This is a genomic window from Stenotrophomonas maltophilia (assembly GCF_047497515.2).
Classification (GTDB): domain Bacteria; phylum Pseudomonadota; class Gammaproteobacteria; order Xanthomonadales; family Xanthomonadaceae; genus Stenotrophomonas.
In genome coordinates this window covers 288,721-345,437 of the sequence record NZ_JAXAXL020000003.1, presented here as the reverse complement: position 1 = coordinate 345,437, position 56,717 = coordinate 288,721, and the positions used below count along the sequence as shown (strand labels likewise).

Annotated in this window: 51 protein-coding genes (1 of these 51 running past the window's edge); 9 read left to right on the top strand and 42 right to left on the bottom strand. The window is 67.9% G+C overall.

The annotated features are described in order from the left end of the window. From ACMZPQ_RS08500 to ACMZPQ_RS08465, 8 genes are all read left to right on the top strand, one after another. Positions 1-146: the final stretch of an ABC transporter substrate-binding protein gene (locus ACMZPQ_RS08500; RefSeq protein WP_006442367.1), read on the top strand. Its footprint begins 916 nt before the window's first position; only the last 146 of its 1,062 coding nucleotides appear in the window; its start codon lies off the left edge, out of view; it ends in the stop codon at positions 144-146. Between the two features lie 14 nt (positions 147-160). Then, on the top strand, positions 161-994 hold the full coding sequence (locus ACMZPQ_RS08495) for an ABC transporter ATP-binding protein (protein WP_006442369.1): 834 nt from the start codon (positions 161-163) through the stop codon (positions 992-994). Next, a complete protein-coding gene (locus ACMZPQ_RS08490) occupies positions 978-1,754 on the top strand; it encodes an ABC transporter permease (protein WP_006442371.1) in 777 nt (258 codons plus the stop codon). The genes ACMZPQ_RS08495 and ACMZPQ_RS08490 overlap by 17 nt, the downstream gene beginning before the upstream one ends. A 135-nt stretch (positions 1,755-1,889) precedes the next feature. Then, positions 1,890-3,314, top strand: a complete 1,425-nt coding sequence (locus ACMZPQ_RS08485) for an OprO/OprP family phosphate-selective porin (RefSeq protein WP_414485984.1) — start codon at positions 1,890-1,892, stop codon at positions 3,312-3,314. Between the two features lie 65 nt (positions 3,315-3,379). Continuing rightward, positions 3,380-3,604, top strand: coding sequence for an AbrB/MazE/SpoVT family DNA-binding domain-containing protein (locus tag ACMZPQ_RS08480; protein WP_008268694.1), 225 nt, complete (start codon positions 3,380-3,382; stop codon positions 3,602-3,604). A gap of 6 nt (positions 3,605-3,610) precedes the next feature. After that, positions 3,611-4,009: a type II toxin-antitoxin system VapC family toxin gene (locus ACMZPQ_RS08475; protein ID WP_008267153.1), complete on the top strand. Its 399-nt coding sequence runs from the start codon at positions 3,611-3,613 to the stop codon at positions 4,007-4,009. A 43-nt stretch (positions 4,010-4,052) separates the two neighbouring features. Further along, positions 4,053-6,644, top strand: a complete 2,592-nt coding sequence (gene acnB, locus ACMZPQ_RS08470; protein WP_197583035.1) for a bifunctional aconitate hydratase 2/2-methylisocitrate dehydratase — start codon at positions 4,053-4,055, stop codon at positions 6,642-6,644. Between the two features lie 130 nt (positions 6,645-6,774). Then, positions 6,775-7,185, top strand: a complete 411-nt coding sequence (locus ACMZPQ_RS08465) for an energy transducer TonB (protein WP_312646285.1) — start codon at positions 6,775-6,777, stop codon at positions 7,183-7,185. Between the two features lie 70 nt (positions 7,186-7,255). On the opposite strand, the gene ACMZPQ_RS08460 is transcribed toward ACMZPQ_RS08465, so the two are convergent. From ACMZPQ_RS08460 to ACMZPQ_RS08435, 6 genes are all read right to left on the bottom strand, one after another. Then, positions 7,256-9,253 carry a hypothetical protein gene (locus ACMZPQ_RS08460; protein WP_197583037.1) on the bottom strand — a complete coding sequence of 666 codons (1,998 nt, stop codon included), beginning with the start codon at positions 9,251-9,253 and terminating at the stop codon, positions 7,256-7,258. Positions 9,254-9,336: 83 nt separating this feature from the next. Beyond that, positions 9,337-10,410, bottom strand: a complete 1,074-nt coding sequence (locus tag ACMZPQ_RS08455; RefSeq protein WP_197583038.1) for a protein-glutamate methylesterase/protein-glutamine glutaminase — start codon at positions 10,408-10,410, stop codon at positions 9,337-9,339. Then, positions 10,407-11,003: a chemoreceptor glutamine deamidase CheD gene (gene cheD / locus ACMZPQ_RS08450; RefSeq protein ID WP_008264676.1), complete on the bottom strand. Its 597-nt coding sequence runs from the start codon at positions 11,001-11,003 to the stop codon at positions 10,407-10,409. The genes ACMZPQ_RS08455 and cheD overlap by 4 nt, the downstream gene beginning before the upstream one ends. Next, positions 11,000-11,869 carry a CheR family methyltransferase gene (locus tag ACMZPQ_RS08445; RefSeq protein ID WP_197583039.1) on the bottom strand — a complete coding sequence of 290 codons (870 nt, stop codon included), beginning with the start codon at positions 11,867-11,869 and terminating at the stop codon, positions 11,000-11,002. Before ACMZPQ_RS08445 ends, cheD begins: the two co-directional genes overlap by 4 nt. A 37-nt stretch (positions 11,870-11,906) precedes the next feature. Further along, entirely contained in the window at positions 11,907-14,183 is a 2,277-nt protein-coding gene (locus tag ACMZPQ_RS08440; protein ID WP_197583040.1) for a methyl-accepting chemotaxis protein, read from the bottom strand. Between the two features lie 128 nt (positions 14,184-14,311). Then, a complete protein-coding gene (locus ACMZPQ_RS08435; RefSeq protein ID WP_197583041.1) occupies positions 14,312-15,646 on the bottom strand; it encodes an aminotransferase class I/II-fold pyridoxal phosphate-dependent enzyme in 1,335 nt (444 codons plus the stop codon). A 109-nt stretch (positions 15,647-15,755) separates the two neighbouring features. On the opposite strand from ACMZPQ_RS08435, the gene ACMZPQ_RS08430 reads away from it, so the two are divergent. Next, on the top strand, positions 15,756-16,766 hold the full coding sequence (locus ACMZPQ_RS08430) for a hypothetical protein (protein ID WP_197583042.1): 1,011 nt from the start codon (positions 15,756-15,758) through the stop codon (positions 16,764-16,766). A gap of 54 nt (positions 16,767-16,820) precedes the next feature. Here ACMZPQ_RS08430 and ACMZPQ_RS08425 read toward each other — a convergent pair whose 3' ends face one another. The 36 genes from ACMZPQ_RS08425 to fliE form a co-directional block, all read right to left on the bottom strand. Next, positions 16,821-19,196, bottom strand: coding sequence for a methyl-accepting chemotaxis protein (locus ACMZPQ_RS08425; protein ID WP_197583043.1), 2,376 nt, complete (start codon positions 19,194-19,196; stop codon positions 16,821-16,823). Between the two features lie 101 nt (positions 19,197-19,297). Then, a complete protein-coding gene (locus ACMZPQ_RS08420; RefSeq protein WP_049451527.1) occupies positions 19,298-19,681 on the bottom strand; it encodes a hypothetical protein in 384 nt (127 codons plus the stop codon). Between the two features lie 136 nt (positions 19,682-19,817). Further along, positions 19,818-20,309: a chemotaxis protein CheW gene (locus ACMZPQ_RS08415; RefSeq protein ID WP_197583044.1), complete on the bottom strand. Its 492-nt coding sequence runs from the start codon at positions 20,307-20,309 to the stop codon at positions 19,818-19,820. A 282-nt stretch (positions 20,310-20,591) separates the two neighbouring features. Beyond that, positions 20,592-21,365 carry a flagellar regulator YcgR PilZN domain-containing protein gene (locus ACMZPQ_RS08410; protein WP_197582624.1) on the bottom strand — a complete coding sequence of 258 codons (774 nt, stop codon included), beginning with the start codon at positions 21,363-21,365 and terminating at the stop codon, positions 20,592-20,594. Between the two features lie 172 nt (positions 21,366-21,537). Continuing rightward, a complete protein-coding gene (locus ACMZPQ_RS08405; RefSeq protein WP_197582623.1) occupies positions 21,538-23,787 on the bottom strand; it encodes a methyl-accepting chemotaxis protein in 2,250 nt (749 codons plus the stop codon). Between the two features lie 383 nt (positions 23,788-24,170). Next, positions 24,171-26,159, bottom strand: coding sequence for a chemotaxis protein CheA (locus tag ACMZPQ_RS08400; protein ID WP_197582622.1), 1,989 nt, complete (start codon positions 26,157-26,159; stop codon positions 24,171-24,173). 45 nt (positions 26,160-26,204) lie between these two features. Next, positions 26,205-26,570, bottom strand: coding sequence for a response regulator (locus ACMZPQ_RS08395; RefSeq protein ID WP_005409521.1), 366 nt, complete (start codon positions 26,568-26,570; stop codon positions 26,205-26,207). Continuing rightward, positions 26,567-26,875, bottom strand: coding sequence for an STAS domain-containing protein (locus ACMZPQ_RS08390; RefSeq protein WP_197582621.1), 309 nt, complete (start codon positions 26,873-26,875; stop codon positions 26,567-26,569). The genes ACMZPQ_RS08395 and ACMZPQ_RS08390 overlap by 4 nt, the downstream gene beginning before the upstream one ends. Positions 26,876-26,969: 94 nt before the next feature. Continuing rightward, positions 26,970-28,181 carry a chemotaxis protein CheW gene (locus ACMZPQ_RS08385; RefSeq protein WP_414485983.1) on the bottom strand — a complete coding sequence of 404 codons (1,212 nt, stop codon included), beginning with the start codon at positions 28,179-28,181 and terminating at the stop codon, positions 26,970-26,972. Beyond that, a complete protein-coding gene (locus ACMZPQ_RS08380) occupies positions 28,178-28,960 on the bottom strand; it encodes an AAA family ATPase (RefSeq protein WP_197582619.1) in 783 nt (260 codons plus the stop codon). Before ACMZPQ_RS08380 ends, ACMZPQ_RS08385 begins: the two co-directional genes overlap by 4 nt. 4 nt (positions 28,961-28,964) lie before the next feature. Then, positions 28,965-29,981 (bottom strand): flagellar motor protein MotD, encoded by a 1,017-nt coding sequence (motD, locus tag ACMZPQ_RS08375; protein WP_197582618.1) that lies wholly within the window; start codon positions 29,979-29,981, stop codon positions 28,965-28,967. 1 nt (position 29,982) lies between these two features. After that, positions 29,983-30,723 carry a flagellar motor protein gene (locus tag ACMZPQ_RS08370; protein ID WP_197582617.1) on the bottom strand — a complete coding sequence of 247 codons (741 nt, stop codon included), beginning with the start codon at positions 30,721-30,723 and terminating at the stop codon, positions 29,983-29,985. 101 nt (positions 30,724-30,824) lie between these two features. Continuing rightward, a complete protein-coding gene (locus ACMZPQ_RS08365; RefSeq protein WP_197582616.1) occupies positions 30,825-32,648 on the bottom strand; it encodes a chemotaxis protein CheA in 1,824 nt (607 codons plus the stop codon). A gap of 2 nt (positions 32,649-32,650) precedes the next feature. Further along, positions 32,651-33,256 carry a protein phosphatase CheZ gene (locus tag ACMZPQ_RS08360; protein WP_197582615.1) on the bottom strand — a complete coding sequence of 202 codons (606 nt, stop codon included), beginning with the start codon at positions 33,254-33,256 and terminating at the stop codon, positions 32,651-32,653. Beyond that, entirely contained in the window at positions 33,256-33,648 is a 393-nt protein-coding gene (gene cheY, locus ACMZPQ_RS08355) for a chemotaxis response regulator CheY (protein WP_006365466.1), read from the bottom strand. The genes ACMZPQ_RS08360 and cheY overlap by 1 nt, the downstream gene beginning before the upstream one ends. A 57-nt stretch (positions 33,649-33,705) precedes the next feature. Next, entirely contained in the window at positions 33,706-34,449 is a 744-nt protein-coding gene (locus ACMZPQ_RS08350) for an RNA polymerase sigma factor FliA (protein ID WP_075674543.1), read from the bottom strand. Continuing rightward, entirely contained in the window at positions 34,446-35,333 is an 888-nt protein-coding gene (locus ACMZPQ_RS08345; RefSeq protein WP_005409532.1) for a MinD/ParA family ATP-binding protein, read from the bottom strand. The genes ACMZPQ_RS08350 and ACMZPQ_RS08345 overlap by 4 nt, the downstream gene beginning before the upstream one ends. Next, the gene (gene flhF, locus ACMZPQ_RS08340) at positions 35,320-36,942 is read right to left on the bottom strand and encodes a flagellar biosynthesis GTPase FlhF (RefSeq protein ID WP_197582614.1); all 1,623 of its coding nucleotides are present in this window, start codon (positions 36,940-36,942) and stop codon (positions 35,320-35,322) included. Before flhF ends, ACMZPQ_RS08345 begins: the two co-directional genes overlap by 14 nt. A gap of 145 nt (positions 36,943-37,087) precedes the next feature. Next, positions 37,088-39,148: a flagellar biosynthesis protein FlhA gene (flhA, locus tag ACMZPQ_RS08335; protein ID WP_197582625.1), complete on the bottom strand. Its 2,061-nt coding sequence runs from the start codon at positions 39,146-39,148 to the stop codon at positions 37,088-37,090. A gap of 44 nt (positions 39,149-39,192) precedes the next feature. Next, positions 39,193-40,323: a flagellar biosynthesis protein FlhB gene (gene flhB, locus ACMZPQ_RS08330; RefSeq protein ID WP_043033586.1), complete on the bottom strand. Its 1,131-nt coding sequence runs from the start codon at positions 40,321-40,323 to the stop codon at positions 39,193-39,195. Between the two features lie 126 nt (positions 40,324-40,449). Further along, positions 40,450-42,696, bottom strand: a complete 2,247-nt coding sequence (locus ACMZPQ_RS08325) for a CocE/NonD family hydrolase (protein ID WP_197582613.1) — start codon at positions 42,694-42,696, stop codon at positions 40,450-40,452. Positions 42,697-42,809: 113 nt separating this feature from the next. Continuing rightward, a complete protein-coding gene (locus ACMZPQ_RS08320) occupies positions 42,810-44,942 on the bottom strand; it encodes a putative bifunctional diguanylate cyclase/phosphodiesterase (protein WP_197582612.1) in 2,133 nt (710 codons plus the stop codon). Positions 44,943-45,107: 165 nt separating this feature from the next. Further along, positions 45,108-45,899, bottom strand: a complete 792-nt coding sequence (gene fliR, locus ACMZPQ_RS08315; protein WP_197582611.1) for a flagellar biosynthetic protein FliR — start codon at positions 45,897-45,899, stop codon at positions 45,108-45,110. 13 nt (positions 45,900-45,912) lie between these two features. Further along, on the bottom strand, positions 45,913-46,182 hold the full coding sequence (locus ACMZPQ_RS08310) for a flagellar biosynthetic protein FliQ (RefSeq protein ID WP_005413254.1): 270 nt from the start codon (positions 46,180-46,182) through the stop codon (positions 45,913-45,915). Between the two features lie 84 nt (positions 46,183-46,266). Further along, positions 46,267-47,046: a flagellar type III secretion system pore protein FliP gene (gene fliP / locus ACMZPQ_RS08305; RefSeq protein ID WP_197584378.1), complete on the bottom strand. Its 780-nt coding sequence runs from the start codon at positions 47,044-47,046 to the stop codon at positions 46,267-46,269. Between the two features lies 1 nt (position 47,047). Beyond that, the gene (fliO, locus tag ACMZPQ_RS08300; RefSeq protein WP_414485985.1) at positions 47,048-47,446 is read right to left on the bottom strand and encodes a flagellar biosynthetic protein FliO; all 399 of its coding nucleotides are present in this window, start codon (positions 47,444-47,446) and stop codon (positions 47,048-47,050) included. A gap of 5 nt (positions 47,447-47,451) precedes the next feature. Further along, the gene (gene fliN / locus ACMZPQ_RS08295) at positions 47,452-47,787 is read right to left on the bottom strand and encodes a flagellar motor switch protein FliN (protein WP_005409543.1); all 336 of its coding nucleotides are present in this window, start codon (positions 47,785-47,787) and stop codon (positions 47,452-47,454) included. Then, positions 47,784-48,788 carry a flagellar motor switch protein FliM gene (gene fliM, locus ACMZPQ_RS08290; protein ID WP_197584374.1) on the bottom strand — a complete coding sequence of 335 codons (1,005 nt, stop codon included), beginning with the start codon at positions 48,786-48,788 and terminating at the stop codon, positions 47,784-47,786. Before fliM ends, fliN begins: the two co-directional genes overlap by 4 nt. 10 nt (positions 48,789-48,798) lie before the next feature. Further along, positions 48,799-49,314, bottom strand: a complete 516-nt coding sequence (locus ACMZPQ_RS08285; protein WP_197584372.1) for a flagellar basal body-associated FliL family protein — start codon at positions 49,312-49,314, stop codon at positions 48,799-48,801. 215 nt (positions 49,315-49,529) lie between these two features. Next, a complete protein-coding gene (locus tag ACMZPQ_RS08280; RefSeq protein WP_414485982.1) occupies positions 49,530-50,708 on the bottom strand; it encodes a flagellar hook-length control protein FliK in 1,179 nt (392 codons plus the stop codon). After that, positions 50,708-51,190, bottom strand: a complete 483-nt coding sequence (gene fliJ, locus ACMZPQ_RS08275) for a flagellar export protein FliJ (RefSeq protein ID WP_197584161.1) — start codon at positions 51,188-51,190, stop codon at positions 50,708-50,710. The genes ACMZPQ_RS08280 and fliJ overlap by 1 nt, the downstream gene beginning before the upstream one ends. Positions 51,191-51,193: 3 nt before the next feature. After that, positions 51,194-52,579: a FliI/YscN family ATPase gene (locus tag ACMZPQ_RS08270; RefSeq protein ID WP_197584162.1), complete on the bottom strand. Its 1,386-nt coding sequence runs from the start codon at positions 52,577-52,579 to the stop codon at positions 51,194-51,196. Continuing rightward, a complete protein-coding gene (locus ACMZPQ_RS08265) occupies positions 52,576-53,217 on the bottom strand; it encodes a FliH/SctL family protein (RefSeq protein WP_197584164.1) in 642 nt (213 codons plus the stop codon). Before ACMZPQ_RS08265 ends, ACMZPQ_RS08270 begins: the two co-directional genes overlap by 4 nt. Beyond that, positions 53,214-54,200 carry a flagellar motor switch protein FliG gene (gene fliG / locus ACMZPQ_RS08260; protein ID WP_024958226.1) on the bottom strand — a complete coding sequence of 329 codons (987 nt, stop codon included), beginning with the start codon at positions 54,198-54,200 and terminating at the stop codon, positions 53,214-53,216. The genes ACMZPQ_RS08265 and fliG overlap by 4 nt, the downstream gene beginning before the upstream one ends. A gap of 7 nt (positions 54,201-54,207) precedes the next feature. Continuing rightward, the gene (fliF, locus tag ACMZPQ_RS08255; RefSeq protein WP_197584167.1) at positions 54,208-55,851 is read right to left on the bottom strand and encodes a flagellar basal-body MS-ring/collar protein FliF; all 1,644 of its coding nucleotides are present in this window, start codon (positions 55,849-55,851) and stop codon (positions 54,208-54,210) included. Between the two features lie 13 nt (positions 55,852-55,864). Next, positions 55,865-56,233: a flagellar hook-basal body complex protein FliE gene (fliE, locus tag ACMZPQ_RS08250; protein ID WP_006443488.1), complete on the bottom strand. Its 369-nt coding sequence runs from the start codon at positions 56,231-56,233 to the stop codon at positions 55,865-55,867. Between the last annotated feature and the right edge of the window lie 484 nt (positions 56,234-56,717).

Below are 56,717 nucleotides of genomic sequence, written 5' to 3'. Positions count from 1 at the left end.
TCACCGCGGCCGATCTGGAAACGCCGCTGAAGGTGCTGCGCGAGTTCAACAAGGATGTCGCCAACGCCGACATCGATCTGTCCAGGACCTACACCAATGCCTTCGTCGAGCGTGCCCACGCTGCGGCGCCGGCTGCCCAACCGTAAGCGGAGGTAACCCCATGGCCCTCAATGCCACCGTGCGCCAGCTCAACGGCGCGCCGCAGCTGGAGCCTGCACAGACCATGGTCGCCATCAACAAGGTGACCATGTCCTTCGGCGAATTCACCGCCGTGCGTGATGTCGATATCCAGGTGGGCGACGGCGAGTTCCTCGCCATCGTCGGCCCCACTGGCTGCGGCAAGAGCACCATCCTCAATTCCGTGGCGGGGCTGCTCAAGCCTTCGTCCGGCGAAGTGGCCATCGACGGCCGCGCGGTCAGCGGCGTGCAGGAGTCGGTCGGCTACCTGTTCCAGCAGGATGCGCTGCTGCCGTGGAAGACCGCCTACCAGAACGTCGAGCTGGGCCTGCGCTTCCGCGGCGTGCCCGAGGCCGAGCGCAAGGCCAAGGCCAATGCGTGGCTGGCCAAGGTCGGCCTGGCCGGCTTCGAGCACCGCTATCCGCACCAGTTGTCCGGTGGCCAGCGCAAGCGCGTGCAGATGGCGCAGGCGCTGATCGTCGAGCCGAAGGTGATCCTGATGGACGAGCCGTTCTCGGCGCTGGACATCCACACCCGCCACCTGATGCAGAACGAGCTGCTGCGCCTGTGGCAGGAGGATCGCCGCTCGGTGATCCTGATCACCCACGACCTGGAAGAAGCCATCGCCCTGGGTGACCGCGTGGTGGTGCTGTCTTCCGGCCCGGCCAGCCGCGTCGTGCGCAGCTTCGATGTGGACCTGGAACGGCCGCGCAATGTTGCCGAAATCAAGCTGGACGAACGTTTCACCGACCTGTACCGCGACATCTGGGCCTGCCTGCGCGGCGAAGTGGAGAAGAGCTATGCACGCCAAGACTGACAAGATCATCCAGCTGGCCCTGGTCATCGCCGTGTTCGGTGGCTGGGAAGGCGGTATCGCGCTGGGCGTGATCGATCCGTTCTTCTTTCCCTCACCGACGGCGATCGTGCAGCAGGCCTGGACCTGGCTGTCCGATACCTCGTTCTACCAGCACGTCTACATCACCCTGACCGAAACCGCGCTGGGCTACCTGATCGGTACCGGCCTGGGCGTGGCGGGCGGTGTCTGGCTCGGCCTGAGCCGTCGCTCGGCGCGCATCCTGGATCCCTTCATCAAGGGCTTCAATGCGATCCCGCGCGTGGTGCTGGCACCGATCTTCGTGCTCTGGCTGGGCCTAGGCCTGTGGTCGAAGGTGGCCCTGGCGGTGACCCTCGTGTTCTTCACCACGTTCTTCAACGCCATGCAGGGCGTACGCGAGGTGAACCCGGTGGTACTGGCTAACGCGCGCATCCTCGGTGCGGGCCGCAGCGACCTGCTGCGCCACGTGTACTTCCCCGCGGCCGCCAGCTGGATCCTGTCTTCGCTGCGCACGTCAGTGGGCTTTGCCGTGGTCGGCGCCATCATCGGCGAATACCTGGGCGCGTCTGCAGGCCTGGGCTACCTGATCGCGCAGGCCGAGGGCAACTTCAATGCCGTAGGTGTATTTGCCGGCATCATCATCCTGGCCGCCTTCGTGCTGGTCATCGATGCCCTTCTCGACGTGGTCGAGAACAAGCTGATCACCTGGCGTCCCAACGCCCAGGCACAGGCCACCAGCTGACCGCGCTGCGCTGAGCCCGCATGCCGCGCCGCCGGGTCGAACCGGCGGCGCGCGCTGCCTCCCCCGATCTTCCCCCCGCACCATCGCAACAGGCCAGCGCCAAGCCAGGGGGCCGGCTGGCCGGAGAGAGAGCCCATGAACACGCACACCGTGCTGCCCCGTGCAGCGCTGTCGGTCGCGCTTGGCCTGCTGTTGGCCAGCGGCCATGCCGGGGCGCAGTCCGCCCCGGCTCCGCTGAGCCAGGCCGAACTGTCGGCGCTGGTGCAGCAGCAGGCCCTGCAGATCCAGCAGCTCGAAGCGCGCCTGCGTGCCGTCGAAGGCGGGCAGGGCGCCGTCCCAACCCCGCTTGCGGCACCGGCGCCCGCGCTGGAAAGTCGGGTCGCCGCGCTGGAGTCAAGCCAGGCCAAGTCGCCCAAGGTGTCCTGGGCGAAGGGCGCGCCGGAATTCAGCAGCGGCGATGGCAAGGTGGCATTCCGCCCGCGCGGCCGCCTGCTTGTCGATGGCTCCAGCACCGACGGCTCGTCGGTGGCCGACCGCAACATCTCCGGCACCGAGATCCGCTCGGTGCGCCTGGGAGCCGAGGGTCGCTACGGCAATCTCGGCTGGGCGGTGGAGGGCGACTTCGCCGACAACGCAGTGGCCTGGAAATCGGTCTACGCGACCGTGGACCACCGCCTGTTCGGACTGCCGGCCGACCTGACCGTCGGCAACCGTCTGAACGACCGCGGCATCGACGGTTCCAGCAGCACCTCCAACACGCCGTTCCCCGACCGCAACGTGGTCGGCACGTTGATGCTACCGCAGCGCGGCCTATTCGGCGTCGGCCTGACCGAGCGCGTCTATGGCAAGGGTTGGCATGCCAGCCTGTCGGTGGCGGGCAACGATCTGAACAACGCCGGCAACGACAACGACAGCCAGACGTGGGCCACGCGCGTGCACTGGAACCCGGTGGCCAGCAAGGCCGCCACCGTGCACCTGGGGGCCTGGGCCTTCCATGAGGAGATCACCGCCGGTGCCAGCGGCGTGCTGCGCAGCTCGGCCATCGCCGGGCACTTCAACGATCTGGTGAAGATCGCCCCGGGCACCCTGACGGGTGCCGAGCGCAGCACGGCCTATGGCCTGGAAGCGGCCGGGTTCTTCGGCCCGGCGTGGGCCACCGGTGAATGGGGCACGCGCAACCTGCGCGGGATCGACGCCGGCGGCCGCTACGACCTGGACCACAAGGCCTGGGCGATATCGGCGGGCTGGTTCCTGGCGGGCGCTCTTCCTGCCTATTCAGGCAAGGCCGGTACCTGGGGCAAGGTAAAGGTGGCCGACCCCGTGACCGACGGCGGCGCCGGGGCATGGGAACTGAAGGCGCGCTATGAGGACGTGGACTACGCCGAACTTCCCACCGGCGGCACCGGCCACGCGTGGACGGTGGGGGCGAACTGGTACCTGAACGACTACAGCCGGGTGATGTTCGAGGCAATCCGCTGGCAGACCAACAACCGCAGCGGTAGCGGGCAGGGCCGGGACGAGGGCACCACCTTCAACACCCGGCTGCAGGTGGCGTTCTAAGTACGCGGCTGGCGGTATGGCCCCTTCGGTATGTATAATTCGTGCATACCGAAGAGGGCCTACCGATGGAAGCCACTGTTGCAGAACGCGGACAGATCACCCTGCCCAAGGCGGTGCGTGATGCCCTCGGCCTGACCAAGGGCACGCTGCTGAAGGTCGAGCTGGACGGCAGCCGCATCATCCTGCGCAAGAGTGTTGACGATGCCATTTCACGGGCGCGCGGCAAGTTCGCGCTGGACGGCTTTGAATCGTCTGACGCCGCCGTGCGTTCGGTCCGCGACGAGGACTGACCGGTGATGATCGCCGTCGATTCGCCGGTGCTGGTCGAACTGCTCAGCAATGGCCCGCAGGCCGATGCGGTGGAAGCCATCCTGCGGCAGAGCCTGGTCGGCGGCCGCGTGGTGGTCTGTGGCGCGACCCTGGCGGAAGTCTGCGCCTCGCTGCGCGGCGGGGCCGAGGTGCTCGAAGCGCTGGAAGAAATGGGCGTGCACTTCAACCCGATGGAAGCCAAGTCGGCCCTGCGCGCCGGCGAGATGCACCGTCGCCACCGCCAGCGCAGTGGCAGCCGCCGCAGCCTGGACGAATTCATGGTCGGCGCCCACGCACTGCTGCAGTGCGACGGCCTGATCACCTGGAACGACACGTTTTACCGCGACTACTTCAAGGGCCTGAAGCTGATCGTGCCGCAAGCCTGAGCCCACTTTGTTTTTTCAACCTACGCATTACCCGGGAGTTGTCATGTTGGAAGCCTACCGCCACCACGTCGCCGAGCGCGCTGCGCTTGGCATCCCGCCGCTGCCGCTGAGCGCGCAGCAGACGGCCGATGTCATCGAACTGCTGAAGAACCCGCCGCAGGGCGAGGCCGAGTTCCTGCTCGACCTGCTGACCCACCGCGTGCCGGCCGGCGTTGATGACGCTGCCAAGGTCAAGGCCTCGTACCTGGCGGCGATTGCGCTGGGCAGCGAGCAGAACCCGCTGATCAGCCGTGAGCGCGCCACCGAACTGCTGGGCACCATGCTCGGCGGTTACAACGTCGCCCCGCTGGTGCAGCTGCTGGACGACGCCAGCGTCGGCACCATCGCCGCCAACGGCCTGAAGAAGACCCTGCTGGTGTTCGATGCGTTCCATGACGTGCAGGAAAAGGCGAAGGCCGGCAACGCCAACGCCCAGGCCGTGCTGCAGAGCTGGGCCGATGCCGAGTGGTTCACCGGCAACCCGGAAGTGCCGCAGAGCCTGACCGTCACCGTGTTCAAGGTGCCGGGCGAGACCAACACCGACGACCTGTCGCCGGCGCCGGACGCGACCACCCGCCCGGACATCCCGATGCACGCGCTGGCGATGCTGAAGAACAAGCGCGATGACGCGCCGTTCACCCCGGAAGAAGACGGCAAGCGCGGCCCGATCCAGCAGATCCTGTCGCTGAAGGACAAGGGCCACCTGGTCGCCTACGTGGGCGACGTGGTCGGCACCGGTTCCTCGCGCAAGTCGGCCACCAACAGCGTGCTGTGGTGGACCGGCGATGACATTCCGTTCATCCCGAACAAGCGCGCCGGTGGCGTCTGCCTGGGTTCGAAGATCGCCCCGATCTTCTACAACACCATGGAAGATGCTGGCGCACTGCCGATCGAGCTGGACGTGTCGAAGATGGAGCACGGCGATGTGGTCGAGCTGCGTCCGTACGAAGGCAAGGCGCTGAAGAACGGTGAAGTGATCGCCGAATTCCAGGTCAAGAGCGAAGTGCTGTTCGACGAAGTGCGCGCCGGTGGCCGCATTCCGCTGATCATCGGCCGCGGCCTGACCGGCAAGGCGCGCGAAGCGCTGGGCCTGGCCCCGACTGACCTGTTCCGCCTGCCGGTGCAGCCGGTCGACACCGGCAAGGGCTTCTCGCTGGCGCAGAAGATGGTCGGCCGCGCCTGTGGCCTGCCGGAAGGCCAGGGCATGCGCCCGGGCACCTACTGCGAACCGAAGATGACCTCGGTCGGCTCGCAGGACACCACCGGCCCGATGACCCGCGATGAGCTGAAGGACCTGGCCTGCCTGGGCTTCTCGGCCGACCTGGTGATGCAGTCGTTCTGCCACACCGCTGCGTACCCGAAGCCGGTGGACGTGAAGACCCACCACACGCTGCCGGAGTTCATCTCCACCCGTGGCGGCGTCTCGCTGCGTCCGGGCGACGGCGTGATCCACAGCTGGCTCAACCGCATGCTGCTGCCGGACACCGTCGGTACCGGTGGTGACTCGCACACCCGTTTCCCGGTGGGCATTTCGTTCCCGGCCGGTTCGGGCCTGGTCGCCTTCGCCGCTGCCACTGGCGTGATGCCGCTGGACATGCCGGAATCGGTGCTGGTGCGCTTCAAGGGCAAGATGCAGCCGGGCGTGACCCTGCGTGACCTGGTCAACGCGATCCCGCTGTACGCGATCAAGTCGGGCCTGCTGACCGTGGCCAAGGCCGGCAAGAAGAACATCTTCTCCGGTCGCATCCTGGAAATCGAAGGCCTGCCGGAACTGAAGGTCGAACAGGCGTTCGAGCTGTCCGACGCCTCGGCCGAACGTTCGGCCGCCGGTTGCTCGGTGCGCCTGAACAAGGAACCGATCATCGAGTACCTGACCAGCAACATCACCCTGCTGAAGTGGATGATTGCCGAGGGTTACCAGGATCCGCGTTCGCTGCAGCGTCGCATCGAGAAGATGGAAGCGTGGCTGGCCAACCCGGAGCTGCTGGAGCCGGATGCCGACGCCGAGTACGCCGCCGTCATCGAGATCGACCTGGCCGACATCCACGAGCCGATCGTGGCCTGCCCGAACGACCCGGACGACGTGAAGACCCTGTCCGAAGTCGCCGGTGCCAAGATCGACGAAGTGTTCATCGGTTCGTGCATGACCAACATCGGTCACTTCCGTGCCGCTGCCAAGCTGCTGGAAGGCAAGCGTGACCTGCCGACCCGCCTGTGGGTGGCCCCGCCGACCAAGATGGACGCCTCCGAGCTGACCAAGGAAGGCGTGTACGGCACCTTCGGCGCCACCGGCGCGCGCATGGAAATGCCGGGCTGCTCGCTGTGCATGGGCAACCAGGCGCAGATCCGTGAAGGCTCCACCGCGATGTCGACCTCGACCCGCAACTTCCCGAACCGCCTGGGCCGCAACACCAACGTGTACCTGGGTTCGGCCGAGCTGGCCGCGATCTGCTCGCGTCTGGGCCGCATCCCGACCAAGGAAGAGTACATGGCCGATGTGGGTGTGATTGCCGCCAGCGGCGCGGAGATCTACCGCTACATGAACTTCGACCAGATCGAGGAATACCAGGACGTGGCCAAGACGGTCGCTGCCTGAGGGTAGTGCCGGCCGCTGGCTGGCATCCCGTTGAAACGAAAAACCCCCGGTGAGAGCCGGGGGTTTTTTGTGCGTGCAGCGTTAGACTTGCCGCCCCGCTTGTTGGAGTACACGGATGTTGCAGGATCGATTGAACAGAGGTCGCGCACGCGGTTGGCGCTGGGCTGGCAGTGCGGTGGTGCTGGCCACACTAATGATGGGGCACGCCGCGATGGCGCAGCAGGCGGTGCAGCACGCCGTTGTCGAGCGTGCTCGGCCGGCGCACGTGCCGGCGTCGATCGTGATGGAGACCAAACACAGCAATCCGCCGCGCTATCCGTCGCAGGCATTCCGTGATGAGAAAGAGGGGGAAGCGATCCTGATGGTGCAGGTGGCGGCCGACGGGCAGTGGCTTGATGCGATCGTGCTGCAGAGCAGCGGCTGGCCGGAACTGGATGAGGCGGCGCAGGTGGCGACTCGCAAGTGGCGCTACCTGCCGGCCAGCGAGGATGGCGTACCCGTGCCGGGCGAGATCCGCGTGCCGGTGTCGTTCAAGCTGTGATCACGCGTTGGTGATGCCGTTGCCCGGCACTGCCTGGCAACGGCGTTGGTCCTGCCGCGGTGCCGACGCTTTACTGCGCGGCACACGCCTTAGGGGTGTGCACGAGGTTGACGCGCAGGCTGCCATCGGCAGCCACCTGCTTGCTCTCCAGCACGCACATCTCGTTCTCGAGCCGCATCATCACTTCGTAGTCCTGACCCGCCTTCGGCACGAACTGGATCGACAGCGAGTCCGGTGCTGCTCCGCAGCGGAGATGGGCAACGTTCTGGAATTGTGCGTCGAAGATCAAAGGCTTGCCGGCCTCCACCGAATACTCCTGGAAGTTCGGGTTCGAGAACAGGACGCTCTTCATCGCACGCACGGTGTCGGTTTCCGGCATTCCGATGGAAATGTTCTGCGGGCTGCCGCCCATCAGGCTGCCTACGGCCGCGCTGTTGCTGCGCGCGACAACGATCTTCCTTCGTGCGTCGCCGCGGCATTGGCCACCGACATGCATGGTGATGCTGCGGCCGTTGGCACCGAAGATGCGGATGCGGGAGCGATTGCCGGCGGGCAGGGCAGCGGCAACGGCGCTGGCAGGCGCTGCGGCGCGCATCGCGGACGGAAACGCCTCTGGCAGCCGCGCGACGAATCGCGCCACGCACTGCTCGGCCAGCTCGTCGGCCACGCTCCTCACTTCGGCATAGTCATCGGCCTGCCACTGCGGCAGCGCAGCCGACTGCGTGCCATCGGTGCAGTCAACGGTCATGGCCGATGCGCCCGAGGCCGGTAGCACCTCGATCGTGGTGCGGTGCTTGAGCTCGTAGGGAATCTGCGAACCACTGAGCTGCCCGTAGACCAGCGCCCACTCGTGCGGGTCGGCCCGCACGGTCACGGGGGCGCCGGGAACCGCGTCGGGATAGGCATTGAAGTACTCGGAAAGACGCTGCTGCAGCAGTGCCGGCACCCGCTCGACTGCGGGGCTGGACACGCCTTCGACGGTGTCGCCGCGCAGGCTGTCCTTGGAGAAGCCACGCGCCTTGCGTGCACCGACCACGGCCAGGGCGAAGATGTTCATCTTGGCCAGCGTGGCCACGCCCATGTCCGATCGGGTCACCAGACGCAGGTCTGCGTCACCGGAACGCTTGCCCTTGGCATCGGTGCCGGTGCCATGGTCGATGTGGACCGCCTTCATCCAGTCCGTGGACAGTACTGGTGCCGGATGGCCGGCGTCTGTGGCCGTTGCGGCCTCGTCCTGGGTCGTCGCGCCTGCTGCCACTGGATCGAGCGAGGCGGCACTGATCGCAGCGGCCCGCTGGACGCTTGGCGAAGGGAACACGGTGGGCAGCTGTTCCACGAGCCGGTCAACACAGCGCTGCGCGAACTGGCGTGCCGCGGTCCTGACCTGCGCGTAGTCATCTGCCTGCCAATCTTCCAGCGGCGCCGTCTGTACGGGATCGCTACAGGTGATGCTCAACCAGGGCGGGCTGATGGGTGACGACTGTGCAATGGTGAGGGTAGCCTCATGCTGCAGATCGTATGGGACCGCGTTGCCCGACAGCGACTGGTAGGTGAGCGACCACAGGCCGGCGTTTGCACTGACGATCTGCGCGTGCTCGGGAAGCGCATCCGGATGTGCGATGAAGTACTCGGACAGATGGCGGCGCAGCAGTGCGGGAATTTCGTCGACGGCCGGGCTGGACACTGATTCGATGACGGTGCCACGCAGGTTCTTCTTCGAGAAGCCATCGACACGGCCACCGCCGGCCTTGGCGGCGGCCGCCAATTGAACAAGCTTGAGCGTGACCACTTTGCCGGTGTCGCCGCGCGAGACCAGGCGCAGCTTCAGATCGACATCGCGGTGTCCAGGCAGGCCGGCAGGCGCGCCCTGTACCACCTGGACGCGCGTGCTCCAGTCATCGGGAGAGGGCGGAGCGGCTGCGCCGTCGACCGGGTGGGTGCGGGCCGCATCGGTGGCAGGTGCAGCGTCGTGTGCCGGGACGACAGCGGGTTCTTCTGCCGATGCGGGCGGAGACAGCATCAGGCCCAACGCGATGGCGGCAGGCAGGCAGGTCAGGCGTAGTGCCACAGTGGAGCTCCTTGGGGAAACGCGACGAAGAACGGCCGGGTCCCCTTGGCCGGCCGTTCGGGAAAGGTGTGTTGCGCGGTGGCTCAGCTGCGCGCAAGCGCCAGCAACCGTTCCGCAATCCGCTCCAGCGGCACCTGTTCTTCGGCAGCGCCCAGCTTGAACGCGGCGCCGGGCATGCCCCAGACCACGCTGCTGGCCTCGTCCTGCACCAGCGTCGGCGCGCCGGCCTGGCGCATCTCCAGCAGGCCGCGCGCGCCGTCGTCGCCCATGCCGGTGAGGATGGCACCGATGGCATTGGCGCCGGCGCTCTGCGCTACCGAGCGGAACAGTACATCCACCGCCGGCTTGTGCCGGTTCACCGCCGGGCCGTCGTCGACGCGGCAGCGCCAGCGCGCACCGTCACGGATGATGCGCAGGTGCTTGCCGCCCGGAGGCAGGTAGGCATGGCCGGGCAGCACCGCTTCGCCGTCGCTGGCCTCGCGCACGGCCATCGCCGAGTGACGGTCCAGGCGTTCGGCGAAGGCGCTGCTGAAACTGGCCGGCAGGTGTTGGGTCATCACCACGGCCGGCGCGTCGGCGGGCAGGCCTTCCAGCACCACGCGCAGGGCCTCGGTGCCACCGGCCGACGAACCGATCGCGATCAGGCGGTCGGTGGTGCGGAACTGCGGCGCGGCTGCGCGCATGGCGGGAGCTGCTTCCAGCAGCAGCTTCGGTGCGGCAGCGCGGAGCAGCGGACGGACCCGCGAGCGCGCCGCCATCTTGACCTTGGCGATGATCTCATCGGCATAGCCCTGCAGGCCGCGCGCCACGTCCAGCTTCGGCTTGGAGACAAAATCCACCGCGCCCAGCGCCAGCGCCTGCAGCGTGGTGTCGGCACCGCGTTCGGTCAGCGAGGAAATCATCACCACCGGCAGCGGATGCAGGCGCATCAGGTTTTCCAGGAACGCCAGCCCGTCCATGCGCGGCATTTCCACATCCAGCGTGATCACATCCGGGGCCAGACGCTTGATCTTCTCGCGCGCCAGCAGCGGGTCAGCGGCGGTGCCGACCACATCGATGGTCGGGTCGCTGGACAGGATTTCGGTGAGCATCTGCCGCACGACGGCGGAGTCGTCGACGATCAGGACCCGGCAGGGGGCGTTGCCGGTCAGGGTCATTCGAACAACTCCACGCCACCGGTGACCGGGGCCTTGGACAAGCGTGCACGCACCGCCGATTCGGTCGCGGCCACTTCGGCCTCATGCGCATGCGGCAGGCGCTGCACCACCACGCGGCCGGTATCGGCGAAGAACCAGATCTTGCGCGGATGGATGCCGCACAGGTCTTCGGCGATGATCGGGATGTGCTCGGCCTGCAGGTACTGGCGTACGAACTCGGCGTTGCGGGTGCCGACCGGGTTGCTGGTGAAGCCCTTGAGCACGTTGGCGCCGCCGAACACTTTGGCTTCGATGCGCTTGCGGTGCGCACCGCGCTTGAGCATGTCGTTGATCAGCAGTTCCATCGCGTAGCTGCCGTAGCGCGCGGGGGCGCCATCACCGGCGTTGCCTTCGGGCAGCAGGAAGTGGTTCATGCCGCCGATCTTCAGTACCGGATCGCGCAGGCAGGCGGCCACGCAGGAACCCAACGTGGTGGTCAGCGCGGTGGTGTCGTCGACCACCAGGTACTGGGTCGGCAGCAGTTTGGCCGCGATGGTCTTGAAGCGCGCGTCCTGGTAGCGCATCACATCATCGGTACGCAGCGAGGCATTCATGCGCCGGCCTTTGCCGCGCGGCGATAGAGGGTACGCCCACAGGGCTGGATCAGGTCGGCCGCGTGCAGGTAGTTTTCCGAGTGGCCGGTGTACAGCAGGCCGTCATCGGCCAGGTGCTGCACCAGCCGGCCGAGGATGGCGCGCTGGGTGGGCTTGTCGAAATAGATCATCACGTTGCGGCAGAACAGTGCATCGAAGGGGCCGCCGACGTCGTAGCGCGGGGCGAGCAGGTTCAGCGGGCGGAACTCGATCAGGTCGCGCAGCGCCGGCAGCACGCGGCACTGGCCCTCGTTGGGGCCGCTGCCACGCTGGAAGTAGCGACGTCGCAGGTCCGGATCGAGGCTGGCAACGCGATCGATGTTGTAGACGCCGCGACCGGCAGTGGCCAGCACCTGGGTATCGACGTCGGTGGCGACGATGCGGACCGGCGGCTTCAGCGTGCCGAACGCTTCGCAGGCGGTAATCGCCATCGAATAGGGCTCTTCGCCGGTGGAGGCGGCGCACGACCACAGCAGCAGCGGGGTGCGGCTGGCGCGCTGTTGCAGCTCTTCGCGCAGCTTGTCGAAGTGGTGCGGCTCGCGGAAGAACGAGGTCAGGTTGGTGGTCAGTGCGTTGGTGAACGCCTGCCACTCGTCGCCGTCTTCCTGTTCCAGATGGTCCAGGTACTGCTGGAAGCTGCGCATGCCCAGCGTGCGCAGGCGGCGCGACAGGCGGCCATACACCATGTCGCGCTTGGCCGGGGCGAGGGCGATGCCCACGCGCTGGTAGATCAGGTCGCAGACACGGCGGAAATCACGGTCGGCGAACTCGAATTCGCGCGGGCCGGTGACGATGGGAGTGGGGCTTTGCACGGGGGACGTGTCCATCGGCAGAGGCGGCGGCCGAAGCCGCCGCGGGTGGGTCTCAGAATTCCTGCCAGTCGCTGTCGCTGGCGACGAAGGTGCTGGCGTTGCTGCCGGTGCGGCGTACCGGTGCTGGCGTCGGAGCCGGCCGCGGACGCGGTACGGCGACGGCAACATGCACCGGCTCGACACGCGCGGCCACTGCCTTCATCGCGGCGGAGACCTGGTTGTCGAGGCGGAAGATCGCCACGGCATCGGCCAGCTGCGCGGCCTGCTCCTCCATCGCACGGGCGGCAGCGGTGGCTTCTTCCACCAGCGCGGCGTTCTGCTGGGTGGTTTCGTCCATCTGCACCACGGTCTGGTTGACCTGCTCGATGCCGGCCGACTGTTCCTGCGATGCCGCAGAGATCTCGGCCATGATGTCGGTCACGCGCTGCACCGAGGCGACGATCTCGCCCATGGTGCTGCCGGCCTGGTGCACGAGGCTGGAGCCTTCGGCGACCTTGCCGACCGAGTCGTCGATCAGGCCCTTGATTTCCTTGGCGGCGGCGGCCGAGCGCTGGGCGAGGGTGCGCACTTCGCTGGCAACCACGGCAAAGCCGCGGCCCTGTTCACCGGCACGCGCCGCTTCCACCGCGGCGTTCAGCGCCAGGATGTTGGTCTGGAAGGCGATGCCGTCGATGACCGAGATGATCTCGGCGATCTTCTTTGACGAGGCTTCAATGGCCGACATGGTGGTGACGACCTGGCCGACCACCTCGCCACCCTGCGAGGCGACGCCCTGCGCGCCGATGGCGAGCTGGTTGGCCTGGCGGGCGTGTTCGGCGTTCTGGCGCACGGTGGAGGTCAGTTCCTCCATCGAGGCGGCGGTTTCTTCCAGGTTGGCGGCCTGCTGCTCGGTGCGGCGCGACAGGTCACTGTTGCCCGAAGCGATCTCGCCGGCAGCCAGGGTGATGCTGGAAGCACTGGCCTGGATCTGGCCGACGATCTGGGTCAGCTGTGCGACGGTGGCATTGGCATCGTCATGCATGCGCGCGAACACGCCCTGGTAGTCGCCGTGCATGCGTGCGGTCAGGTCGCCCTCGGCGATGGCCGACAGCAGCTGCGACAGCTTGCCGAGGTTGTCATCGCTGACTGCCATCATGGCGTTGAGGTTTTCCAGCATCAGGCGGAAATCGTGATCGAAGCGCTGGGCATCGCCGCGCTGGCTGAAATCGCCGGCGGCGGCGGCGCTGGCCAGCTGCTTGATCTCGGCGTTGATGCGGCCAAGGTTGGCCTTGACGGTGTCGACGGTGGTGGTCATCACCGCCTTCTCGCCCGGGTAGCGCGCGATGTCGCGGCTGAGGTCGCCGACGGCGTACTGCTGCACCACGTCCAGCACGTCATGCAGGGTCTGCACTTGGCTGCCGACCAGGGAGTTGGTCTCCTGCACCATCAGCCCGTACTCGCCGGGGAAGGCGCTGGCGTCGATGCGGTAGCTCAGTTCGCCGGCATCGTGACGGCCGGCCATCTCGCGCTGGCCGCTGATGACGGCATGCAGCTGCTGCTGCATGCGCGACATCGCCTCCAGCAGGCGGCCGGGTTCGTCGTGCGGCTGCGGGCCGATGTGGCTGTCCAGCTTGCCGTTGGCAATGCCTTCGGCGACAGCGGTGGCCTGCTTCAGCGGGCGCGCGATGCGGTTGCCGATGACCCAGCTCAGGGCCAGCACGATCAGCACCAGCACGCCGCCGGAGACCGCCATGATCGCGGTGAACACCAGCGCCTGCTTCTGCACGTCATCCATGTAGACGCCGCTGCTGACCACCCAGTTCCAGGGCGCGAACAGGCCGGCGTAGGCGACCTTCTCGACGTCGCCCTGGCTGCCAGGCTTGGCCCAGCGGTAGTTGACGAAGCCGCCGCCGGCCTTGGCTGCCTGGACCTGGTCGAAATAGATGCGCACGCCGTCGTCGGTGCGGAAGTCCTTCATGTCCTTGCCGACCAGGTCCTTGCGGAACGGGTGCATCAGCAGGTGGTAGCCGGTGTCGTAGATGTTGAAGTAGTAGGTATCGTTCTCGGCACGCATCGATTCCAGCGCCTGCAGCGCGGCGCTCCTGGCGGCCTCGTCGCTGAGCTCGCCGGTGCTGGCCAGGCGGTGGTAGTGCTGGAGGATGCCGTAGCTGAGTTCGACCTGGGTCTTCAGTGCGGTCTTGCGGGTCTCGGTAAGGTCCAGGTACTGCATGCGGGCGGCGATCACCGAGAGCGCGATCACGCCGAGCGCGATGAGCAGCGTCAGCAGGTTGAGCTTGCGCCGGACGGAGAGATTGCTGAAGTAGTGTTGCCAGCGATGCAGGAGGTTCATCGAGCAGGACCAGGTCGAAACGGGCGGGCGGCGCCGAGCCGGCCAGCGGCGGGATACGCCGTGACAACCCCGTTATCGGCCGCGCGCGCCCAGGGTTGAGCCACGGGCTGAACGCGCGGCCTTGCCGTTCAGCCAGCCAGCTGGTCCAGGCGCAGGCGGATCTGCACCAGGGCGCGCTCCAGCGTGGACGGATCGACCGTTCCCAGGGCGATGCGCAGCGCGTTGGGAACATGGGTTCCGACCGCGAACGGCGAGGCGGTCGAAAGCACGATGCCCTGCTCATGCAGGTCCTGGCAGATTGCTTCGGCGCGGTCGCGCCCTTCCAGGGGCAGCCACAACAGGTAGGAGCCGGGGTGACCGACCAGCGCGACACCCTCCAGCAGCCGCCGTGCCAATGCCTGCCTGTGCTGGGCGTCGGCGCGGCGGTTGCGTTCCATGCGATCCACGGTGCCATCCTTCAGCCAGCGACCCACCAGCGCCGTGATCAGTGCCGGCGCGTTGACGGTGGTGGCGCGGATGGCACGCTCGATCGCACCCATCATGGCCGGCGGCGCACTGATGTATCCGAAGCGCAGGCCGGTGGCGAGGTTCTTGGACAGGCCGCCGATGTACACGGTGCGTTCCGGCGCCAGTGCCGCCACGGGCACCACGGCAGGCGCCGCCAGGTAGGCGTAGGCCGCGTCTTCCAGCACCAGCAGCCCATGCTGGCGGGCGATCGCAGCCAGCTCCTGGCGCTGCTGCAGTGTCAGCACGAAGCCCAGCGGGTTGTGCATGGTCGGCATGCAGTACACGGCCTTGACCCGGCGCTGGCTGCAGAGCGCACGCAGCGCCTGCAGGTCGGTGCCGTCCGGTCCGACCGGCACCGGGATCATCTCCATCCGCAGCATCGCCGCGATCTGCCTGAATCCGGGATAGGTCAAGGCATCCACGGCGATGGCGTCGCCCGGGCACAGTGCGCCCAGCAGGGCGACCGACAATCCGTGCTGTGCGCCCTGCACGACAGCCACGCGCCCGGCGTCGGTCGGCACCCCGCGCTGTACCAGGTAGTCGGCCACGAGTTGGCGCTCCTGTGGCCGACCCAGGGGCGGCTGGTACAGAAGCAGCGCCTCCAGGTCGCCCTGCTGCGAGAGGTGGCGCAGGGCCCGGCGCAGCTGCGTGTCCTGGCCGAACGCGGTAGGCATGTTGGCGTTGAGGTCGATGCCGCTGCCGAGACCGGCCAGCATGTCGCAGGCCATGCCCTGTGCGCCGAACGCCTCGCGCACGTAGGTGCCGCGGCCAATCTCACCGATGACCAGGCCCATCCGGGCCAGCTCGGCATAGACGCGGCTGGCGGTTGCAAGCGCCAGATCGTGCCGGCGGGCGAGCTCGCGGTGGGTGGGCAGGCGGCTTCCAGGGGGAAGATTCCCGCTCTGGATATCCGAGACAAGGCTATCGACGACCTGCTTGAACCGTGAACGTGCCATCCCTGCGCCGAATGTATCTAGGACAATGTGTTGATTGTACTGGCGCCGTTCCTAGACTTCGATCGCACCGTCGAATGGGCGGAAAGGAATGGAGCACATCTGTACTGCGATGGAAGGTCACCTCGAACTGTTGAACTACTCAGCGCACGCGCTGGAAGAAATGAACATGCTGATTCCCCGCATCAAGGGCAGCATGCCGGGCATCCGCCAGGCCCATGAAGCCGTCGCCGGCTATCTGCACCGCAGCGTCAAGTTCCTGCTGCCCAACTGCGCGGAAATGATCGATCTGCGTGAACTGCGCCAGGTGCACGTGGACATGGCACGTCCGCCATTCGAGGTGATGGCGCTGGAGGCGGCGTGGATCCTGCCTGACGGGTTGCCGGGACACAAAGGGGCGGGCCATGCAGCGCCTCGGCGCATCGCGCTGTGCCTGAACATGAATCGCGAGGTTGCCGCGGCGTTTCCCGCGACGGAGTGCTTCCTGGATGAACCGGCCGGTGGCGTGGTGGTGATCCCGATCTATTGGCAGGCCGATGCGGCGGCGTGGAAGCTGCCGCTGGGAGGTGTGTTCCTGCCACATCAGAATCCGTTGAGCCTGTACCGGCCTGAAGAGGCCAATCTGCCTACGCGGCTGGTGAATGCGCCGGTGGAAGCGATGGCATCCGGGAAACCCTTGCAGCAGTTCCGGGTTGCACCGTTCGCACTGCTGCCGGAATGGCACGCCTGGGCGGTGGAGCAGCAAGGCAGTGCGGCGGTGAAGGCGCAGATCGTGCAGGACTGCCGTGACGAGGTCGCCATGCTGTTGCAGACCTGTTGTGTGCTCAACTGCGCCAACGTTGCGTCGGTGGAGCGGCAGGCGCCGGCGGCGCTGAACAAGCGGCGCATGCGCCGGGGCAAGCAACCGTTCTTCAGCTACCGGGTGTTCGAGGTGGACGGAGCCACGGCGGCATCAGACGGCGCCGCTCTGGGTGGGGGCGCTGCGGGACCGCGCACCCATGTACGCCGGGGGCACATCCGGCGCTTGAAGGAAAAACTGGTCTGGGTACGTGCTGCAATCGTCAATGCCGGCAGCCCGGACGGCCTGCTGCACAAGAGTTACAGGCTCCGCCAGCCGCAGTGAGGGCTGCGACGGAAAGGAGGGCCGGTGCTGTGACCGGCCCTCCCCGCGTGAGGATCAGAACTCCTGCCAGTCCCCGTCGGCCAGTTCGGTGGCCATCGGGCGGCCGCCCGCGGTGCGGCGGGCCGGCGGTGCAACCGGGGCCGAAGCAACCGGAGCGGCGGCACGCGGTGCCGGCGTGGCAACGCGCGGGGCGGCGACGACCTCGGCTTCGTCGACCACGAAGATCGACACCGCTTCGCTGAGGTGGCCCGCCTGTTCTTCCATCGCACGCGCAGCAGCGGTGGCTTCTTCCACCAGCGCGGCGTTCTGCTGGGTGGTTTCGTCCATCTGCACCACGGTCTGGTTGACCTGCTCGATGCCGGCCGACTGTTCCTGCGATGCCGCAGAGATCTCGGCCATGATGTCGGTCACGCGCTGCACCGAGGCGACGATTTCGCCCATGGTGGCGCCGGCCTTGTGCACCAGTGCCGAGCCGTCGTTGACCTTGCCGACGGAGTCATCGATGAGGCCCTTGATCTCCTTGGCGGCGGCGGCCGAGCGCTGGGCGAGGGTGCGCACTTCGCTGGCGACCACGGCGAAGCCACGGCCCTGTTCACCGGCACGCGCGGCTTCGACGGCGGCGTTCAGTGCCAGGATGTTGGTCTGGAACGCGATGCCGTCGATGACGCTGATGATCTCGGCGATCTTCTTCGACGAGGCCTGGATGGCGGACATGGTGGTGACCACCTGGCCAACCACCTCGCCACCCTGCGAGGCGACGCCATGCGCGCCGATGGCGAGCTGGTTGGCCTGGCGGGCATGCTCGGCGTTCTGGCGCACGGTGGAGGTCAGTTCCTCCATCGAGGCGGCGGTCTCTTCCAGGTTGGCGGCCTGCTGTTCGGTACGGCGCGACAGGTCGCTGTTGCCCGAGGCGATCTCGCCGGCGGCCGAACTGATCGCGCGGCTGGACTGCTTGATGCGGGTGACGATTTCGCTCAGCTGTGCGGCGGTGGCGTTGGCGTCGTCGCGCATGCGGGCGAACACACCCTGGTAGTCGCCATGCATACGCACGGTCAGGTCACCCTGCGACAGTGCGGCGAGCAGGCCGGAGATCTGTTCGATGCTGCCAGCGTTGGCGTCGAGCAGGCCGTTGATCTGCTGGGCCAGCTGCAGGAAGAAGCCTTCCTTGTCGCTGGCATCGATGCGGCCGGACAGGTCGCCGGCGGCGGCCTGGGCGATCACGCGGGCCACTTCGGCCTCGACCAGCGCTTCCTGGGTGCGGTCACGCCATTCCACCACGTAGCCGACGGTGTCGCCGCCTTCATTGCGGATGGTCGACACCACCTGCGCGAACTGGGCATCGCCGTACTGCATCGGGCGACGGGCCACGCCGTGCGCCTTCAGGTTGGCCAGCAGGGTCTGGTCCATTTCGCCACGGTGTTCGAGCACGGTGACCGGCTTGCCGATCAGCGAGGCCTGGGCATCGAAGTCCGGCAGGTCGCGGCGCACGTCGTCCTGGTACTGGGTCAGGGTCTGCTGCAGGGCGCGGTTGCTGTAGACGATGGTGTTGCTGGTATCGGTCAGGAACACGCCGGTCGAGCTGTAGTCCAGCGCGGTGCGGATGCGCAGGTTCTCGCGGGCGATGGCCTGGTCGGTTTCGATGCGTTCGCGCAGGTCGCGCTGCATGCGCTGCATGGCCTGCATCAGCTCGCCCACTTCGTCCTGGCGGCTGACATCAATATGGCCATCGAGCTTGCCGCCGGCCACGTCATTGGCCACCGAGACGGCGCCACGCACGCTGCCGACCAGGGCACGGGCGAACAGCCACACCAGCACCAGGCCGAGCGTGGCGCCGCCCAGCAGGGCGATCACGGTCAGCACGGCCGAGGCGGCGTAGGTGGATTTGGCCTCGTCGCGCGAGGCGCGGGCAAGGCGGTTGTCTTCGGCAATCAGGGATTCCAGCGCCGAAGCGGCCTTGCGGTGCTTGGTGCGGGTTTCGCCGACGAAGGTATCGATGGCGTCGTCCGGCAGGTCCAGTTCCAGCATCTCGGTGACGCTGTCATAGGAGGCCAGGGCGTCCTTCCATTCCTTGGCAAAGGTGTCGAACAGCGCCTTCTGCTGCGGGTTGTCGATCAGTGCCGGATAGCCCTTGATCGACTTGTCCATGTTGTTGCGCAGCTCGACAGCCTGCTTGCGCGCGTCGGACTTGACGTCATCGCTGGCGCGGATCAGCTGCTGGTAGGCGGCGTTGCGGTACTCGCCCAGCATGCCGCGCATCTCGCCGGCCATGCGGATGCTTTCCATGCGCGAACCGGCCAGCTCGGTGGTGACGTTGTTCAGCGAATGCAGGCCGCGATAGGCGACGATGCCCTGCAGCAGCATCACCAGCAGGAGCACGCCGAAGGTCAACAGCAGCTTCGGCATCAGTTTCAGGTTGTTGATCCACGGCATGGGCGTTGCGATCTCCTAAGGCAGACGCGTCCGGGCGTCGCGCCCGGTTGCAGCAGAAACCACGCCGGCACAAGCTCCGGCGTGGTTCGACGGACAGCGGATTACTTGATGTTGGCCAGCTTCAGGCCGGCCGGCGAGCTGACTTCGATTTCGGCGCGCGAGGCGTCGCGCTGGATCTTGCCGATCACGCACACGGTCTTGCCTTCCAGGGTTTCCAGCGGGAAGGAGAACTTGCTGCGGTTTTCGCCGGCAATGCGCGCCGAGAAGGTGTGGCGCGGGAACGCGCCGCCCATGTAAAGGAAGGTCGGCTGGCCTTCAGAACCTTCTGCGTAGCGGGCCTTCTCGACCTTGCCGCAGACCATGCCGTCCTTGCCGACCGAACGCGGGGCCAGTTCCGGCGGGATCATGTCGGCCGCCTGGGCGAAGGCGGAGGAGGCGGTGGTGGCCAGGACAGCGGCCGAAACGAACGCAAGCAGGGACTTCATCGAGGTGTATCTCCGGGGATGGTGATGGTCGTTCCGGTCCTGCGCGCTCCTGCGCGACCGGCGTCTGTCCCCCTATCGGCACCGCCGCGGGGAACTGAAGGGTTTTGTGACCAGAACGTGAAGCAGGTCCGCTGGATCAGGCGGCAACGTCTTCGGAGACGGTCGCCTGGCCCATGTCGGCGCTGTCGAGGAGGGTTTCGATGTCCAGCAGGATCAACATGCGGTCGTCCTGGGTGCCGATGCCGGAGATGAAGCGCGTATCCACCGCAGCGCCGAACTCCGGGGTCGGGCGGATCTGTTCGGCCGACAGCGGGATCACGTCAGAGACACTGTCGACGACGATGCCGACCACGCGGTCTTCCACGTTCAACACGATCATCACGGTGAAGGCGTCGTAGCGGGCATCGTCCAGGCGCAGCTTCAGGCGCAGGTCGATGACCGGCACGATGGTGCCGCGCAGGTTGATCACGCCCTTGATGTAGTCCGGGGCATCCGGCACGCGGGTGACCGCGTCATAGCCGCGGATTTCCTGGACCTTGAGGATGTCCACGCCGTAGTGCTCGGCACCGAGGGTGAAGCTGAGGAATTCGCCACCGGCGCTGGCGGCGGTGCTGGTCTTGTCGTTCATCGAGGGGTCCTGGTTCTGCCGGAAGTCCCGGTGTCAGGCTCGATATCGGCCCCTCGGTGGGGGACTTTAGCTGTGGCGCCCGGGGCATCCACGCATGGCGTGGATCTACCGAAGATCGTGGGGGAGGCATTCACGCATGGCGTGGATCTACCGAAGATCGTGGGGGAGGCATTCACGCATGGCGTGGATCTACCGAAGATCGGTAGTGCCGGCCGCTGGCCGGCAACCTGGCAACAACGCCGATACGGCCATTGCCGGCCAGCGGCCGGCACTACCACGTGACTACATCTCGCCGTTGCGGCGGGCCTTGCGCTGGCGGTCGATGCGGAAGATGTAGCGCTGGATGGCGCTGTCGGCGCCCCGCGGGAGGGTGTCGAAGCGCATGCCAACGCGCTTGACCTCGATGCCGTTGGGTTGGCGCTGCGGCAGCAGGTTGCAGACCACCAGTTCGATATCCAGGTCCGGGCCATCGGGCAGCGACAGCTGCGCCGGGTAGCGTTTCTGCAGGCTGAAGACAGCGCAGTCGGTGGGCACGACCACGGCCAGGCCACCGCCGCTGATATCCACCACCCGCATCGACAATGCTTCGGCGCGGGCTTCGCCGGGCGGCAGCAGCAGTTGCGGCGAATCGGTGACCGGGGTCTCCAGCCGGTACAGCTCGCGGCGCTGCAGGTGGACCAGCTCGTCGGGCAGCGGCGCGCGGAAGGCGACGTGGCCATCGTTGTCCACGCGCTGCAGTTCGTGCAGGCGGAAGCGCACCAGTACGCGCTCAAGCTGGGCGAAGCACAGCAGATGGTCGGCCTGCTCGGCGGCGCGGTTGGACGCCTCCTGTGGGCTGCCATCCAGCAGCAGGGTGTCTTCGTCTTCGTCCAGATCAAGCAGCGCGGTCGGGAAGGAGCGGTCGCGGCCGTCGATATGCGCATTGATCAGTGATCGCTGGTCGATCAGCGAGCGCAGCAACTGGCGCAGCTGGCGCGGGTTGCGGACCAGAAAACGTTCGTCGGCGGCGTCAGCCGCATGGACTTCGTGCAATTCGGTGTCGTGGCCGTCGGACATGGAATCTGTGGTCAGGGGCGGGCGCCAGCACGCGTTGGCGCAGGCTCGATGGGGATATCGGCTTCTGCACCGGATTATGAAGTGAGAATTGCATCACTTTCCATGCATGAGGGGTCAGATCCCTTTCCCGGGGGAAAGGGATGTGACCCCGTGGCTCTCTTCCTGCGCGGGATCAGAACTCCTGCCAATCACCTTCGGCAGCCCATGCCGGCTGCGCCGCCGATGTGCGCAGCGGGCGTGACGGTGCCGCCTTGGTGGCGGGCAGGGCGGCGGCCACCTGGCGCGGCTGCGGCGCGGTGGCCAGACGTGCCGGTGCCACGGTTGAGGCCTGCGATGCCAGCCGGAAGCGGGCAACGGCCTCGCCCAGCTGCACGGCCTGGTCTTCCATCGCGCGCGCCGCAGCGGTGGCTTCTTCCACCAGCGCGGCGTTCTGCTGGGTGGTCTCGTCCATCTGCACCACGGTCTGGTTGACCTGCTCGATGCCGGCCGACTGTTCCTGCGAGGCGGCCGAAATCTCGGCCATGATGTCGGTCACGCGCTGCACCGAGGCGACGATCTCGCCCATCGTGCTGCCAGCCTGATGCACCAGGCTGGAGCCTTCGGCGACCTTGCCGACCGAGTCGTCGATCAGGCTCTTGATCTCCTTGGCGGCGGCGGCCGAGCGCTGGGCGAGGGTGCGCACTTCGCTGGCGACCACGGCAAAACCGCGGCCCTGTTCACCGGCGCGTGCAGCCTCCACCGCAGCGTTCAGTGCCAGGATGTTGGTCTGGAAGGCGATGCCGTCGATGACGCTGATGATCTCGGCAATCTTCTTTGACGACGCTTCTATCGCCGACATGGTGGTCACCACCTGGCCGACCACCTCGCCGCCCTGCGAGGCAACGCCATGCGCGCCGATGACGAGCTGGTTGGCCTGGCGGGCGTGTTCGGCGTTCTGGCGCACGGTGGAGGTCAGTTCCTCCATCGAGGCGGCGGTTTCTTCCAGGTTGGCGGCCTGCTGCTCGGTGCGGCGCGACAGGTCGCTGTTGCCCGAGGCGATCTCGCCGGCAGCCAGGGTGATGCTGGAAGCACTGGCCTGGATCTGGCCGACGATCTGGGTCAGCTGCGCAACAGTGGTGTTGGCGTCGTCGCGCATGCGGGCGAACACGCCGTTGAACTGGCCGTCCATGCGTGCGGTCAAATCGCCAGCGGCAATGGACTGCAGCAGCTGCGAAAGCTGGCCGAGGTTGCCGTCGGCCACCTGCATCATGGTGTTCAGGTGCTCGATCATCAGCCTGAAGTCGTGCTGGAAACGCTGGGCGTCGCCGCGCTGGCTGAAGTCACCCGCGGCGGCGGCCTCGGCCAGCTGCTGGATCTGCGTGTTGATCGCCAGCAGGCTGGCCTTGGCCGCGTCCATCGATTCGTGCAGGATCGCGCGGCTGCCGGGCAGGCGGCGTGCGTCCGGGGCCAGATTGCCGATGGCGTACTGGTTGAGCACGTCAATGGCATCGCGGATGGCGTCCAGGTGCTCGAAGATCACCGTGTTGATACCACCGGCCAGCTGGCCATAGACGCCCGGGAAATCTTCCGGGATGCGGTGGCTGATGTCCGGGCCGGCATGCATCTGTGCCATCAGCTGGGTCTGCTCGGAGAAGCGGCGCAGCATCGCGGTCATTTCGGCGGTGGCGGCCAGCATCCTGCCGGCTTCGTCCTTGCTCGTGGCCTGGATGCTGACGCTGAGGTCGCCGCGTGCGACGGCCTGGATGGCGTGCACGGCCTTGCCGAGGGGGCCGGTGACCGCGCGCGAGATGACCGTGGCCAGGGCGGCGGCCACCAGCGACAGCAGCACGATGCAGCCGATGATGGCGGTCATGCTGGTGCGGTGGGTGGCATTGGCGGCATCGATCTTGCCGTCCATCAGGCCGGCGATGTGGGTGCCAAGGGTCTTCATTGCCGCGAAGAGATCGCGACGCGCCGGCCGCGACTGCTCGTCGGAAATCTGCTGCGCAAGTGCGCCGTCACCGGCAGCCACGGCGGCGCGCATGGCCTTGTTGGCGGCGAAGTAGCGCTCCAGCTGCACCTTGGCGGCCTGGTACAGCTCGCGTTCCTTGGCCAGCGCCGGCAGTGCCGAGTACGCGGCCAGTTCGTCATGCACGGTCTTGGCGGTGTCGTCCATGCGCTTGTTGTAGTCGGCCACCTTGTCCGGCTGGTCGAGCATGCTGAGCAGCGCCAGTTCGTAGGTGCGGAACTCGCCCAACTGCGAGCGTGCTTCGCCCAGGTGCTGTACCGAGGGAATATCGTTGCTGGCCATCTCGCCCAGCTGCGTGTTGGCCTCGCTCAGGCGCAACAGGGCGAAGGCGCCGAGGACCAGGGTCATCAACGTGGTGAGAGTGAACCCCACGGCCAGCTTGCGGGCGATGGGCAGATCTTGGAACCACTTCATGCAGGGTGCTCCAGGTGGGCAGGGTGCCGCGCAGGTGCGTCGGCCGGGGGTGGTTGCAGAGCGAACGGGGGTGCCCGGTGGGGTTCGGTGACGGCCGTCAATGCGAAATAACGGCGCGGCCCGCGCGGACTTTATGGACGCAGATCACATTCGGGTGCGTAGGGGTGACGGCGCGAAAGTGCTGTGGTGGCGGGACTTTCGCTTGGGTAGCGTAGTTGCGTGCGAAACCATCGACGCGACGGAGTTCACGGAATGTGCGGTGGGGTGGGTCGGGGTCAGGTCCCTACGCGCCGGAAAGAGATCCGCCCCCAATTACCGGGGCGCGCACAAACAAAAAACCGCCGCCCCGGAGGGCGGCGGTTCTGGACAGCCTGCAAGGAGAATCAGGCGGCCTGCGGCATCCGCAGCGAGCGCACCAGCCCGCCGATGTCGACGATCAGGGCGACGCGGCCATCGCCGAGGATGGTGGCACCCGAGACCCCGCCAATGCGGCGGTAGTTGTTCTCGATGTTCTTCACCACCACCTGCTGCTGGCCGACCAGTTCGTCCACTTCCAGCGCGATCTTCTGGCCATCGCCTTCGACCACCACCACCAGCGATTCACTGTTCGCGCGGCGGTTGCCGTAGCCGTAGTACTCGGTGAGCGAGAGGATCGGCAGGTACTCGCCGCGCACGCGCAGCACGCGGCCTTCGCCGGCCATGCTGCGGATGTCCTCGGGCTGTGGCTGCAAGGCTTCCAGCACGTAGGCCAGCGGCAGGATCAGGGTTTCGCCGGCCACGGCCACGGTCATGCCATCGAGGATGGCCAGGGTCAACGGCAGGCGGATCAGGGTACGGGTGCCGGCGCCCAGGCTGCTTTCGATCTGCACTTCGCCGCCCAGCGCCTGGATGTTGCGGCGGACCACGTCCATGCCGACGCCGCGGCCGGACAGGTCGGTGACCGCATCGGCGGTGGAGAAGCCGGGCTGGAAGATCAGGTCCCAGACCTGCGAGTCGGTCGGGTTATCCGGCACGGCCAGGCCGCGTTCGGTGGCCTTGGCCAGGATCTTGGTGCGATCCAGGCCGCGACCGTCGTCGCTGACTTCAATGACGATGTGGCCCCCCTGGTGCGAAGCGGCCAGGGTGATCGTGCCGGTCTCGTCCTTGCCCGCACCGCGACGCACATCGGGCATTTCCAGGCCGTGGTCGATCGAGTTACGCACCAGGTGCACGAGCGGATCGGCGATCTTCTCGATCAGGCCCTTGTCCAGCTCGGTGCCCTCGCCGACGGTGCGCAGGCGCACCTGCTTGCCAAGACGGCTGGACAGGTCGCGGACCAGGCGCGGGAAGCGGCGGAACACCGCGTCGACCGGCAGCATGCGCACGCCGATCACCGCTTCCTGCAGGTCACGGGTGTTGCGTTCCAGCTGGTCCAGGCCGGCAAACAGGCTCTCGGCGTGGACCGGATCGAGCGCATGCGAGACCTGCTTGAGCATGGCCTGGGTGATGACCAGTTCGCCGACCAGGTTGATCAGGGCATCGACCTTGTCAACGCTGACGCGGATCGAGGTTTCTGCTTCCTGGGGCGCGCCGGCATTGGCGGCCGGTGCAGCAGGTGCGGCCGGGGGCGCCGCCGCGGGAGTCGCAGCAGCGGCCGCCGGGGCCTGCGTGGCCAGGCTCGGTGGTGCAGCGGGACGGATGTCCAGCTCGCAGTCGTCCAGCACCCAGGCGAAGGTGTCTTCGATCTTGCTGCGCGGCACCTTGCCGACCAGGCCAAGGTCCCACGCCAGGTGGGCTTCGAGCGGGTCGAGCTGGGCGAAGCCGGGCAGGCGTTCCATGCGCGCGGCCACCTGCAGCGAACCCAGGTGTTCCAGTTCGCGGATGATGCGCAGCGGATCGTTGCCGCTCATGAACAGCGACGGCGCCGGGGTGAAGCCGATCTGCCAGGCTTCCGGCGTGTCGTCCACCTTGGCTGCGGCGGCCGCCGGTGCGCTCGGCGCGGCCTGGCCGGAAAGCACCGCTTCCAGGCGCGCCTTCACCGCAGCGACGGCGGCAGGATCGGCGGCCTGGCCGTGTTCGGCCTCGCGCAGCAGGGCGCGCAGCACGTCCACCGAGGACAGCATCGCATCGACGGCGTGGCCTTCCAGCGCCCGCTTGCCGGCGCGCAGCTCATCAAGCAGCGTTTCCAGCACATGGGTCAGCGCGGCGATCGCGTCGAAGCCGAAGGTGCCGGCGCCGCCCTTGATCGAGTGGGCGGCGCGGAACACCGAATTGATGATCTCCGCGTCCTGCTGCCCCGATTCCAGGGCCAGCAGGCCAGCCTCCATCGCGTCGAGGCCTTCGCGGCTCTCCTCGAAGAAGGTGGCGTGGAAGCGTTGCAGGTCCATGCTCATGGCAGTGGTGGTCCGGAAGCGAAGAGGGGGAGCAGTGCGGGGCGATCAGCCCAGCACTTTCTGCACGGTAGCGACCAGCTGTTCCGGATTGAACGGCTTGACCAGCCAGCCGGTGGCACCGGCGGCCTTGCCTTCGGACTTCTTGTCGGCGGCCGATTCGGTGGTCAGCATCAGCAGCGGGGTGAACTTGTAGTCCGGCAGCTGGCGCAGTTCGCGGATCAGCGCGATGCCGTCCATGTTCGGCATGTTGACGTCGGTGACCACCGCGTTGAAGCGCTGGCCCTTGGCACGACCGAGCGCGACCGCGCCGTCTTCAGCTTCTTCGACGGCAAAACCGGCCGAGGTGAGGGCGAAGGAAACCATCTGGCGCATCGACGCCGAATCGTCCACCACCAAGATACGTGCGCTCATGCAGCGTTCTCCACAGATTTCAGGTTGTCATGGGTTACGTCCAGGCCCAGGGCCTGGGTGACGCCCAGCAGGCGCGCGGCGTCACGGAGGGTTGCGGTGCAACCGTGGAAGCCGGTGCCCAGGCCGGCCTCGCGGCGGGCCTGCACGAACGCACACAGCACCTGCACGGCGGCCGTGTGGATGCGGGCGACCTGGCTTGCATCCAGGGTCAGCTCGCCTGCCTGCGCCACCAGCGGGGCGAGGCGGTTCTTGAGCTCGGTGGTGCTCTCGATGCCGAGATCCCCACCCAGTTCGACAGTGCTCATCGTTGCTCCGGACAAACGGTTCCGTGATCCATAACGGCACCCCGGCGGGGTTCTTTAGGGGAATCGACGCGGTGGGTCGGCGCGCTGCGCCGACTCAGCTCAACAGCTGGGTGGCGTCGAGCAGGATCATCGGGCGTTGGCTGACCCTTGCCACGCCGCGGAACAGATCGTTGGAGATCTGGCAGATGCGGGCGGTATCGGGAGGTTCGATCTGCGAATCGGTGAGGTTGGCGACATCTTCCACGGCCGACACGCGCAGGCCGATGGTCTCGCCGTCTTCTTCCAGCACCACGATGCGGGTCTGTGCGTCGTCCTCGGCGGCGGCGGCGCCCAGGTGCAGGCCGAGATCCATGACCCGCACCACCTGGCCGCGCAGGTTCATGATGCCGAGCATGGCTGCGGCCGTGCCACGCAGCGGCAGCAGCGGGACCGGCAGCACGACCTCCTGCACCTTCAGCAGTTCCAGTGCATAGGCCTGGCTGCCGCAGCGCAGGCGCAGCCAGCGCGACGTGCGCTCGCCGGCCCGGCGGTTCTGCGGATGCGGGCTGCTGGCCGGTTGCCTGGCCTGCGCCTGCAGTTCCTGCCAGCTGCTGGGACGCTCGCCTGAGGGAGCGTCCACGGCGATCCGTGGCGGCGGCGCGGCGGTACGTGCCGCAGGCGCAGGCGCCGGGCGCGGAGCCGCCGGTGCGACCGGTGGTGGCGACGCGACGCCTTCGCCGCCGGCAGCCGCTTCGAATGCGGCCTGCAGGCCGGGGCTGTCGGTGTGGGCGAGGCGATGGCTGTCGGCCGGATCGGTTTCGTAGATCACTTCGTCCGGCAGGTCGTCCCAGGTCGGTTCCGGGCCGGCATTCGCCGCGACCGGCGGTGGGGAGGAGACGGTTTCGTGAAGGACGTCCGCCGGCAGATCGTCCCAGGTGGGTTCGCGTTCCGCAGCTGCCGCGCTTGCCGCGGGGCTGCCAAGGGTGGCGGCGTCGAAGGCGGCTTCCAGCGCGGCGGTGTCCGTGGCCGGAGCAGCGGCCGCGGTGTCGGTTTCGTAGATCACTTCGGCCGGCAGGTCGTCCCAGGTCGGCTCGCGCTCGATCGTTGCGGCCGCCTCGAAGGCGGCTTCCAGCGCGGCGTTGTCCGCGACCGGGGCAGCGGCCACGGTTTCGGTTTCGTAGATCACTTCGGCCGGCAGGTCGTCCCAGGTCGGCTCGCGCTCGGCGGCCGCTTCGCTCGCCGGGCTCGGCGCAGCGGGCGGCGCCGCGACAATCGCTTCGCCCAGCAGTTCGTCCAGGTAGTCGTCCAATACGCCGGTGCTGTTCATGCGGCCTGCTCCAGCGCACGGGCGTCTTCGCCGAGCACCCAGCCCAATGCGCGGCGATAGGCGGCCAGGCCGCGGCCCGGATAGTCCTCGCCGACGCTCGGCAGGGTCAACCCGGCGGCGTTGCTGATGCGGGTGTCGATCGGAATCGCGTCTTCCCACACGCGTGCGCCGTGGCGGTCCTGCATGCTGCGCAGCGATTCGTTGCCGGCACGGGTGCGGCGGTCGAACAGGGTGGGCAGGATCGAGATCGGCAGCGGACGGCGGCGCGAGCGCTCGACCATCTCGCCGGTGCGGACCATGCCATCCAGGCCATGCAGGGCCAGCGGCTCGGCCTGGGTCGGGATGATCAGGCGGTCGGCGGCGGCCAGGGCGTTGATCATCAGCAGGCCCAGCGTCGGCGCGCAGTCCAGCAGGATGTAGTCGTGCTGGCCCTGGTGGCGCGCCAGTGCATTCTGCAGGGCCAGGCCGAGGCCGGGCTGGTTGGCGCTGCGGCGCTCCAGCGTGGCCAGCGCCGACTGCGCGCAGACGTAGTCCAGGCCATGGATATTGCTGGCGTGGCACAGGCTGGCGAGATCGGCCGGTGGCGCGCCGAACAGTTCCAGCACACCGGCTGGCGGCGGGTCCACCGGTACGCCGAAGGCGCGACTGAGCGAGGCGTGCGGATCGAGATCGATCAGCAGCACGCGATGGCCGAGCGCGGCCAGGCCGCGGCCGAGGGCGAGGGTGGTGGTGGTCTTGCCGACTCCGCCCTTCTGGTTGGCGACTGCCCAGATGCGCATCGGTTTACTCCTTCATTGCCGGGGGAACGGCGGCGCCGACACGGCTGCCAGCCGGCACCGGTGGCAACTTCACCGGTGCGATGGGGGAGGTGGGGGCGTTGGCCGGCGTTGCGGCGGCCTGTTCGGTAGCGCTGCTGTCGGTGGCGCCGGTGGCTGCGTTCAGGCGCTGGCCGATTGGATCCACCGAATGCGAGGTATCGGCCAGGATGATGACCATCACCCGGCGGTTGCGATTGCGGCCCTGCGCGCTGTCATTCTCTTCGCGCGGGCGGAACTGGCCGTAGCCGACCATCGCCAACCGCGAGGGTTGCACGCCCTGGTCGGCGAACAGGTGCACCACGCTGGCCGCGCGCCCGGCCGACAGTTCCCAGTTGGACGGGAAGGTGGCGGTGGCGATCGGCACATTGTCGGTGTGGCCTTCCACGCGCACGCTGTTGGGCACATCGCGCAGCACGTCGGCCAGGCTGGCCAGGGTCTGGCGTGCGTGCACGTCCAGCGCGGCCGAGCCGGTGGGGAACAGGATGTCACTGTTGATTTCGACCTCGATCCACAGTTCGGTGCGGCGCACGCTGATCATGCCGCGGTCGATCAACGGTGCCAGCGCGGCGGTCAGGCGGTCGGCGATGCTGTTGAGCTGGCGCTGGGCGCGCGCGATCTGTTCCTGGTTGTGTACCGACACCGGCATGCGCATCTGCGAGGCCATCGACGGCAGCAGCGTCGGGTCATGCGACGGCGCCGGTGCGGACGGGCCGATCTTGGTGCCGGACTTGATCACCGAGGGGCTGTCCCAACCGCCACCCTGCACCTGCTTGTTACCGACCTGCACCGGGTTGATGGTGCGCGGCGCACCGCCGAAGGCATCGGTGAGAGCATCGGCCATGATCCGGTACTTGCCCTCGTTGACCGAGGAAATCGCGTACATGACCACGAAGAAGGCGAGCAGCAGCGTCATCAGGTCGGCATAGGGGATCGCCCATGCTTCATGGTTGGCGTGCTCTTCGTGGTGCTTGCGGCGGGCCATGTCAGTGCAGGAAGCCGGAGAGGTTGGTTTCGATGTTGCGTGGGTTCTCGCCCTGCGCGATCGAGATCAGGCCTTCGATGACCATTTCGCGGTCGCGGGTGTTGTGCGAGATCACACTCTTGAGCTTGGCGGCGATCGGCAGGAACAGCAGGTTGGCCGAGGCGATGCCGTAGATGGTGGCGGTGAACGCGGCGGCGATGCCGTGGCCGAGCTTGCTCGGGTCGGCCAGGTTCTTCATCACCGCGATCAGGCCGAGCACGGCGCCGATGATGCCGAGCGTGGGCGCATAGATGCCCATCGCCTCGAACACCTTGGCACCGGCCTGGTCCTGGTGTTCCTGGCTGCCCAGTTCGATTTCCAGCATGTGCCGCATCGACTCCGGTTCGACGCCGTCCACCAGCAGCTGCAGGCCCTTGCGCAGGAACGGGTCCTGCTGTGCGTCAACCTGCGATTCCAGGCCCAGCAGGCCCTGGCGGCGGGCGATGTTGCTCCACTCGACGATCTGCTGGATCAGTTCACGGCGGTCGCTGTGCGGCGGGCGCACGACCCAGCGCACGATCTTGAACGCGTGCTTGAACACGGCCGGCGAGGTGTGCAGCAGGATGGCGGCGATGGTGCCGACGATGACGATCACGAACGCCGCGGGCGACCACAACGACGCCAGGCCGGCGCCCTTGAGGATGCTGCCACCGACCAGCGAGGCCAGGGCGAGAAAGAGTCCAATGAGGCTGAGTCTATCCATGGTTCCGGTATCGGCGTGTATGAATGGGACTTGAGACACCGGGAGCGCGCGTACAGACGGTGGTCACAGTTTTCGGGGCGCCGGGCGGGGCCCGGCGGGGTTCATCGCAGGCCATCCACATCCAGGATCAGCGCCATGCGACCATCGCCGATCAAGGTTGCACCGGCGTAACCGCGCAGGCCGCGCAGGGCCTTCGGCAGTGGCTTGATGACCACTTCCTCGCGCCCGCGGACCTGGTCGACGACCAGGCCGAAGCGGGCTTCGCCGGCCTGCAGCACCACGATGGTCAGCAGCGTCGAGGCGGCCGGGGTCACATCCAGCCACTGGCGCAGGTCGACCAGCGGCAGGGTGTGCGAGCGGCGGTCGAGCACGGCACGGCCATCGAACCAGCCCAGCGAGGTGCGCGGCGCATGCAGCACTTCCATCACGCGCGCCAGCGGCAATGCATAGACATCCTCGCCGGCCTGCACCAGCAGGGTCGGCAGGATCGCCAGGGTCAGCGGCACGCGGATCAGGAAGCGGCTGCCGCGGCCCAGCTCCGACTGGATCTGGATCTGGCCGCTCAGTTCGCGGATACGCGACTGCACCACGTCCATGCCCACGCCACGCCCGGAAATGTCGGTGACCTGCTGCTTGGTCGAGAAGCCGGGCAGGAACACCAGGTGCAGGCACTCCTCACTGCTCAGGCGTGCGGCGGCTTCCGGATCGATCAGGCCCTTCTCACGTGCCTTCGCACGCAGCTTTTCCGGATCGATGCCGGCGCCATCGTCCTGCACCTCGATGCTGACGTAGTCACCTTCCTGTTGGGCCGACAGGCGCACATGGCCTATCCGTGGCTTGCCCTGTGCTTCACGCAGCTCAGGCATTTCCACGCCATGGTCGATGGCATTGCGGACCAGGTGCACCAGCGGGTCGGCCAGGGCTTCGACCAGGTTGCGGTCGAGCTCGGTTTCGGCGCCGATCAGCTCCAGGTCCACTTCCTTCTTCAGTGAGCGGGCGACATCGCGGGCCACCTTGGGGAAGCGCGAGAACACCTTGCCGACCGGCTGCATGCGGGTGCGCATCACCGCCGACTGCAGGCGCGCGGTGGCGATGTCCAGCGTCGACACCGCGCGGTCCAGCTCTTCGTCGCGCAGGCGTGCGCGCAGCGTCTTCAGCCGGTTGCGTGAGAGCACCAGTTCGCCGATCAGGTTGACGATCGCATCCAGGCGCTTGGTGTCCACGCGCACGGTGTGCTCGGCCTCGGCCAGCGGCTTGGCGGCCGGCTTGGCCGCCGGGGTGGCGGCTGGGCGAGGCGCGGGCGGGGCTGTGGCCGGGAGGGCGGCAACCGGCTTGCTGCCGGGGGCGGTGCCACCGTGCAGCTGGTCCAGCAGGGCTTCGAATTCGTCTTCGCTGATCAGGCCGTCGTCGGCCTTCTTCGTTGGCGCCACCGCGGTCGGCGCATTGCCGCCGTGCAGCTGGTCGAGCAGGGCCTCGAATTCGTCTTCGGTGATCAGGTCGCCGCCAGCGGCAGCGGGTGCCGAGGCGGTGGGGGCCACGGCTCCGCCACCGTGCATGTCGAATTGTGCGATCAGCTCCGGCGGGGCGTAGCCCGGTTCGGTGCCGGAAGACACTGCATCGAGCATCGACTGCAGGTAATCCAGCGATTGCTGGGCCGCGTCGAAGTGATGGGCCTGCAGCACGGCCTGGCCAGCGCGCGCGATGCCGAGGGCTTCCTCGGCGGCGTGGCACAGTTCGACCATGGCGGTGACACCGAGGAAGCCAGCACCACCCTTGAGCGTGTGGTAGCCGCGGAACACCGCGTTGAGCTGCTCGCTGTCCTGCGGCGCCTGCTCCAGCGACACCAGCTGTTCGCCCAGGCGGTCCAGGATTTCCTGTGCCTCGATGATGAAATCGGCAGTGATGTCGTCGGATACCGCGCTCATGCTTACAGCCCCAGATCCGACAACAGGTCGTCGGCGTCGTTCTGCGAGACCGCGTGGCGGTCCAGTCCCTTCAGTGCCGGCCCGGCCAGTTCCGGGTCGGTGCGATGCTGTTCCGGCGGCAGGCCGAGTGCGCCGAAGCCTTCGTGCACGCGGCGTACGATGCCGACCACGCGACGGATGATCTGCCCGGTCAGGTCTTGGTAGCTCTGGGTCAGGGCGATCTCGGTGAGGTTGTGGCGGATGCGCTCAAGCTGCGCATCCTGGCCCGGCTGCAGGCCTTCGGCGCGCAGCTGCTCGGTCAGGCTGCGGCATTCCTCGGCCAGGTCCAGGGTGCGGTGGGTGGCCTGTTCGGTCATCGCCACCACGTGGTCCAGGCGCGCGCAGGCGTCGTCCAGTTCGCCGGCTTCGGTCGGCACGGTCGGCAGTTCACCCAGCGCCTGTCCCAGTTCACGGGCCAGCCGCGAAAGGCCGCTCATCATCGGCTGCGTGCGGGCCGCGACCAGCCCGTCGATGCGCTGCCGCCAGGCGGCCTCGTCACCGGACTCCAGTGCGTCCAGGGCTTCCTGCAGGCGCAGGGCAAGGGCATTCTTGTCGACCGTGGTGTCCATCAGGCGCTGGCCGCCAGGCGCTCGAAGATCTTGCCCAGCTTCTCTTCCAGGGTCTGCGCGGTGAACGGCTTGATGATGTAGCCGTTCACGCCGCTCTGGGCCGCTTCGATGATCTGCTCACGCTTGGCTTCGGCCGTGACCATCAGCACCGGCAGGGTCTTCAGCTTGGCGTCGGCACGGATTGCCTTGAGCAGCTCGATGCCGGTCATCACCGGCATGTTCCAGTCGGTGACCACGAAATCGAACGGCTGGCTCTGCAGCAACGACAGCGCGGCATGCCCGTCCTCGGCTTCGGCGGTGTTGGTGAAGCCCAGATCGCCCAGCAGGTTCTTGACGATCCGACGCATGGTCGAGAAATCGTCGACGATCAGGATGCGCATGTTCTTGTTCAAAGCAGAGTTCCTTTGTTGTTCAATCCGGGCAGCCGGGGGCAGCCGCCTCGGGGGTGTTCACTCTTCGAGGCCGGCATCGACAGCCTCGAAAATCTTCAGTCGGCCGCGCAGGCGCAGCACGGCCTGGCCGTGGATCTGGCAGACCCGGGACTCGCTGACGCCGAGCACCGCGCCGATCTCCTTCAGGTTCAGCTCCTGCTCGTAGTACAGCGAGAGCACCAGCTGTTCGCGCTCGGGCAGATGGCCGATGGCCTTGCCCAGCTCGCGGCCGAACTCGCCGCGCTCCAGCACCTGCTGCGGGGTCGGGCCACCCTGGGCCACGGTGTCCAGTTCGCCCTGGTCCTCGATGCGCGATTCCAGGCTCAGCACCTGGCCACGCGCGGCATCTTCCATCAGGCGCAGGTATTCGGGCAGCGGCATCTCCATCGCGGCAGCCACTTCGGTAGCGCTGGCGGCACGGCCGCTGCTCTGTTCGAGGCGGCGGATGGTGGCGGCGGCGTCGCGTGCACGCCGATGCACCGAACGCGGCACCCAGTCGCCACGGCGGATTTCATCGATCATCGAACCGCGGATGCGGATCGAGGCATAGGTCTCGAACGAGGCACCCTGGTCGGCGTCGTAACTGCGCGAGGCTTCGATCAGGCCCATCATGCCGGCCTGGATCAGGTCGTCGACTTCGACGCTGGCCGGCAGGCGCGCGGCCAGGTGGTGGGCGATGCGCCGCACCAGGTCCGAGTGCTGGGCGATCACCTCGTTGGCGGCCGAGCGCTGGACCTCCCGGTACTGGGCTGCGCCTTTCATGCGGCCACCCCGCGTTGCTTGAGGATGCGCTCGAGGAAGAACTCGACGCCGCCGCGCGGTTCGGTCGGGGCCTGCCAGCGCGCGGTGCGACGGGCGATCTCGGTGATCGCCAGCGCGGCCGGGCTGGACGGGTAGGCCTTCACCACCGGCTGCTGGCGCTGCACCGACAGCCGCAGCCAGTCGTCCTGCGGCACGCAGCCCAGGTAGTTCAGCGAGACATCGGCGAGGAACTTCTCGCAGACGCGGGTCAGCTTTTCGTACAGCACGCGGCCCTCGTTGGGGTCGCGCACCATGTTGGCCACCACCTGGATGCGGTCCACGCCACGTTCGCGCGACAACACCTTGATCAGCGCGTAGGCGTCGGTGATCGAAGCGGGTTCGTCGCAGACCACCACCACGGTGTCCTGTGCGGCCTGGCAGAAGGTCAGCACGCCGTCGGTGATGCCGGCGGCGGTGTCCACCACCATGATGTCCAGTTCGCGTTCCAGTTCGGAGAACACGTTGACCAGGCCGACATGCTCGGCCGGAGCCAGCTCGGCCATGTGGCGGCGGCCGGATGCGGCCGGGACCACCAGCACGCCGTTCGGGCCTTCGACGATGACGTCGTCCAGCGAGCAGCGGCCGGCGACCAGATCGGCCAGCGTAAAGGTGGGGTTCAGCCCCAGGATCACGTCGATGTTGGCCAGGCCGAGATCGGCGTCCAGCAGCAGCGTGCGCTTGCCCATGCCGGCCAGCGCCACGGCCAGGTTGGCCGACACGTTGGTCTTGCCCACGCCGCCCTTGCCGCCTGTGACGGCAATGGTGCGCACAGGGCCGAGCGGCTCGCTGCGGGTGGCCGACAGCGGGAAGGTCTTGGTCAGCTTGGCGTACTCACGCGACGGCATGGTTCAACTCCGGGTTGCAGGGCATATCGGCCGCTCGGCGCAAATCTTCAAGGCGAAGTACGAGATTGGCTGCACTGGCCCGGTGCAGGTCGTCCGGAACGTCCTGGCCATCGGTCACCCAGGTGATCGGCAGGGCATGGTCAACGGCCACCGACAGGGCGTTGCCGAAGCGGCCGGTCTCGTCCAGCTTGCTCAGTACCAGGCCCTGCAGGTTGGCGGCGCCGAAGCGGCGGACCACCTCGTCCATGTCGCCGAAGCTGGTGTTGGCCGGCAGTACCAGCAGGGTGCGGACCTGGCGGGCGGCGCGCAGCCACTGCAGCTGGGCGGCCAGGGCACGGTCGCGCGGGCCCAGGCCGGCGGTGTCGATCAGCACCAGCTTGTAGTCCTTCAGGCGTTCCAGCAGCTGGTCCAGGTCGGTGCCGCTGTTGGCCTCGTGCACGGCGATGCCGAGCTGGCGGCCGTAGCCGTACAGCTGCTCGCGGGCGCCGATGCGGGTGGTGTCGGTGGTCACCAGGGCGACGTCGCGGGGCGCGTGCTTCTCGGCGAAGCGCGAGGCCAGCTTGGCGATGGTGGTGGTCTTGCCGGCGCCGGTCGGGCCGACCAGGGCGATCACGCCGCCTTCTTCCAGCGGGTCGACCGGGGCGATCGGCAGCTTGCGCGAGATCAGCCCCAGCATCAGGCCGCGGCCGCGGTGGGCCTCGGTCTCCAGCGGGATCTGCATCGCCACGTCACGGGCCAGGCCGGCATCGAAGCCGTATTCGTCCATCAGGTCCAGTGCGGTGGCGCGCACCGGGCAGCCGCGCAGGCGCTCATCGGTGAAGCGGTTCATCTCGCGCTCGATCACCTGGCGCATGCCGGCCACTTCCTGGCGCAGCTGGCGGATCTCGGCGTCGTCCTGGGCGACCACGGTCAGCGTCGGTGCCGGAGCCAGCACGGGGGCCGGGCTGGCTTCGTCGATGGCGTCCACCGGTGCCGGTTCGCTGGCGGCGATGCCGGTCTGCACGTCGGCCACGGCAGTGGCCGGCAGCGGCGGCGGCTGTACGGCCGGCGCCGGGCTTTCGTGATGCGCCTCGTGCGGCGGGTCGATCGGGAAGTGGGCGCGGTTGGCCGCTGCGGTAGTGCTGGCCGCCGGTGCGACGATGGCTTCGGCGAACGGGGCGAAGATCTGCTCCGGCAGCGCCGGTTCGTTGACGGCGGCACGTGCCAGGGTGGCGGCGAAACCAGTACTGCCGCGGGTCGGCACGATCTCGTCGGCGCTGTCCAGAGTGCGGCCGGTGGCGCCGACAGCGGCACGGGCGAGGGCGGCCACGGCCGAGGTGGTGGCCGCCACCGGTTCCGGCGCCGGGGTGTTGCTGCGGCGGCGGGTGACCGCGGCGATCATCGCATCGGCGGCGGTACGCGGTTTGGGCGCCGGCGGCGGGGCCACGTCGCGGCGCGAGGCTTCCAGTGCACGCTGCACGGCGCTCTCGTCGTAGTTGGCGGCGGCGACGATCTCGATGCCTTCCTCGATCCGGCGGTTGGACAGGATCACGGCGTCAGGACCATGTTCCTTGCGCACCAGGTTCATGGCCGAGCGCATGTCGGCGGCGACGAATCGTTTGATTTTCATGCTGTGGTCACGGGACGAAGACGGCGGGGTGGCGGTCGGAGAACTCGGATGTTCGGTGGTCTGCACGGTGCGGGTTCCCCTTGGTATCTGTCTGTTGCGTTGGTTCGAAAGTGGTGTCTGTTTTCTGGCGCATCGGAGGCTGGCGTCAGCTGATCGTGCCGACCAGCTTCAGGCGCTTGTCCTCCGGCACCTCGCTGTAGGCCAGGACCGACAGCGACGGAACGCTGTGGCGGACCAGGCGTGCCAGCGCGGCGCGCACCGGGCCAGGTACCAGCACGACCGCGGGCTCGTTGCGGGCTTCCTGCTTGCTGACACATTCGGCCAGGCTCTGGTGCAGTCGCTCAGCGAGTCCGGGTTCCAGCGCGGCGCCGTTGCCCTGCGTGGACTCCTGCAAGACACGTTCCAATTGCGGGTTGAGGGTGAACACCGGCAGCTCCGCCGACATTCCGGCGATCTCCTGCACGATGAAGCGGCCCAGCGCGGTGCGCACGGCGGCCGTCAGCACGGCCGGGTCCTGGCTGCTGGGTGCGTGTTCGACCAGCGCTTCGGCGATCTTGCGCAGCTGGCGGATCGGAATGCGCTCCACCAGCAGGTTCTGCAGCACGCGCACCACCGCCGACAGCGGCAGCGCCTTCGGCGTCAGATCTTCGACGAGCTTGGGCGCGCTCTTGGCCAGGTTGGCCAGCAGGTGCTGCACCTCCTCGTGGCCGAGCAGTTCCGGCGCATGCTCACGGATCAGGTGCGAGAGGTGGGTGGCGACCACCGTAGCCGGGTCGACCACGGTGTAGCCCAGCGTTTCGGCCTGGGCGCGCTGGTGCGGCTGGATCCAGGTGGCATCCAGGCCGAACGCGGGGTCCTTGCCGGCGATGCCTTCCAGCGCGCCCAGCGCGCTGCCCGGGTCCAGCGCCAGCTCGCGGTCGGGATGGATCTCGGCGGTGGCCACCGGCACCCCATGCACCAGCACGCGGTAGCCGTTGGCCGGCAGTTCCAGGTTGTCGCGGATGTGCACCGAGGGAATCAGGAAGCCAACATCCTGGGTCAGCTTGCGGCGCACGCCCTTGATGCGTGCCATCAGCTCGCCGCCCTGGTTGCTGTCCACCAGCGGAATCAGCCGGTAGCCGACCTCCAGGCCCAGCGGATCAACCGGGCGCAGTTCGTCCCAGCTCAGCTCGGCAGTGGCAGCCGGCGCGGCCGGGCGGCCCAGTGCATTCAGCGCGGCAGCGTCGCCGCCTGCGGCCGTAGCATTGGCTGCCGGTGCCTTCTCCTTGCGGTACAGCTTCCAGGCAATGAAGCCGAGGATCGCTGCCAGCGTCAGGAAAGCGACGTTGGGCATGCCCGGCACCAGCCCGACCAGGCCGAGGATGCCGGCGGTGATCGCCAGCGCGCGGTACTGGCCGAACACCTGGCCGGTCATCGCCTGGGCCATGTCCTGCGAACGCGAGGCACGGGTGACCAGCATCGCCACCGCGCTGGACACCAGCAGGGCCGGCAGCTGCGCCACCAGGCCGTCACCGATCGACAGCAGGGTATAGGTGGCGGCTGCTTCGCCGAACGGCATGCCATGCTGCATCACGCCCACGGCCAGGCCGCCGAGCATGTTGATGAACAGGATCAGGATGCCGGCGATGGCGTCGCCGCGGATGAACTTGCTGGCACCGTCCATTGCGCCGTAGAAGTCGGCTTCCTCGCGGACTTCTTCACGGCGCAGCTTGGCCTCTTCACGCGTCAGCAAACCGGCGTTGAGGTCGGCGTCGATCGCCATCTGCTTGCCGGGCATCGCGTCCAGGATGAAGCGCGCGGTGACTTCCGAGACGCGGCCGGCGCCCTTGGTGATGACCACGAAGTTGATGATGGTCAGGATCGCGAACACCACGATGCCGACCGCGTAGTTGCCACCGATCACGAACTCGCCGAACGCAGCGATGACCTTGCCGGCCGCGTCGTGGCCGTTCTGGCCGTTGAGCAGGATCACGCGGGTGGAGGCCACGTTCAGCGCCAGCCGCAGCATGGTGGTGATCAGCAGCACGATCGGGAAGATGGTGAAATCCAGCGGGCGCTTCACGTAGACCACCGCCAGCAGCACCATCAGCGAGATGGCGATGTTGAAGGTGAACAGCGCATCGAGCACCGGCGCGGCCAGCGGCACCACCACCATGGCCAGCAGGGCCAGCACGATCAGCGGCGCGCCAAGGCCCTGGCGGATCATTTCCAGGGCGCGGCGGGTGTTGAAACCGGTCGAGGGCTGGGCGCTCACGGGCGGCCTCCCTTGCCGAATTCATCCACCTGGATGTGCGGGGCGTCCGGCATCGGGCCAGTGCGCCAGGCGCGCAGCTGGTAGACGTAGGACAGGACCTGGGCGACGGCCGAATACAGTCTCACGGGGATTTCCTTTCCGAGTTGGCCTTCCCGATACAAGGCGCGTGCCAAAGGCGGGGCCGAGACAATGGCCACCTTGTTGCCGTCGGCCACTTCACGGATGCGCAGGGCGGTTTCGTCCACGCCCAGGGCGACCACGGTGGGGGCGTTCATGGCGCCCCCTTCGTACTTCAGGGCCACCGCGTAGTGGGTCGGGTTGACCACCACCACGTCGGCGGTGGGGACCGCTTCCATCATCCGGCGGTTGGCCATCTGCTGCTGCAGCTGGCGGATGCGGCCCTTCACCTCGGGGCTGCCCTCGCTTTCCTTCATCTCCCGGCGCAGCTCTTCACGGGTCATCTTCAGCTTGCGCATCCAGTTCCAGCGCTGGTAAGGGGCGTCGATGGCGGCCAGCACCAGCATCGCGCCGGCGGTGGCCAGCAGCAGGCGCAGGGTGAAGCCCAGGCCATCGGTGATGGCGGTTTCCAGTGGGTGATGGATCAGCCCGCGCAGGGTGTCGAAGCCGGTCCAGACCACCAGCCCGGCGGCCACGCCGACGAACGCCACGCGCAGCAGCGATTTGGTGAACTCGGCGATGGCCTCCGGGCCGTACAGGCGCTTGAGACCGCTCATCGGGTTCATGCGGTTGATGTCGGGCAGCAACGCTTTCTGCGACCAGCGCAGGCCTCCCATCACCAGCGGGGCGACGAAGCTGGCCAGCAGGCAGACCAGCACCAGCGGTGCGATCACCAGCATGAACTGCAGCAGCAGGTCGCCGAAATGGCCGAACAGTTCCTTCGGGTTCTGCCGCAGGCTCTGTTCCGGGCTGAGTGCGTGCTTCATCCAGGCGCTGGCGCCACGGCCGATCGAGCCGCTCATGGCCATCACCGCCAGCACGCCGGCGCCGAACACAGCGGCGGTGCCGAGTTCGCGCGAGCGGGGCAGGTTGCCCTGTTCACGGGCGTCGCGCAGGCGTTTTTCGGTGGGTTGTTCGGTCTTTTCGCCGGCGGATTCGTTCTCGGACATCACGGGCACTGCGGCAGGGGGTGCCGGGGGGCGTGCAAGAACTGTTCCGTGACGGGCGGTTGCCTATCCACGCATGGCGTGGATCTACCGTGGTGCTGGCATCTGCAGGGCCGAGCGCGGGCTCGGCTACGGGGCGGCGTCGGCCGGACGCAGGGGAATGGTCAGCACGCTGTCGCTGTGCCAGTCCACCCGCAGGGGCTCGCCTGCGTCGGCGAAGGACTCGTCGCTGACCTCGCGGCCGGTGCCGTGGTTCACCTGGTGCATGGCGTCCTTCAGCACGTCTACCTTCACCAGCAGCCGGCTGCCGGCGGCGATGCGGCGGGCGACCATGCGCGTGCGGTCGAAGGGCAGCTGGGCCCATCGCCCGGGATGCAGCAGCTGGCGCGCGGCCGGATCGTGGACGTAGCTGGCGCGGCCCATGTAATAGGACAGCTGCATTCGTCGGCCATCGGCAAGGAGCTCGTACAGGGTGACCGTGAAATCGAAATCCCGCTTGTTGATCCGAACCTTCAGATCGCCGGAGAAGCTGCCTACCAGGTCCATCGGGGCGGTAAACGGATCGGTAGCAAACGACAGCGCGGTATCCGCTTCGTCCCGCGGGGCGATGATCGGGAACGGGTAGTAGCCGTGCCGCATCTCATTGCGGTCGGCCATGTCCACGGTCTGCCGCAGCTGGCCCGGCAGCGGCCGCTGTTCCTGCAGCGGATGGTAGCCCTCGGCGGATGCCCGCGCGGCGGACAGGTGGTAGCGGCGGTGATTGCCCGCGGCGGCCTCCAGCGTTGCTGCATGGCCCCACCTGTCGGCGCCCATCACCTGGTAATTGACCCGGTCCGGCACGAGCGCAGGGCGGGGCGCGCCGCGCAGCACATGGTCCAGCCACTGGAAGGTTATGGCCGGGGTATCGAACTGCGCGGCCGGGTCCAGCGCGTAGTCACGCAACTGCATCGGCTTGAGGGCCGCCTGCGCACCGCGATGATCGTAGGGTCCGATCAACAGGGCATGGTCAGCCCCAGGGAGGTGCCGGAGATGCTCCTTGAAGTACTGCAGCGCCGAGATCTGGCCATCATCGTAGTACCCGGTGATGGTCAGTACCGGGATGCGGATGTCGTTGAACTGATCGCCGTACGGGACCATCGCGTGCCAGTAGGCGTCGTAGGAAGGATGGGCCAGCCAGCGCTGCAACCATGGGTTGGGGGTGCCGTCGACCTGGTCGATCTGCCGGTAGGGGCGACCGGACGCATACCAGCGCGGGCCGAGTTGTGACCAGCGGCGGTTCTGCCCGTAGGTTTCGTTGTCCAGCATCGGACCATTGGCTACATAGAACGCCCAACCGTAGTTGGCGCTCAGGAATACGTTGTTCTCCATCGGCAGGCCCTGGCCGGGAATGGCCGCCACGTAGGGGACGATGGTCTTCAGGGCAGGGTGGTGATACCTGGCAGCAGCCCACGCGGTGAAGCCTTCGTAGCTGCCGCCATACATGGCCACGCGGCCGTCGTTCCAGGGCTGGCGGCTGATCCAATCGATGGCCGCGTTCGCATCCACGCCATCATGCTCGTACGGGGCGATGGTGCCGGTGCCCTGGCCCTTGCCGCGTGCGTCGACCACGATGCCGGCGTAGCCATGCGCCGCGGCCAGCAGCATCTTCTGCCGGTTCTTGGGTGGGTCGGTGTAGATGGTGAACAGCATCGCGGCCGGCAGTGGCGCGGATGCGGCGCGAGGCCGCGCCAGCTGCGCCGACAGCACAACGTCTTGGCCGACGGGGATGCGAAGCGAATCGTCGATGATGAAGCGGCGCTGTTCTTCCGCCGCAATGAGCGGCGGGGCGCGTAGCGCGGCCAGGGCCTGTGCACGCAGTACGGCGCGCAGGCGCAGCAGCTCCAGGGCGACGGTATCGGGCAGCGTCGCGGCACCGGCCTGCGCTGCGATGGCCTGCTCCAGCTGCGCACGGACCGTGGCCGGATCAACCGATAGCGCAGCGTCGGCCTGCACCGCAGCGACGTCGTCGAGGGGGGCGAAGGCGCTTTGGAAGGCGCGCGCATACGCGGCAGCGTCCTGTTCACCCGCCGTGGCGAGCAGCAGCATCGGCACCCAACGCTGTGCCGCCGCGGTGTCGCCGTCGCTTGCCAGCGATGCACGCAGTTGCTGGATCGATTGTCGTGCTGCCGTTGTCCGCCCCATTGCCAGCAGCGTGTGGCTGCGCTGCGCATCGGTAAGCTGCGCTGAGTCCAACAGGGTGTTGCCGAGGCCCTGCAGGGTGGCGTCGAGCTGGGCCGGGGAAGCATCGGCTGGCAATGACCACGGCAGGTCAGCGGCGGCGGCGTGGCCAACAGCAAGGGCCAGCAACAGGCCAGCAAGGGTGGTGCGTAGGGCCACGGACGCTTCCTTGGATGACGGAGGAACGGCTCATCCACGCGTGGCGTGGATCTACTGCGGATCGACACCCAATGGTAGCGCCAGGCCGTGCCCGGCGGGCGAGTGGCCCGTGGTCACCCCGGCGGATGCTGCGGTGGCGGGTTCTGCGCCAGTTCCACCCGCGGCCGCGGCAGATCATGCAGTTGCATGAAGCGGGCGGCGTCGACCGGGCGACCGAGCAGGTAGCCCTGCAGGTAGTCGCAGCCCAGCCGTTCCAGGTAGGCACGCTGTGCTGCGGTTTCCACGCCTTCGGCCACGATGTCCATGTCCAGCGCGTGGCCCAGTGCCACGATCGCCGAGACGATCACTACGTCCTCGGCGCTGTGCTCGAGGTCGCGCACGAAGGCGTGGTCGATCTTGATCTCGGTGGCTGGCAGCCGCTTCAGGTACAGCAGGCTGGAATAGCCGGTGCCGAAGTCGTCGATGGAAATGCCCACGCCCAGCGCCGACAACGCCTGCAGCAAGCGCAGGCTGGTGTCGGTATCACGCATCACGGTGCTCTCGGTGATCTCCAGCACCAGGTGCCGCGGCGCGATGTTGTGGCGTTCGATCACCGTGCGCACGTCCTGCAGCAGGTGCGGCGAGCCGAACTGCACCGGCGACAGGTTCACCGACATCGACCAGCCCTCGTGGCCCGCATCATGCCAGCGGCGCAGTTGCTGGCAGGCCTGGTCCAGGGCCCAGCGGCCGATGTCGTTGATCGCGCCGCTGCGTTCGGCCAGGCGAATGAAGCGATCGGGCGGGATCAGCCCATGCTCCGGGTGCCGCCAGCGGATCAGTGCCTCGGCGCCGGCGACTTTCTGCGTGGCCACGCGGATCTTCGGCTGGTAGTTCATGAACAGCTGCTCGCTGCCGATCGCACGGCGCAGGTCCGCGAGCAGGCGGAACTGCTGCTCGGCACTGTCGTTCATCCAGTCGGCGAACAGTACAAAGGCGTTGCGTCCCGATTCCTTGGCCTGGTACATGGCCGCATCGGCGAAGGCCATCAGCTGGCGCTCGCTGGCCGCGTGGTCGGGGCAGATCGCAACGCCGATGCTGGCGGTCACCTGCAGTTCGTTGTCCGGCAGCAACGGCCCGCTGCCCACCGCCTGCAGGATGCGCCGGGCCAGGGTGGGAAGGTCTTCGTCATGCTCGATGCGCACGACCATCACGAACTCATCGCCGCCAAGCCGGGCCAGCATGTCGTGGGGGCGCAGCAGCAGGCGGGTGCGCTCGGCCACCGCCACCAGCAGGGCATCGCCGGCCTGGTGGCCGTAGGCATCATTGACCTGCTTGAACCCATCCAGGTCCATGAACATCACCGCGAAGCGGTTGCCGCCCTGTTCGGCCTCGGCCAGCGCCTGCACGATGCGCCGTTGCAGCAGCAGGCGGTTGGGCAGGCGGGTGAGTGGATCGTGCAGCGCGGCCTGGGTCAATTCCTGCTGGGCATCGGTCAGCGAGGTGCTCAGCAGCGAGTTGCGCAGGCGCAACAGCTGCGCCTCCACGCGCTGGTCCATCCACGAAACCACCAGTACCACCGCCAGGATGGCCACCGTCAGCACCACCACCAGCATCGCCAGCCATTCGCTCTGCAGCCCGTCGCCTACCGCCGCGCCGCAGATGCTGCCTTCGGGGAAGCGTGCGGCGGCCATGCCGGTGTAGTGCATGCCGACGATGGCCAGCCCAAGCAGGCCGGCCGCGGCCAGCCGATCACCCACGCGCGTGCGTTGCGCGCGCAGGCGGAAGGCCACATACAGCGCGGTCCACGACGCGGCGACCGCCACCACCAGCGAGAACAGCAGCCAACCCGGGTCGTAGTCGATACCCGGCTGCATGCGCATGGCGGCCATGCCGACGTAGTGCATGCCGGCGATGCCGGTGCCCATCAGCACCGCACCGCCGGCCAGGCGCGGGTGCGGCAGGGTGCGCAGCGAGACCAGCCACAGCGCGAACACCGATGAGGCGATGGCCAGTGCCAGCGAAAGCAGGGTGATGGGCAGGTCGTAGCCCAGCGGGATCGGCAGGTCGAAAGCAAGCATGCCGATGAAGTGCATCGACCAGATGCCCAGGCCCATGGCGCAGCCGCCGCCGAAGCGCCACCACCATGCCGCACCCTTGCCGGGGGCGGTGACCGTGCGCCCGGCCATGGCCAGCGCGGTGTAGGAAGCCATCACAGCGACCAGCAGCGAAACCGCCACCAGCCACGGGTTGTACGTGCCTACCAGCATTCGTCAGTCTCCCGGACCTGCCTGTCGACGGAAACCACGGTGGGGCATGCATGAGGCAGGCCGACGCAGGACGCCGGCCAGGTGCGACGCCCCCCCTGGGCGTCACGCGTCGACTCTAACGCGCAGACCCGGGGGGACGGCAAGCAGCAAAACGTGATGATCGGGTCAGCGGGTGACCGCGTCGGCGGCCTGGAAGGCGGCGTCGAACAGGCGCTGCACCGGCGGGCCCATTTCCCCGGCCAGCAGGGCCAGCAGGAACAGCCCCAGCAGCAGCGAGACCGGCAGGCCAAGCTGGATCGGATTCAGGGCCGGCGCGGCGCGGGCCAGCACACCGAAGGCCAGGTTCACCGCCAGCATCGCCACGGTCAGCGGGATGGCCAGGGTCAGCGCACCGCGCAGCACGGTCAGCAGGAAGGTCGGGGCAATGCTGAAGAAGGCGTGCGGGTCGGGCAGGGGCGCGCCGATCGGCAGTGCCCGGTAGCTGTCCACCACCAGCGAGATCAGCGCCAGGTGGCCGTTGGCGGTGAAAAACAGCAGGCCGAACATCAGATAGAACCATTGCCCGATCACGCCGGAGGTGCCGCCACGCAGCGGATCGCTCATCTGCGCGAAGGCCAGGCCGGTGCCCTGGGCGATCAGTTCGCCGGCCAGCGCGCCGGCCTCGAACACCAGCCGCAGCAGGAAGCCAATGGCCACGCCGATGGCCAGTTCACGGGCGATGGTCAGCACGGTGGCGGCATCGAAGCCGGTCCACTGCGGCACCGGCGGCAACAGCGGTGCCAGTGCGATGGCCAGCGTGCCGGCCAGTACCACGCGCACCCGTGCCGGCACCGCACGGGTGCCGACCATGGGCATGGCCATGGCCACCGCGCCGATGCGCAGCATGGTCCACAGCACGGTACCGATCATGCCGAAGGCCTGCAGGCCGTCGGCTGTCATCTGGGTGGCGGCATCCATCGAAGCGTGCGCCCTAGCCGATCAGGTGCGGGATGCGCTGGAACAGCAGCGTGGTGAATTCCACCAGGTGGCCAATGAGCAGGCTGCCCAGCGCGAACAGCACCGCGGTCAGCGCCGCCGCCTTGGCAACAAAGGCGATGGTCGGTTCGTTGAGCTGGGTCGCAGCCTGCACGACACCGACCACCACGCCGACCACCAGCACGGTAAGCAGCAGCGGGCCGGCCACCCACAACACGGTGATCAGGCCGCCACGCAGTTCGGTCAGGGCAAGTTCGGGAGACATCGTCTTTCCATCGGTAGCGCCGGGCCCTGCCCGGCGACGCTCATGTAGAGTCGAGCCGTGCTCGACTGCGTTTTACAGGGGATATCAGGCCGGATTGAAGCTGGCCGCCAACGTACCCACCGTCAGCACCCAGCCATCGACCAGCACGAACAACAAGATCTTGAACGGAGCCGACACCAGCATCGGCGACAGCATCATCATGCCCATCGACATCAGCACGCTGGCCACCACCAGGTCGATGATCACGAACGGGATGAAGATCAGGAAGCCGATCTCGAAGGCGGTCTTCAACTCGCTGGTGACGAACGAGGCGACCAGCACCGGGAACGGAATCGCATCGGGGCTGGCGTAGGTGCCGTGCCCGGCGATGCCGGCAAAGGTCATCAGGTCGGTCTCGCGGATCTGCGCCAGCATGAACGCGCGCAGCGGCGTGGTGGTCAGCGTCCAGGCAGTCTGGAAATCGATGTCGCCGTTGAGGTAGGGCGCCATGCCGGTGCTCCAGGCCTTGTCCCAGGTCGGCAGCATGATCATCGCGGTGAGGAACAGGGCCAGGCCCAGCAGCACCTGGTTGGACGGCGTCTGCCCGGTGCCCAGCGCCTGCCGCAGCAGGCCCAGCACGATGATGATGCGGGTGAACGAGGTCAGCACCAGCAGCATCGACGGGATCAGGGTGATCGCGGTCATCAGCAGCAGGGTCTGCAGCGGCAGGCTCACCGGTGCACCGCCGATCTTGCCGACGTTGATGTCCGGCAGCGGCGTGGTCGGCGCGCCGGGCGCGGCGAACGCCATGGCCGGCAACAGGCACAGGGCAAGCAACAGCAACCACGGCATCAGGGTGGCAAAGCGGATACGGGTGACACGCATGTCAGGGGTCCTTGCGCAGCCGCTGTTGCAGCAGCTGGGCGAAATTCGGCAGGTTCTTGAAGTCCGGCACGCGCACCGGTGCAGGCGGCGGCAGCGGCTCGGACAGGGTATGCAGCGCATTGATGCCGCCGGCGGTCACGCCCAGCAGCAGTTGCTGGCCGTTGACCTCCACCACCACCACACGTTCCTTGGCACCGACGCTCAGGCTGGCCACCAGCTTCATGCCCTCGGCCGGGCGGAAGCCACTGCCGGGCAGGCGCTTGAGCAGCCAGCCCAGGCCGATGACCAGGGCCAGCACCGCCAGCAGCGCCAGCACCGCGCCGAACAGGCTGGGTGCGGCCGCCGCGTGCTGGCCGACCGGTGCGGCGGCCTTGCCGACCGCCAGCAGGGTGGAGGCCAGCAGGCTCAACGCAGTCTCCGGATCCGCTCGCTCGGGCTGACCACGTCGGTCAGGCGCACGCCGAAGCGGTCGTTGATCACCACCACCTCACCGTGGGCGATCAGGGTGCCGTTGACGAACACATCCAGCGATTCGCCGGCGCCGCGTTCCAGTTCCACCACCGAGCCCTGGTTGAGCTGCAGCAGGTTGCGGATCGGCAGGCGCGCCCGGCCCACTTCCAGCGACAGGGTCACCGGCACGTCCAGGATCACGTCCAGGTTCAGGTCCGGGCCGTTGGCCTCATCGGCCTGCAGGCTGCTGAACTGGGCCGGGGTCGGTTCAAGGGCGTCGATATCGTTCATTGCGGGTCTTCCTGGATGACGGGTACGCGCGGACGTGTGCCCGGCGGATGGGTAGCGGTGATCTTCACGGCATTCATGCCGTTGGCGATGCCGAACTCACCGGTGAATACCGGGATGTTCTCCACGCACAGCGGTACCTGTGGGCTGAGATCGATCGGCAGGATGTCGCCGACTTTGAGCCGGGTCAGGTCACGCAGGGTCATGCGCTTGCTGGCCAGTACGCTGGACAGGGTCACCTCGGCGATGTTGAGCTGTTCGCGCAGGGTCTGGCCCCAGCTCTCGTCGCGGTCGTTGCGGTCACTCTGGATGCCCGCGTCGAGCAGTTCGCGGATCGGCTCCAGCATCGAGTACGGCAGGGTGACGTGGATGTCGCCGCCGCCGCCGTCGAGTTCGACGTGCAGGCGGCACACCACCACGTATTCGCGCGGCGTCACGATGTTGGCGAAGTGCGGGTTGATCTCCGAATTGATGTACTCGAAGTCGACATCCATCACCGGCGCCCAGGCCTCGCGCAGATCGGCGAAGGTCTGCTTCAGCAGCAGGTGGATCACCCGCATTTCGGTAGCGGTGAACTCGCGGCCTTCGATGCGGGTCGGGTAGCGCCCGTCGCCGCCGAAGAAGTTGTCGACGATGGCGAACACCAGGGTCGGCTCGAACACGATCAGGCCGGTGCCACGCAGCGGCTTGAAGCGGATCAGGTTCAGGTTGGTCGGCACATACAGCGAGTGCATGTAGTCGTTGAACTTGATCAGTTCGATGCCGCGCACCGACAGCTCGGCCGAGCGCCGGATCAGGTTGAACAGGCCGATCCGCCACAGGCGCGCGAAGCGCTCATGGACCATTTCCAGGGTCGGCATGCGACCGCGGATGATGCGGTCCTGGCTGGCAAAGTCGTACGAACGCGCCTCGCCTGACGGCGGTTCCGGATCGGTCTCGACCGCGCCACTGTCCACGCCGTGGAGCAGGGCATCGATCTCGTCCTGGGACAGCAGGTCATTCATCGGTGGGCCCTTACTGGGTCACGAAGCTGGTGAACAGCAGATCGTCGGCGCCGTTGCTGCCGGTCTCGGCCTTGAGCACCTTCTGCACTTCGGCGAGCGAGGCGGCCTGCAGCTTCTGCTTGCCGGCGATATCGGCGATCTGGTCGGGGCTGACCTGCGAGAACAGCATCAGCAGGCGCGCCCGGATGGCCGGAGCGTGGGTCTTGATCGCTTCCAGCGCGGCCGGATCGCGGGTCATCAGCTGCACTTCCAGCTGCAGGTAGCGCGGGCCGTCGACCGGGCCGTTGAGGTTGACCACGAAGGCCGGGTCCAGCGCGAAGTACTGTGCCGGGGCCGGGGTCGTGCTCTTCTTCGGGGCCTGCTCGGCCTTTTCTTCGTGCTTGGACTGGGTGAAGAACCAGACACCGCCACCGGCGGCTGCGGCGGCCAGTACGGCCACCAAGGCGGTGATCAGGATCGGACTACGCGGCTTGGCGGCCTTGTCCTTCTCGGCGGTCTTCTTGGTTTTGTCAGCGGCTGCGGCCACGGGGTGAAGCTCCTGAGGGTTGCTTCACCGGGATATGCAAGGGGCGTGCCGAAGGCGGGGTGGAGGGGCGTGACGGAATTCCGTCGGGGTGCCGCGGGGCCGTGCGGAGCAAGCTCCGCACCCACCAACGAGATAGTGGCAGGTGCCAATCACCCCGCTCTGGTGGGTGCCAACCGCTCCGCTCTGGTGGGTGCCAACCTTGGTTGGCACCCCTGTCAGGCGTAGGCGTCCAACAGCCCGCGCTGGCGGATCAGCTGGGCGGAGGAGACGCTGGCGTCGCCCGGCGACGGTTCTCCGTCACCGGCCATTCCGCCGCCACCGGATGGGCCCGACGCATTGCCGTCACCGCCGGGCGGCTGGTGGCCGACATCGGCGTGGGCCAGCTGGAAGCCCTGTTCGCCCAGCAGCTCGCGCAGGCGCGGCAAGCTGCTTTCCAGCGCCTGGCGGACCTCGACGTGCGGGCTGCTGAAGCTGGCGTGCACCTTGTCGCCGTTCAACTGCAGGCGCACGTCGACCGGGCCCATGTCGTCCGGGCTGAGGCGGATGTGGGCGTGGCCGATCTTCTGGTCAGCCAGCCAGCCCAGGCGCGCCCCCATGGCCTGGTCGAAGCCGTCGTCGCCGAGCACAGGCTTTGGCGTCGGCTCGCCGTTGAAGACCGCAGCACCGGTGGCGAGCGCGGCCTTCAGCTCCTGCAGCGCTGCCGGCGCGGGGGCGTGCAGCAGCGGCGCGGTGGCGCGGTCGCCGATCGCGGCCAGGTCACCGCTATCGCCGCGATCGCTGCGCTTGCCGCCCGGCAGGATCATGTCCGGCAACGGCAACGCGGCGGCATCCGCGCCATCGCTGGACGGCGAGGTGGCGTTCGCTGCGGGTGCGGTGCCGGCCGAGGTTGCCGTGGCCGTGGCGGGCAGTGCGGGCGCGGAGGGGGGCACCGATGGCGCCGGGGCGTTGCTGTCCGCAGCGAGCGTTGGCGGGGCGGCGGTCGGCGGCAGGGCCGCCGGATCGATCGCGGCGGTCGCTGCAAGGGCAAGTCCGGCCAGGCCCAGTGGCGGCCAGGGCGCGTCGTCGGTCGCGACGGACGTGTCCTTGTCCTTGTCATTGCCGGCGGCGGTGGCGGTCGTTGGCTGCGCAGGCGGCACCGGCGCATCGCTGGCCACGCCGTCGGTATCCGGTGTGCGTTCGCCGGGTGCCTGGCCGTTGCCGTCTGCGTTCGCCGTCTGGCCCGGTGTGGAGGCAGCGGGCGCAGGTTTGCCGGTGGCCGCAGTCGCTGCGGCAGTGGCGCCAACCTGCAGCAGCTGGCCGAAATCCTTGCCGCTGTCATTGCGCGACGCGCGCGCTGTACCAGCGCCGGCATTCTGTGGCTGCGCGTTGGCGCTGCTGGCAAGCGGGGCCGGCATCACGAGCGGCCTCCCTGGTCGGTGCCTTCCTGGTCTTCAGCCTGCACCAGGCGCGCGCGGCGCGCGCCGATATCGTCCATCTCGCGCTGGTCGCGGCGGTCGGTCACCACCTTTTCCTGCGCACGGTAGCTGGCCGCCAGCTGTTCCAGCACGGCCTTGTCACGGCTGGCCAGGATCAATCGCGCGCGTTCGGCTTCGACCTTCTCACGGTTGCCATCCACCGTGCGCTGCTGCTGTTCCACCGCGCTGTCGAGACGATCGAGGAACGCGCGGCGATTGAGCAGCTGGGCCGGACTGGTCGCCGCCATCTGCGCGTTGGCCATCTGCTGCGTGGCGTATTCCTCGGCGTAGCGGCGCAGCTCGTCCAGGCGTGATAGATGGGTGTCGAGCGCGCGCTGGCGCTCGGCGAGGTCGCGGGCGACCGCGTCCTCGTGTTCCTGGGCCCGCTTGAGCAGGGGATCGATGCGCTTGGACTGGGTCATGGCTTAGCTCTCTTGTTCCACCAGGCGCTGCAGCGCCGCCTGGCTGTGCGGGAGATCGGCGGCCTTGGCAACGTCCTGGCCGAGGAACTCCATGATTTCCGGCCAGCGTTCCAGGGCTTCATCAGTGGCCGCGTCGTTGCCGCGCTGATAGGCACCGATGGCGATCAGGTCACGATTGGCCGAGTAGGCCGAGACCAGGCGCTTCAATTTGCGGATGCGCAGGCGCCACGGTTCGTCGGCGATTTCCGTGACCACGCGGCTGACCGACGATTCCACGTCGATGGCCGGGTACAGGCCGCTGTCGGCCACCCGGCGGGAGAGCAGGATGTGGCCGTCGAGGATCGCGCGCGCCGCATCGGCAATCGGGTCCTGCGGGTCATCGCCTTCGGTCAGCACGGTGTAGAACGCGGTGATCGAGCCACGGCCCTTGGCACCGTTGCCGGCGCGTTCGACCAGCGCCGGCAGCTTGGCGAATACCGACGGCGGATAGCCGCGGGTGGTCGGCGGCTCGCCCACCGACAGGCCGATCTCGCGTTGCGCCTGGGCGAAACGGGTCAGCGAATCCATCAGCAGCAGCACGTTCAGGCCCTGGTCGCGGAACCACTCGGCGATGGCGGTGGCGCGATAGGCACCATGCAGGCGCGCCAGCGGCGGTCGGTCGGCCGGGCTGGCCACCACCACCGCGCGACGCAGGCCTTCCTCGCCCAGAGTGCTTTCAACGAAGTCGCGTACTTCGCGGCCACGTTCGCCGATCAGGCCGACCACGATCACGTCGGCGGCGGTGTAGCGGGTCATCATGCCCAGCAGCGTCGATTTGCCGACGCCGGAGCCGGCGAACAGGCCGACACGCTGGCCACGGCCGATCGGCAGCAGCGCATTGATCGCACGCACGCCCACGTCCAGTGGTTGGGTGATCGGCTCGCGGGCCAGCGGATTGATCGATACGCCGGCCATGCCGACGTGGCCTTCGGCGCGGATCGGGCCCTTGCCGTCCAGCGGAACACCGTCGCTGTCGATGACGCGGCCGAGCAGGCCTTCGCCCACTTCCACGCCGCCACGGCGCGCCGAGGGCACCACCCGGGCATTGGGCAGCAGCCCGTGCAGCTCTGCACTGGGCATCAGGTAGGTACGTTCGCCGGCAAAGCCGACCACTTCGGCGTCGACCCAGCCGCCATCGACCACTTCGACCTTGCAGCTGGCGCCCAGCGGCGCCTCGCAGCCGACCGCTTCCAGGGTCAGCCCGACCGCGCGGCGCAGCACGCCCTCGCGGATCAGGCCGCGGCCATGGGTGGTATCCACGCGCAGGCCATCCAGGCGCCCGGCCAGGCGCAGGTTGCGGGCCACCGCCCAGTCGGCCGGTGGCGGAATCGGGTGCGGTTCGGGGGTCATGCGGTTGCTCCGGTCTGGCGGATCACTGCATCCAGCGCGCCGCGCAGGCGTGCCTCCAGGGTGCCGTCGATGCGCACGGCTTCGGCGTGCACGCGCAGATCGCCGCGGCTGAGGCTGGTATCGGGGACGAGTCGTTGCTGCGGCGGCAGGTTCAACAAGGGGGCGAGGGCAGCGATGTCGTCCGGGTGCAGGCGCACTTCCACCTCGCGGGTACTGCCGCCGACGGCGTCGATGGCCTCACCGACCAGCTGTGCCAGCAACGCCGGATCGGCTTCGTAGGCGCGCCCGACCAGGGCACCGGCGATGCGTACTGCCAGTTCGCCGAGCGCACCGACGACTTCATTCTCCAGCCGCACCAGCGGGCGGCTGAAGTTGTCGAGGATGCCTTCGATCTGCGCTGCAAGGCGGCGTACCTCGGCCTGTCCCTGCCCGTAGCCATCGGCGTGACCCTGCTGGAAGCCTTCCTTCTCGGCGTTGTCCTGGATCGCCTGGATTTCGTCCAGGGTCGGCAGCTGCAGCGGCGGTTCCGGCTCGTGGTCCGGATCGAGCCCGGTGAGCTCGAACACGTCCTCCGGTTCGCGCACCGGTTCGGGCTGGGCCAGGAGGTCAGGGGCCAGCCAGCGCACGACGTTGCTCACAGCATCGCCTCCGCGCTGCCACCGATGGTGACGGTGCCTTCATCGGCCATGCGCTTGACGATGGCCAGGATCTCGCGCTGCGCGCCTTCCACGTCGGACAGGCGTACCGGGCCACGGGCCTCCATGTCTTCCAGCAGGATTTCCGCCGCGCGCTGCGACATGTTGCGGGTGATCTTGTCGCGCACCTTGATGTCGGCGCCGCGCAGGGCCAGCCCCAGACGCTCGCCGCTCACTTCGCGCAGCACCAGCTGCATTTCGCGATCGTCCAGGTCGACCAGGTCGTCGAACACGAACATCAGGTCCTGGATGCGGTTGCTCAGCGGCGCGTCGATACGGGCGATCTCGCCCAGGATCGCCTGGTCCTGGCCGCTGTCCATGAAGTTCAGGATGTTGGCCGCGCACTGCACGCCGCCGATGTTGGACGACTTCAGGTTCTGGTTGCCGGCGAACTGGCGCTCCATGATCTCGTTGAGTTCATTCAGCGCGTTCGGCGGAATGCCATCGAGGGTGGCGATGCGCAGCAGCACGTCCACGCGGGTGCGGTCGGGCAGCAGCTTCAGCGCATCGGCGGCCTGATCTGTTTCCAGATGGGCCATCACGATGGCGATGATCTGCGGGTGCTCGTTGCGCACCAGGTCGGCCACCGCGCGCGGGTCCATCCACTTCAGTGCATCCAGGCCGGTGGTGTTGCGGCCGAGCAGGATGCGGTCGATCAGGTTGCCGGCCTTCTCGCTGCCCAGCGCCTGCACCAGCATGTTGCGGATGTAGTCGTCCGAGCCCACGCCCAGCGAGGTCTTCGAGCCCAGCTCCTGGCCGAACTGGTCCATCACCCGTTCCACCTGCTCGCGGGTGATGTCGGTCATGGTGGCCATGGCGATGCCGATCTTCTGCACTTCCTTGGGCTCCATGTGGCGCAGCACTTCGGCTGCGTCCAGTTCACCCAGGGAGAGCAGCAGCACGGCAGCACGCTGCACGCCGGTCAATTGAGCCTCAGTCATTGGCCACCCAGCCCTTGACCACCTGGGCCACGCGCTTGGAGTCGGTCTTCACGGCTTCACGCGCCATCCGCAGTCGTTCCTCATATGAATCCACCGGCAGGGCCAGTGCATCCGGCCCGCCCAGGCTGGCGCGGTCGGCGCCCAGCGCCGGCAGCGGCATGCCATCGTCATCCACCAGCTGCACGTCCGCGGTATGCGGCTCCAGTGCCTGCTCGTCGTTCTTCTTCTGGCCGGTGATCGCACGCAGCGCCGGGCGCAGCACGCCGAACAGCAGCGCCAGCACCACCACCGCGCCCAGCAGCATGCGGCCGGCATCATGCACCCACGGCAGCTCCCACCAGGCCGGGCCTTCGACCTGCGTGGTGTCACGCACGAACGGGGCGTTCATCACCGACACGGTGTCGCCACGCTCGGCGTTGAAACCGACCGCCTGCTTGACCAGCGCTTCGACGCGGGTCAGTTCGGCGGCCGACAGCGGCTGCGGCACAACCTTGCCGTTGGCACCGGCGCGCGGCACGTTGTCCACCAGCACCGCCACCGAGACGCGCTTGATGCGGCCGGCCGGCTGGCGGGTGTGCTGCAGGGTGCGGTCCAGCTCGTAGTTGCGGGTCGCGTTCTTGCTGCTTTCGGTCGGCGCCTGCGCGGTGGCCGGTGCGGCCTGCTGGCCCGGCGGGCTGTTGCTGGTCGCACCCGGTACGCCCTGCGGGCCCGGGGTGCTGGTGGTGTTCTCGCTCATCTGCTCGCTGCGCAGCTTCTGCGGCTCACCGTTGTAGAGCTCACGGGCCTCCTCGGTTACCGAGAAATCCATGTCCACGCTCACTTCCGGGTTGACCCGGCCGGGGCCGGTCATCGGCTCCAGCAGTTCGCGGATGCGCTGGTTGAACGAGGTCTCCTGCCGGCGTACCTGCTCGAACTGGGCGGCGTTGACCGCAGCCTCGCTGTTCGGATCGCTGACGCTGAGCATGCGCCCGCTCTGGTCGACCACGGTCACGCGTTCAGGCGCAAGGTCCGGGATGCTGGCCGCGACCATGTGCACGATGGCGTCGACCTGGCTGCGTTCCAGCTGCTGGCCGCCGCGCAGTTCCAGCGTCACCGAGGCGCTGGCCACGTCGCGCTGGCGGGTGAATGCGCTGGGCTTGGGAATGGCCAGGTGCACGCGCGAGTCGCGCACCGGGCGCAGTGTGTTGATGGTGCGCGACAGTTCGGTTTCCAGCGCGTGCTGGTAGCGCGCGCTTTCCACGAACTGGCTGACGCCGAAGCCGGGGTCGCGTTCCATCAGCTCGAAACCGAGCTTGCCGCTGTCGGTCAGGCCGGAGCCGGCCAGCTTCAGGCGGGCGTCGTGCAGGTTCTTTTCCGGCACGGTGATGCCGCCGGTGGCCGGGTCGAGGGCGAACGGAATCTGTGCGGCGCGCAGCAGGTCGGTCGCTTCAGCGGTCGCCTTCTGGTCCAGGCCGGTATACAGCGGGACCATGCCCGGCTTCTGCGACCAGAAGAACACGGACAGGCCTGCCGCCACCGCCACCGCGATCATCGCCATCAGGCCCAGCCGACGGGTGATCTGCAGACTCTGCAGGCGGTCGAACCATTGCCCGGCCTTCTCGGCGTTCAGGCTGTCCTTGGAGAGCGTCAGTGCCATGCGTCAACGTTCCTTACAGCGGCATGTTCATCACGTCCTGGTAAGCCTGGACGAGACGGTTGCGGACTTCCACGGTGGCGCGGAAGGCGATCTGGGACTGCTGCGAAGCGACCATCACCTTGGCGAGGTCGGCACTGGGGTCACCCATTTCGAAGGCCTTGGCCAGGGCGCCGGACTTCTGTTGCGCGTCGTTGACGCCGGCAATCGCTCCACGCAGGGTTTCGGTGAAGCTGGCGGGCTGGACCTGCGGCGCATCCAGCACCGTGCCCGGCAGGGCATTGCTACGCGGCGCTTCGGCCAGCGGATTGAGCGCCGCGGACTGTCCCACCTGGGTCTGGTAGGAGCGGATCTGGGAGAGGATCGAAGTGACGGAGTGGGACATCTGCAACGGTTCCAGAAACAGGGGATGGGGTTGTCTGCTGGAGCTTGTGCAAGTGCCGTGCCGAAACCGGTTTTCGATTCAGTGTCGTGAGGATGTGGGTGTGCTGGCAGGGCTGCGCCCTGCACCCTGGTAGTGCCGGCCGCTGGCCGGCAACCTCAACGTCAAAAGCGGGTGTGCTGAGGGTTGGCGGGTTGGGTCCGGTTGCGGGGGACGCCGTAAACCCGTCCTTGGGGGCTTGGCCGCGGCATCCATGCCGCGGACACCCCCGCAACCGGACCCACCCCGCCTTCGACAGTTTCCTGCGATCTGACGGGCGGGCATGGGCTGCTCTTGGTGGGTGTCGACCTTGGTCGACACTGATCGGATGGGGTCAGATCCCGTTGCAACGCAACGGGCTCTGACCCCAATGGTGGCGCCATTTAACCGGCGTCGGTTTTCTGGCCTAGGGCTGCAGAGTCCAGTGGCCGGAATTCTGGCGCTGGCG

What these genes read in the sequence shown, in the direction of transcription:
- ACMZPQ_RS08495 (WP_006442369.1), top strand. Translation starts at nt 161, where the DNA reads ATGGCCCTCAATGCCACCGTGCGCCAGCTCAACGGCGCGCCGCAGCTG.
- ACMZPQ_RS08490 (WP_006442371.1), top strand. Translation starts at nt 978, where the DNA reads ATGCACGCCAAGACTGACAAGATCATCCAGCTGGCCCTGGTCATCGCC.
- ACMZPQ_RS08485 (WP_414485984.1), top strand. Translation starts at nt 1,890, where the DNA reads ATGAACACGCACACCGTGCTGCCCCGTGCAGCGCTGTCGGTCGCGCTT.
- ACMZPQ_RS08480 (WP_008268694.1), top strand. Translation starts at nt 3,380, where the DNA reads ATGGAAGCCACTGTTGCAGAACGCGGACAGATCACCCTGCCCAAGGCG.
- ACMZPQ_RS08475 (WP_008267153.1), top strand. Translation starts at nt 3,611, where the DNA reads ATGATCGCCGTCGATTCGCCGGTGCTGGTCGAACTGCTCAGCAATGGC.
- acnB (WP_197583035.1), top strand. Translation starts at nt 4,053, where the DNA reads ATGTTGGAAGCCTACCGCCACCACGTCGCCGAGCGCGCTGCGCTTGGC.
- ACMZPQ_RS08455 (WP_197583038.1), bottom strand. Translation starts at nt 10,410, where the DNA reads ATGACCCTGACCGGCAACGCCCCCTGCCGGGTCCTGATCGTCGACGAC.
- cheD (WP_008264676.1), bottom strand. Translation starts at nt 11,003, where the DNA reads ATGAATGCCTCGCTGCGTACCGATGATGTGATGCGCTACCAGGACGCG.
- ACMZPQ_RS08445 (WP_197583039.1), bottom strand. Translation starts at nt 11,869, where the DNA reads ATGGACACGTCCCCCGTGCAAAGCCCCACTCCCATCGTCACCGGCCCG.
- ACMZPQ_RS08440 (WP_197583040.1), bottom strand. Translation starts at nt 14,183, where the DNA reads ATGAACCTCCTGCATCGCTGGCAACACTACTTCAGCAATCTCTCCGTC.
- ACMZPQ_RS08435 (WP_197583041.1), bottom strand. Translation starts at nt 15,646, where the DNA reads ATGGCACGTTCACGGTTCAAGCAGGTCGTCGATAGCCTTGTCTCGGAT.
- ACMZPQ_RS08430 (WP_197583042.1), top strand. Translation starts at nt 15,756, where the DNA reads ATGGAAGGTCACCTCGAACTGTTGAACTACTCAGCGCACGCGCTGGAA.
- ACMZPQ_RS08425 (WP_197583043.1), bottom strand. Translation starts at nt 19,196, where the DNA reads ATGCCGTGGATCAACAACCTGAAACTGATGCCGAAGCTGCTGTTGACC.
- ACMZPQ_RS08420 (WP_049451527.1), bottom strand. Translation starts at nt 19,681, where the DNA reads ATGAAGTCCCTGCTTGCGTTCGTTTCGGCCGCTGTCCTGGCCACCACC.
- ACMZPQ_RS08415 (WP_197583044.1), bottom strand. Translation starts at nt 20,309, where the DNA reads ATGAACGACAAGACCAGCACCGCCGCCAGCGCCGGTGGCGAATTCCTC.
- ACMZPQ_RS08410 (WP_197582624.1), bottom strand. Translation starts at nt 21,365, where the DNA reads ATGTCCGACGGCCACGACACCGAATTGCACGAAGTCCATGCGGCTGAC.
- ACMZPQ_RS08405 (WP_197582623.1), bottom strand. Translation starts at nt 23,787, where the DNA reads ATGAAGTGGTTCCAAGATCTGCCCATCGCCCGCAAGCTGGCCGTGGGG.
- ACMZPQ_RS08400 (WP_197582622.1), bottom strand. Translation starts at nt 26,159, where the DNA reads ATGAGCATGGACCTGCAACGCTTCCACGCCACCTTCTTCGAGGAGAGC.
- ACMZPQ_RS08395 (WP_005409521.1), bottom strand. Translation starts at nt 26,570, where the DNA reads ATGAGCGCACGTATCTTGGTGGTGGACGATTCGGCGTCGATGCGCCAG.
- ACMZPQ_RS08390 (WP_197582621.1), bottom strand. Translation starts at nt 26,875, where the DNA reads ATGAGCACTGTCGAACTGGGTGGGGATCTCGGCATCGAGAGCACCACC.
- ACMZPQ_RS08385 (WP_414485983.1), bottom strand. Translation starts at nt 28,181, where the DNA reads ATGAACAGCACCGGCGTATTGGACGACTACCTGGACGAACTGCTGGGC.
- ACMZPQ_RS08380 (WP_197582619.1), bottom strand. Translation starts at nt 28,960, where the DNA reads ATGCGCATCTGGGCAGTCGCCAACCAGAAGGGCGGAGTCGGCAAGACC.
- motD (WP_197582618.1), bottom strand. Translation starts at nt 29,981, where the DNA reads ATGGCCCGCCGCAAGCACCACGAAGAGCACGCCAACCATGAAGCATGG.
- ACMZPQ_RS08370 (WP_197582617.1), bottom strand. Translation starts at nt 30,723, where the DNA reads ATGGATAGACTCAGCCTCATTGGACTCTTTCTCGCCCTGGCCTCGCTG.
- ACMZPQ_RS08365 (WP_197582616.1), bottom strand. Translation starts at nt 32,648, where the DNA reads ATGAGCGCGGTATCCGACGACATCACTGCCGATTTCATCATCGAGGCA.
- ACMZPQ_RS08360 (WP_197582615.1), bottom strand. Translation starts at nt 33,256, where the DNA reads ATGGACACCACGGTCGACAAGAATGCCCTTGCCCTGCGCCTGCAGGAA.
- ACMZPQ_RS08350 (WP_075674543.1), bottom strand. Translation starts at nt 34,449, where the DNA reads ATGAAAGGCGCAGCCCAGTACCGGGAGGTCCAGCGCTCGGCCGCCAAC.
- ACMZPQ_RS08345 (WP_005409532.1), bottom strand. Translation starts at nt 35,333, where the DNA reads ATGCCGTCGCGTGAGTACGCCAAGCTGACCAAGACCTTCCCGCTGTCG.
- flhF (WP_197582614.1), bottom strand. Translation starts at nt 36,942, where the DNA reads ATGAAAATCAAACGATTCGTCGCCGCCGACATGCGCTCGGCCATGAAC.
- flhA (WP_197582625.1), bottom strand. Translation starts at nt 39,148, where the DNA reads ATGATCCGCCAGGGCCTTGGCGCGCCGCTGATCGTGCTGGCCCTGCTG.
- flhB (WP_043033586.1), bottom strand. Translation starts at nt 40,323, where the DNA reads ATGTCCGAGAACGAATCCGCCGGCGAAAAGACCGAACAACCCACCGAA.
- ACMZPQ_RS08320 (WP_197582612.1), bottom strand. Translation starts at nt 44,942, where the DNA reads ATGCTGGTAGGCACGTACAACCCGTGGCTGGTGGCGGTTTCGCTGCTG.
- fliR (WP_197582611.1), bottom strand. Translation starts at nt 45,899, where the DNA reads ATGGATGCCGCCACCCAGATGACAGCCGACGGCCTGCAGGCCTTCGGC.
- ACMZPQ_RS08310 (WP_005413254.1), bottom strand. Translation starts at nt 46,182, where the DNA reads ATGTCTCCCGAACTTGCCCTGACCGAACTGCGTGGCGGCCTGATCACC.
- fliP (WP_197584378.1), bottom strand. Translation starts at nt 47,046, where the DNA reads ATGCGTGTCACCCGTATCCGCTTTGCCACCCTGATGCCGTGGTTGCTG.
- fliN (WP_005409543.1), bottom strand. Translation starts at nt 47,787, where the DNA reads ATGAACGATATCGACGCCCTTGAACCGACCCCGGCCCAGTTCAGCAGC.
- fliM (WP_197584374.1), bottom strand. Translation starts at nt 48,788, where the DNA reads ATGAATGACCTGCTGTCCCAGGACGAGATCGATGCCCTGCTCCACGGC.
- ACMZPQ_RS08280 (WP_414485982.1), bottom strand. Translation starts at nt 50,708, where the DNA reads ATGCCGGCCCCGCTTGCCAGCAGCGCCAACGCGCAGCCACAGAATGCC.
- fliJ (WP_197584161.1), bottom strand. Translation starts at nt 51,190, where the DNA reads ATGACCCAGTCCAAGCGCATCGATCCCCTGCTCAAGCGGGCCCAGGAA.
- ACMZPQ_RS08270 (WP_197584162.1), bottom strand. Translation starts at nt 52,579, where the DNA reads ATGACCCCCGAACCGCACCCGATTCCGCCACCGGCCGACTGGGCGGTG.
- fliF (WP_197584167.1), bottom strand. Translation starts at nt 55,851, where the DNA reads ATGGCACTGACGCTCTCCAAGGACAGCCTGAACGCCGAGAAGGCCGGG.
- fliE (WP_006443488.1), bottom strand. Translation starts at nt 56,233, where the DNA reads ATGTCCCACTCCGTCACTTCGATCCTCTCCCAGATCCGCTCCTACCAG.